The sequence below is a fragment of the Streptomyces sp. NPDC046881 genome (genome assembly GCF_040645015.1).
Taxonomy (GTDB): domain Bacteria; phylum Actinomycetota; class Actinomycetes; order Streptomycetales; family Streptomycetaceae; genus Streptomyces.
Window position 1 is genome coordinate 113547 of the sequence record NZ_JBEYXJ010000003.1, and the last position, 57671, is coordinate 171217.

48 protein-coding genes and 1 pseudogene (2 of these 49 cut by a window edge) are annotated in these 57671 nt (G+C 73.2%); 23 read left to right on the forward strand and 26 right to left on the reverse strand.

Translation table 11 applies throughout. The features are described 5' to 3' along the window. The 6 genes from ABZ923_RS03155 to ABZ923_RS03180 all read right to left on the reverse strand — a co-directional run. Positions 1-1181, reverse strand: partial view of a nitrite/sulfite reductase gene (locus ABZ923_RS03155; protein WP_361466051.1) — the 5' portion only. It extends 520 nt beyond the left edge of the window; 1181 of the gene's 1701 nt are visible here — the first part of the coding sequence; the start codon lies at positions 1179-1181; its stop codon lies beyond the left edge, outside the window. A gap of 127 nt (positions 1182-1308) precedes the next feature. Beyond that, positions 1309-1392 carry a putative leader peptide gene (locus ABZ923_RS03160; protein WP_310739661.1) on the reverse strand — a complete coding sequence of 28 codons (84 nt, stop codon included), beginning with the start codon at positions 1390-1392 and terminating at the stop codon, positions 1309-1311. Positions 1393-1519: 127 nt separating this feature from the next. Next, positions 1520-2092: a GNAT family N-acetyltransferase gene (locus ABZ923_RS03165; protein WP_361466054.1), complete on the reverse strand. Its 573-nt coding sequence runs from the start codon at positions 2090-2092 to the stop codon at positions 1520-1522. A gap of 86 nt (positions 2093-2178) precedes the next feature. Next, a complete protein-coding gene (locus tag ABZ923_RS03170) occupies positions 2179-3513 on the reverse strand; it encodes a hypothetical protein (protein ID WP_361466056.1) in 1335 nt (444 codons plus the stop codon). A 169-nt stretch (positions 3514-3682) separates the two neighbouring features. Next, positions 3683-4978, reverse strand: coding sequence for a GAF domain-containing protein (locus ABZ923_RS03175; protein WP_361466059.1), 1296 nt, complete (start codon positions 4976-4978; stop codon positions 3683-3685). A 401-nt stretch (positions 4979-5379) separates the two neighbouring features. Then, positions 5380-7017 carry an acyl-CoA dehydrogenase family protein gene (locus ABZ923_RS03180; protein WP_361466061.1) on the reverse strand — a complete coding sequence of 546 codons (1638 nt, stop codon included), beginning with the start codon at positions 7015-7017 and terminating at the stop codon, positions 5380-5382. 233 nt (positions 7018-7250) lie between these two features. Here ABZ923_RS03180 and ABZ923_RS03185 point away from each other — a divergent pair, with 233 nt between their 5' ends. From ABZ923_RS03185 to ABZ923_RS03195, 3 genes are all read left to right on the forward strand, one after another. Further along, complete coding sequence (locus ABZ923_RS03185) at positions 7251-8333, forward strand: YihY/virulence factor BrkB family protein (protein WP_361466199.1); 1083 nt, start codon at positions 7251-7253, stop codon at positions 8331-8333. Positions 8334-8705: 372 nt separating this feature from the next. Then, positions 8706-9536, forward strand: a complete 831-nt coding sequence (locus tag ABZ923_RS03190) for a VC0807 family protein (protein WP_361466201.1) — start codon at positions 8706-8708, stop codon at positions 9534-9536. 5 nt (positions 9537-9541) lie between these two features. Next, on the forward strand, positions 9542-10240 hold the full coding sequence (locus tag ABZ923_RS03195; RefSeq protein WP_361466063.1) for a helix-turn-helix transcriptional regulator: 699 nt from the start codon (positions 9542-9544) through the stop codon (positions 10238-10240). Here the strand turns inward: ABZ923_RS03195 and ABZ923_RS03200 are convergent. The 3 genes from ABZ923_RS03200 to ABZ923_RS03210 form a co-directional block, all read right to left on the reverse strand. After that, positions 10211-10624: a VOC family protein gene (locus ABZ923_RS03200; RefSeq protein ID WP_361466065.1), complete on the reverse strand. Its 414-nt coding sequence runs from the start codon at positions 10622-10624 to the stop codon at positions 10211-10213. The genes ABZ923_RS03195 and ABZ923_RS03200 overlap by 30 nt on opposite strands. A 72-nt stretch (positions 10625-10696) precedes the next feature. Then, positions 10697-11506 carry a DUF817 domain-containing protein gene (locus ABZ923_RS03205; protein WP_361466068.1) on the reverse strand — a complete coding sequence of 270 codons (810 nt, stop codon included), beginning with the start codon at positions 11504-11506 and terminating at the stop codon, positions 10697-10699. A gap of 147 nt (positions 11507-11653) precedes the next feature. Continuing rightward, positions 11654-12286 (reverse strand): VOC family protein, encoded by a 633-nt coding sequence (locus ABZ923_RS03210; protein ID WP_361466071.1) that lies wholly within the window; start codon positions 12284-12286, stop codon positions 11654-11656. A gap of 61 nt (positions 12287-12347) precedes the next feature. On the opposite strand from ABZ923_RS03210, the gene ABZ923_RS03215 reads away from it, so the two are divergent. The 4 genes and pseudogenes from ABZ923_RS03215 to ABZ923_RS03230 all read left to right on the forward strand — a co-directional run bounded on the left by ABZ923_RS03215 (position 12348) and on the right by ABZ923_RS03230 (position 14794). After that, the gene (locus ABZ923_RS03215) at positions 12348-12947 is read left to right on the forward strand and encodes a membrane lipoprotein (RefSeq protein ID WP_361466074.1); all 600 of its coding nucleotides are present in this window, start codon (positions 12348-12350) and stop codon (positions 12945-12947) included. A 68-nt stretch (positions 12948-13015) separates the two neighbouring features. Next, a pseudogene (locus tag ABZ923_RS03220) lies at positions 13016-13515 on the forward strand (ThuA domain-containing protein). Positions 13516-13679: 164 nt separating this feature from the next. Continuing rightward, on the forward strand, positions 13680-14543 hold the full coding sequence (locus ABZ923_RS03225; RefSeq protein ID WP_361466076.1) for an isocitrate lyase/PEP mutase family protein: 864 nt from the start codon (positions 13680-13682) through the stop codon (positions 14541-14543). Next, positions 14540-14794: a hypothetical protein gene (locus ABZ923_RS03230; protein ID WP_361466078.1), complete on the forward strand. Its 255-nt coding sequence runs from the start codon at positions 14540-14542 to the stop codon at positions 14792-14794. Before ABZ923_RS03225 ends, ABZ923_RS03230 begins: the two co-directional genes overlap by 4 nt. 98 nt (positions 14795-14892) lie before the next feature. Here ABZ923_RS03230 and ABZ923_RS03235 read toward each other — a convergent pair whose 3' ends face one another. The 3 genes from ABZ923_RS03235 to ABZ923_RS03245 form a co-directional block, all read right to left on the reverse strand. Next, the gene (locus ABZ923_RS03235; protein ID WP_361466081.1) at positions 14893-15096 is read right to left on the reverse strand and encodes a hypothetical protein; all 204 of its coding nucleotides are present in this window, start codon (positions 15094-15096) and stop codon (positions 14893-14895) included. Positions 15097-15158: 62 nt separating this feature from the next. Then, positions 15159-16250, reverse strand: coding sequence for a LacI family DNA-binding transcriptional regulator (locus ABZ923_RS03240; RefSeq protein ID WP_361466084.1), 1092 nt, complete (start codon positions 16248-16250; stop codon positions 15159-15161). A gap of 467 nt (positions 16251-16717) precedes the next feature. Beyond that, on the reverse strand, positions 16718-17731 hold the full coding sequence (locus ABZ923_RS03245) for a hydroxyacid dehydrogenase (RefSeq protein WP_361466087.1): 1014 nt from the start codon (positions 17729-17731) through the stop codon (positions 16718-16720). Positions 17732-18237: 506 nt separating this feature from the next. Here ABZ923_RS03245 and ABZ923_RS03250 point away from each other — a divergent pair. After that, a complete protein-coding gene (locus ABZ923_RS03250) occupies positions 18238-19806 on the forward strand; it encodes a carboxylesterase family protein (RefSeq protein WP_361466090.1) in 1569 nt (522 codons plus the stop codon). Between the two features lie 230 nt (positions 19807-20036). Here the strand turns inward: ABZ923_RS03250 and mmuM are convergent, their stop codons facing one another. After that, the gene (mmuM, locus tag ABZ923_RS03255) at positions 20037-20963 is read right to left on the reverse strand and encodes a homocysteine S-methyltransferase (RefSeq protein WP_361466093.1); all 927 of its coding nucleotides are present in this window, start codon (positions 20961-20963) and stop codon (positions 20037-20039) included. Positions 20964-21334: 371 nt separating this feature from the next. Between mmuM and ABZ923_RS03260 the strand changes: the two genes are divergently transcribed. Both ABZ923_RS03260 and ABZ923_RS03265 read left to right on the forward strand, forming a co-directional pair. Beyond that, positions 21335-22423 (forward strand): glycoside hydrolase family 43 protein, encoded by a 1089-nt coding sequence (locus tag ABZ923_RS03260; protein ID WP_361466096.1) that lies wholly within the window; start codon positions 21335-21337, stop codon positions 22421-22423. A gap of 1 nt (position 22424) precedes the next feature. After that, positions 22425-23837, forward strand: coding sequence for an RICIN domain-containing protein (locus ABZ923_RS03265; RefSeq protein ID WP_361466099.1), 1413 nt, complete (start codon positions 22425-22427; stop codon positions 23835-23837). 7 nt (positions 23838-23844) lie between these two features. On the opposite strand, the gene ABZ923_RS03270 is transcribed toward ABZ923_RS03265, so the two are convergent. Next, on the reverse strand, positions 23845-25524 hold the full coding sequence (locus ABZ923_RS03270) for a rhamnogalacturonan lyase B N-terminal domain-containing protein (RefSeq protein ID WP_361466102.1): 1680 nt from the start codon (positions 25522-25524) through the stop codon (positions 23845-23847). A 191-nt stretch (positions 25525-25715) separates the two neighbouring features. Here ABZ923_RS03270 and ABZ923_RS03275 point away from each other — a divergent pair, with 191 nt between their 5' ends. The 3 genes from ABZ923_RS03275 (at position 25716) to ABZ923_RS03285 (ending at position 29424) form a co-directional block, all read left to right on the forward strand. After that, positions 25716-26756: a rhamnogalacturonan acetylesterase gene (locus ABZ923_RS03275; protein WP_361466103.1), complete on the forward strand. Its 1041-nt coding sequence runs from the start codon at positions 25716-25718 to the stop codon at positions 26754-26756. A 68-nt stretch (positions 26757-26824) separates the two neighbouring features. Continuing rightward, complete coding sequence (locus tag ABZ923_RS03280) at positions 26825-28555, forward strand: DUF2264 domain-containing protein (protein WP_361466204.1); 1731 nt, start codon at positions 26825-26827, stop codon at positions 28553-28555. A gap of 56 nt (positions 28556-28611) precedes the next feature. After that, positions 28612-29424: an isocitrate lyase/phosphoenolpyruvate mutase family protein gene (locus ABZ923_RS03285; RefSeq protein ID WP_361466104.1), complete on the forward strand. Its 813-nt coding sequence runs from the start codon at positions 28612-28614 to the stop codon at positions 29422-29424. On the opposite strand, the gene ABZ923_RS03290 is transcribed toward ABZ923_RS03285, so the two are convergent. From ABZ923_RS03290 to ABZ923_RS03335, 10 genes are all read right to left on the reverse strand, one after another. Beyond that, a complete protein-coding gene (locus ABZ923_RS03290; RefSeq protein WP_361466107.1) occupies positions 29358-30074 on the reverse strand; it encodes an alpha/beta hydrolase in 717 nt (238 codons plus the stop codon). The two genes, ABZ923_RS03285 and ABZ923_RS03290, sit on opposite strands and share 67 nt — an antisense overlap. Next, entirely contained in the window at positions 30067-30651 is a 585-nt protein-coding gene (locus tag ABZ923_RS03295) for a WHG domain-containing protein (RefSeq protein ID WP_361466110.1), read from the reverse strand. The genes ABZ923_RS03290 and ABZ923_RS03295 overlap by 8 nt, the downstream gene beginning before the upstream one ends. 65 nt (positions 30652-30716) lie before the next feature. Continuing rightward, positions 30717-32033 carry a jacalin-like lectin gene (locus tag ABZ923_RS03300; RefSeq protein WP_361466113.1) on the reverse strand — a complete coding sequence of 439 codons (1317 nt, stop codon included), beginning with the start codon at positions 32031-32033 and terminating at the stop codon, positions 30717-30719. A gap of 150 nt (positions 32034-32183) precedes the next feature. After that, positions 32184-35063, reverse strand: a complete 2880-nt coding sequence (locus ABZ923_RS03305) for a glycoside hydrolase family 2 TIM barrel-domain containing protein (protein WP_361466116.1) — start codon at positions 35061-35063, stop codon at positions 32184-32186. A gap of 12 nt (positions 35064-35075) precedes the next feature. Further along, positions 35076-35942, reverse strand: a complete 867-nt coding sequence (locus ABZ923_RS03310) for a carbohydrate ABC transporter permease (RefSeq protein ID WP_361466118.1) — start codon at positions 35940-35942, stop codon at positions 35076-35078. Continuing rightward, positions 35939-36904: a sugar ABC transporter permease gene (locus ABZ923_RS03315; protein ID WP_361466121.1), complete on the reverse strand. Its 966-nt coding sequence runs from the start codon at positions 36902-36904 to the stop codon at positions 35939-35941. The genes ABZ923_RS03310 and ABZ923_RS03315 overlap by 4 nt, the downstream gene beginning before the upstream one ends. A gap of 20 nt (positions 36905-36924) precedes the next feature. Next, positions 36925-38187, reverse strand: a complete 1263-nt coding sequence (locus ABZ923_RS03320; protein ID WP_361466124.1) for a sugar ABC transporter substrate-binding protein — start codon at positions 38185-38187, stop codon at positions 36925-36927. 240 nt (positions 38188-38427) lie between these two features. Continuing rightward, complete coding sequence (locus tag ABZ923_RS03325; RefSeq protein ID WP_361466126.1) at positions 38428-40320, reverse strand: glycoside hydrolase; 1893 nt, start codon at positions 40318-40320, stop codon at positions 38428-38430. An 11-nt stretch (positions 40321-40331) separates the two neighbouring features. Further along, on the reverse strand, positions 40332-41576 hold the full coding sequence (locus ABZ923_RS03330; RefSeq protein WP_361466129.1) for an ROK family transcriptional regulator: 1245 nt from the start codon (positions 41574-41576) through the stop codon (positions 40332-40334). 143 nt (positions 41577-41719) lie between these two features. Then, on the reverse strand, positions 41720-42982 hold the full coding sequence (locus tag ABZ923_RS03335) for an FAD-binding protein (protein WP_361466132.1): 1263 nt from the start codon (positions 42980-42982) through the stop codon (positions 41720-41722). Positions 42983-43140: 158 nt separating this feature from the next. Between ABZ923_RS03335 and ABZ923_RS03340 the strand changes: the two genes are divergently transcribed. The 7 genes from ABZ923_RS03340 (at position 43141) to ABZ923_RS03370 (ending at position 51723) form a co-directional block, all read left to right on the forward strand. After that, positions 43141-43815, forward strand: coding sequence for a pyridoxamine 5'-phosphate oxidase family protein (locus tag ABZ923_RS03340; protein ID WP_361466135.1), 675 nt, complete (start codon positions 43141-43143; stop codon positions 43813-43815). Positions 43816-43873: 58 nt separating this feature from the next. Next, the gene (locus tag ABZ923_RS03345; RefSeq protein ID WP_361466137.1) at positions 43874-45232 is read left to right on the forward strand and encodes a radical SAM protein; all 1359 of its coding nucleotides are present in this window, start codon (positions 43874-43876) and stop codon (positions 45230-45232) included. Positions 45233-45471: 239 nt separating this feature from the next. Next, complete coding sequence (locus ABZ923_RS03350) at positions 45472-46953, forward strand: cellulose binding domain-containing protein (RefSeq protein ID WP_361466140.1); 1482 nt, start codon at positions 45472-45474, stop codon at positions 46951-46953. Positions 46954-47209: 256 nt separating this feature from the next. Then, a complete protein-coding gene (rsgA, locus tag ABZ923_RS03355; protein ID WP_361466143.1) occupies positions 47210-48304 on the forward strand; it encodes a ribosome small subunit-dependent GTPase A in 1095 nt (364 codons plus the stop codon). Positions 48305-48383: 79 nt separating this feature from the next. Beyond that, positions 48384-49781 carry an AlkA N-terminal domain-containing protein gene (locus tag ABZ923_RS03360; RefSeq protein ID WP_361466146.1) on the forward strand — a complete coding sequence of 466 codons (1398 nt, stop codon included), beginning with the start codon at positions 48384-48386 and terminating at the stop codon, positions 49779-49781. Positions 49782-49852: 71 nt separating this feature from the next. Beyond that, positions 49853-50356 carry a methylated-DNA--[protein]-cysteine S-methyltransferase gene (locus ABZ923_RS03365; protein ID WP_361466148.1) on the forward strand — a complete coding sequence of 168 codons (504 nt, stop codon included), beginning with the start codon at positions 49853-49855 and terminating at the stop codon, positions 50354-50356. Between the two features lie 152 nt (positions 50357-50508). Continuing rightward, positions 50509-51723 carry a GDSL-type esterase/lipase family protein gene (locus tag ABZ923_RS03370; protein ID WP_361466151.1) on the forward strand — a complete coding sequence of 405 codons (1215 nt, stop codon included), beginning with the start codon at positions 50509-50511 and terminating at the stop codon, positions 51721-51723. Positions 51724-51760: 37 nt separating this feature from the next. Here ABZ923_RS03370 and ABZ923_RS03375 read toward each other — a convergent pair whose 3' ends face one another. Next, positions 51761-52750: a helix-turn-helix domain-containing protein gene (locus ABZ923_RS03375; RefSeq protein WP_361466154.1), complete on the reverse strand. Its 990-nt coding sequence runs from the start codon at positions 52748-52750 to the stop codon at positions 51761-51763. Positions 52751-53159: 409 nt separating this feature from the next. On the opposite strand from ABZ923_RS03375, the gene ABZ923_RS03380 reads away from it, so the two are divergent. The 3 genes from ABZ923_RS03380 (at position 53160) to ABZ923_RS03390 (ending at position 57054) form a co-directional block, all read left to right on the forward strand. Continuing rightward, positions 53160-54524: a protein phosphatase 2C domain-containing protein gene (locus tag ABZ923_RS03380; protein WP_361466157.1), complete on the forward strand. Its 1365-nt coding sequence runs from the start codon at positions 53160-53162 to the stop codon at positions 54522-54524. A gap of 27 nt (positions 54525-54551) precedes the next feature. Then, positions 54552-56294, forward strand: coding sequence for a pyruvate dehydrogenase (locus tag ABZ923_RS03385; protein ID WP_361466159.1), 1743 nt, complete (start codon positions 54552-54554; stop codon positions 56292-56294). Between the two features lie 316 nt (positions 56295-56610). Then, a complete protein-coding gene (locus tag ABZ923_RS03390; RefSeq protein WP_361466162.1) occupies positions 56611-57054 on the forward strand; it encodes an ATP-binding protein in 444 nt (147 codons plus the stop codon). 527 nt (positions 57055-57581) lie between these two features. Here the strand turns inward: ABZ923_RS03390 and ABZ923_RS03395 are convergent. Beyond that, positions 57582-57671: the 3' portion of a DUF2637 domain-containing protein gene (locus tag ABZ923_RS03395; protein ID WP_361466165.1), read on the reverse strand. Its footprint extends 951 nt past the window's final position; 90 of the gene's 1041 nt are visible here — the last part of the coding sequence; its start codon lies beyond the right edge, outside the window; it ends in the stop codon at positions 57582-57584.

Sequence of the window (57671 nt, forward strand, 5' to 3'; positions counted from 1 at the left end):
TGCTCGACGGTGGTGCGGACCCGCCCCGAGCCGTGCGCCTCGGCGAGGTCGGCGACCTTCGTCAGCGTGGCCCCGTCGACCCGGCCGACACGCGGCGCGAAACCGACGTAGAACCGGCCGTCCTTCTGCCGGTGCACACCGATGTGGTCCCGCCACTGCTGCACCGGCTGCTCGGGCGCCGGACCGTCGACCAGCTTGCGCCCGCCCAGGTACTCGTCCTCCAGCACCTGCCGGAACTTCTCCGCGCCCCAGTCGGCGACCAGGAACTTCAGCCGGGCACGGTTGCGCAGCCGCCGGTAGCCGTAGTCGCGGAAGATCGAGATGACGCCCTCGTAGACGTCCGGGACCTCGTCGATCGGCACCCAGGCACCGAGCCGCACGCCCAGCTTGGGGTTGGTGGACAGACCGCCGCCGACCCACACGTCGAAGCCCGGGCCGTGCTCGGGGTGGCGTACGCCGACGAACGCGACGTCGTTGATCTCGTGCACCACGTCCAGCAGCGGCGAACCCGAGATGGCCGTCTTGAACTTGCGCGGCAGGTTCGAGTACGCCTTGTTGTTCAGGACGCGGCGCTTCATCTCCTCCAGCGCCGGCGTGGCGTCGATGATCTCGTCCTCGGCGATGCCCGCCACCGGGGAGCCGATCATCACACGCGGGGTGTCACCGCAGGCGGTGACCGTGGACAGGCCCACGCCCTCCAGCCGGTTCCAGATCTCGGGCACGTCCTCGATCCGGATCCAGTGGTACTGGACGTTCTGCCGGTCGGTGATGTCCGCCGTGCCGCGCGCGAACTCCTGCGAGATCTCGCCGATCACCCGCAGCTGCCGCGTGGTCAGCGCACCGCCGTCGATGCGCACGCGCAGCATGAAGTACTCGTCGTCCAGCTCCTCCGGCTCCAGGACCGCGGTCTTGCCGCCGTCGATCCCGGGCTTGCGCTGGGTGTACAGGCCCCACCACCGCATCCGGCCGCGCAGGTCGTTCGGGTCGATCGAGTCGAAGCCGCGCTTGGAGTAGATCGTCTCAATGCGTGTCCGCACATTGAGACCGTCGTCGTCCTTCTTGAACTGCTCGTTGCCGTTGAGGGGCGTGAAATGGCCAACGGCCCACTGGCCCTCACCGCGGTGACGGCTCACCTTGCGGCGGGGCGCGGAGGCGGCAGGGTTCTGTGGGGTGGCGGCCATGGGTGTACGTCCTTCGGGACAGGCGGGAAGTCGGCTCTGACCTGCGCGTACGTGCGCGTGCGGGCATGAGTGCGCGCCATTGCGCAAGCGTGATCAGGTGCGGGGAGTGAACGGCGGTGCTGGGGCGTCAGCTCGCCGGACAGATGGCGCTGGACATGCGGCCGAGGTCGACGTGCCGCCGACTCACCAAGGCAATTCCAGTTCCAGGCATGACGGAAGCGTGTCACGGCGATCTGGACACAGTCCAGCTTCGTCCGTCATGCGGACACCCTTGTCCCGAACTATGAGACAAGGGTGTCGTCGCTCACATACGCTGCCGGAAGGCTTGTCCCGCCAGGTCAGGCGGGGTATGCCCCGGGCCACGGCCCCGGCGTGGCCGCGTCCGGCTCCAGTTCCACCTTGGTGTCGAACAGCTTGAAGCCGCGCCGCTGGTAGTTGTCCATCGCGAAGTCGCCGTCCTTGCTGCACGTGTGCAGCCACACCCGCTTGGTCGGCGTCCGCCCCGGCCACCGCTCGGCCAGGTCCCAGGCGCGGGCCGTGCCGTACGCCAGCAGGTGCCCGCCGATGCGCCGGCCGCGGAAGGCGGGGATCAGCCCGAAGTAGACGATCTCGACCACGCCCTCGTCCTGCGGGTCCAGCTCCACGAACCCGGCCGGGGTGCCGCGGTCGTAGGCCACCCAGGTCTCCACGCCGGGCCGCTCCAGGTACTCCTGCCACCGCGCGTACGTCCAGCCCAGCCGGTCGGTCCACTGGATGTCGCCGCCGACCGAGGCGTACAGGAAGCGGCTGAACTCGGGGGAGGGCACCTCGGCGCGGACGATCCGGACGTCGCCGTCGGGGGCGGCGGCGGGCAGGAGATCGGCCGGCGAGGTCTGCTCCAGGGACCAGGTGGTGACGGGAACGCTGCTCATGCGGGCCAGGGAACCATCCCGCGGCCCGGTCTGTCGATCGGCGCCGGGGGGGCGCGGCCGCCCCCGGTCCGCCCGGGCCCGCGGGGTCAGTCCAGGGCGCCGTCGAGGTCGGCCAGCGGCAGTGCGAACAGCATCCGGTCGGACAGCGACCACACCTCGCCGGTCGCCTGCCAGTAGGAGAGGGAGCCCGCGTCCCGCGCCCAGCAGCGGTCCGAGGCGTCGGCGCCGCAGCGGGCCGCCCGGGCCCCCGCGGTGTCCTGCCGCCACAGCCCGCCGTGCCCGTCCTGCGCACCGGGCAGCCGTCCCACATACCAGGACGCCCGGTCCGCCCCCGGCTCCCGGTACGACAGCACGCCGCGGATCCCGGTCGCCCGGGTCCGGTACGCCTCCACCGCGTCCGCCCGCCCGCGGGCGTCCGTGGCGAGCAGCCCGGGGCGTGCCGGGTCGGTGCTGAACGCGTACCGCCACAGCCGGGCGCGGCGGTCGCCGTCGGGCGCGGTCCACTCCGCGGCGACCAGGCTGTCGGGCGCCGTACCCCGGTCCAGGGCGAGCGCGCCGGGACAGGGCGGCCTGTCGGGGGCGCAGCGGCCGGCGGTGAAGCGGTAGGAGCCGACCGCGGGCAGGACGTAGCGGTAGCCGTCGGCGGACCAGCCGCCGGGCACCCGGCCGATCGCGGCGGCGTCGACGGTGGTGCGCTGGATGCGGTCGAGGTCGTAGACGTAGAGCGCGTCGGCGCTGCCGGACGTGGTGGTGACCAGCAGCTTGTTCTCGTACCAGACCATGCCGGAGATCCCGGAGGCCAGGCCGCGGTAGTCGCGGCCGCCGTCGACCGGGACCACCAGCAGGGCCCAGCGGTAGGCGAGGTGCGCGGGGTCGTCCGCGTCGACGAAGGCGACCCGGGCCAGGCCCCGCTCGGCGGGGCGGCCGGCGGTGGTGCTGTGGGTCCAGCCGGCCAGGACCACCCGGTGGGTGCCCCAGACGCCGTCGTCGTCGGCGTCCCCGGAGGTGGTCACCGAGGCCGGCCGCCAGGCGTCGGCGGTGGCGTCGGCCGGGTCCCAGCAGTAGGCACGGGCGGCGGCCGGGGCGACGGGCAGCGACGCGCGGTCGCCGGAGGGGCAGTCGGCCGCCTCGCGCAGTTCGCGGTCGGCGCTGTCCAGCACGTCGTCCACGCCGACCGGGCGGCCCATCGCGGCGGCGAGCCGGTCCAGCGTGCGGGCGGGGACCAGGTGCTCCTGGAGTCGGAGCGGGCCGGTGTCCGCGGCGGAGGTCAGCGGCTTCAGCGCGCCCGGGTCCTCTCCGACCTCGGCCTGGGAGGCGCTGATCAGGGTGGCGGCGGCGGTGAGTGCCAGGGCGGTACCGGTCAGGACGGCGCGCAGTGCCGCGCCCCGTCTGCGCCGGCGGTGTCTGCCGCGATGCTTCATCTCTCCTCCAGAGGGCGGGCCAACTGCGCCTCATGATCCGTACGTTGACGCGAGGAACAGGTGGGGAGGCCCGTACGGGATGCTACGGCAGGAACGGGCCGGGCAGGGTGAAGTCCCCGCAGATCGGCCGAGGGAGCACGGACCGGGCCGGGGTCGGGCGGACGGCCGTTCACGCCGGGGGCTGCCCGGTCCGGCTGTCGGGCGTGGCATTCCGTTTCCGGGCCACCGCCGGAGCCGTCGACTGGGGGAGCAGGTCGCGCGGGTCATCCGGAAGGATCACGTCCACTTCCGCATCGTCGCAGAAACGATACGGCCGATGGTGCAGGAGTTCCCCGAGGTACCGCCGGATCCTGGACATCTCCGCCCGCACGGTCACGGTCCGGGAGGGATCGCCGAACAGGTCCTCCGCCAGCTCCGCCGCCCCGCGACCCGCCCGGTGCTCCGCGAGCAGGAACAGCAACTCGGCGTGCCGCGGACTGAGTTCCCGCGACCAGGAGGCCGCCGACGCCGTGACCTGCACCGTGCAGCGGCCCGCCCGGGAGAGGTCCAGCACGATCCGGCGGACGGCACCGGCCTGCGCCTCGTCCTCCGCCCGCAGCAGCCAGCCCCCGGCCAGCGGCTCCACCGCGCACGACCCGAGCGAGGGCAGCCACCGGCGGCCCGGCGCCAGCGTCTTGGGCAGCGCCACCCGCCGCACGTACGGCATCCCGGTCACGGCCGCCGACCAGCCGTTGCGGTCCACCACCAGCGCCCGCCCGGCCAGCCGGGCCAGCACCGGCGCCGCCACCGCCCGCAGCCCCTCCAGCGAGGTCTGGTGCAGCTCCCGCAGCCGGGCCTCGGCCAGCTTGGCCACCGAGTCCACCCAGGCCAGGGTGGCCGGGTGCATGGTCTCCAGCGGGCCGCTGACGTCCACCACCCCGAGCAGCCGGCCGTCCCGCGGATCGGTGATCGGCGCGCCCGTACAGGTCCAGGAGGCGTGCGACCGTACGAAGTGCTCGGCGGCGAACACCTGCACCGGCCGCCGCACCACCGCCGGGGTGCCCACCCCGTTGGTGCCGACGACGTCTTCCCGCCAGTCCGCGCCCAGCTCGAAGCCGAGCCCGTCGGCCTTGCGCAGCACCGCGGCCGACCCCTCCCGCCACAGCACGCGCCCGTCGGCGTCCGCCACCACCATGATGTGCTGGGCGACGTCCGCGACCGAAAGCAGCCCCTCCCGCAGCACCGGCAGGACGTGCCGCAGCGGCGACTCCTCCCGCCGGCGGCGCACCTCGTCGGACGGCAACAGGCCCGAGCGGAAGTCGTGTTCGGGATCGACACCGCTGCGCAGCATCCGTCCCCAGGACTGCTCGATCACCGGCCGGGGCGCGATCCGCGCACGTTGTCCGGCGAGCGTGGCCTCGCGCATCTCGTTCAGCACCCGCGCCGCCTGTGCCGCGTCCACGGCGGCCAGGCGCGCCACGTTCATCGGCGGGTTCACCACTGCGGTCCTCCGGAAAGGGCATCGAACACACTTGTCAAGCCGTCCGGGCGGCGGTTTCCGGTCCGACTGTCCCTCTCATACTGCCGCTCCGGGCATGGCGGAGGCACAGACTCCGCGCATGTGCCCCCATAAGTTGCAACCCCTTGCAACCCTGGTGGACCACCGAGCGGTGGCTGAGACTTGACCACGACGCCCTGCGCGTCCGCGGGCTCAACGGGCCCCGACGGCGGGGGTGGTGCCGTGTCGGCGCAGCACCACCCCCTGTCGTCCGGCGGGTTGGCCGTACGCGGAGGGGAGTGGCCCTTGCCGTACATCGCGAGCTACGGGCCGGTGCGTGGCAGGTCACGCGGTTCCCCGCGCCCCCGCGCGGGTCCTCGCGCCCGGTATCAGGACTCCGGCCTTGCCCGGAGTACCACCGCTTCGAGATCCAGGCCCGTCGGCAACGTCCCGAAGGACGCGCCGTGGTCGCCGCCCAGGCGGGAGGCGCAGAAGGCGTCGGCGACCTCCGGCGGGGCGTGCCGCACCAGCAGGGAGCCCTGGAGGACCAGGGCGAGCCGCTCCGCCACACGGCGGGCCCGGCCCTCGACGCCGTCCAGGTCGGCGAGTTCGGTGAACAGGTCCTTCACCGCGCGGTCCAGCCGGTGGTCGGCGCCGTGCGCGCGGCCGATCTCGGTCAGGCAGGCGTCCAGCGCGCCCGGCTCCCGCTGCAGCGCCCGGAGCACGTCCAGCGCCTGCACGTTCCCCGCGCCCTCCCAGATGGAGTTCAGCGGCGACTCCCGCACCAGCCGGGGCAGGCCGGACTCCTCGACGTACCCGTTGCCGCCCAGGCACTCGGCGGCCTCCACCACCACCGGCGCACAGCGCTTGGTGATCCAGTACTTGGCCGCCGGCACCGCGAGCCGCAGGAAGGCCCGCTCCTGCTCCCCGCCGTCGTCCCAGGCCGCGGCGAGCCGCAGCGCGAGCGCGGTCGCGGCCTCCGACTCCAGCGCGAGGTCGGCGAGGACGTTGCGCATCAGCGGCTTGTCGACCAGTTTCCCGCCGAACGCCTCCCGATGGGTGCAGTGGTGCACGGCCTGCGCCACCGCCTGCCGCATCAGGCCCGCCGAGCCGAGCGCGCAGTCCAGCCGGGTCGCGGCGACCATCTCGATGATCGTGCGCACCCCGCGCCCCTCCTCGCCGACCCGGCGCGCCCAGGTGCCGGCGAACTCCACCTCGGCGGAGGCGTTCGAACGGTTGCCCAGCTTGTCCTTCAGCCGCTGGATGAGGAAGACGTTGCGGCCGCCGTCGGGCAGGACCCGCGGGACCAGGAAGCAGGTCAGCCCGCCCGGCGCCTGCGCGAGCACCAGGAACGCGTCCGACATGGGTGCCGAGCAGAACCACTTGTGTCCGGTCAGCACATAGGTGCCGGGCTCCGTGAGGGGCCGCGCCACCGTGGTGTTCGCGCGGACGTCGCTGCCGCCCTGCTTCTCGGTCATGCCCATCCCGAACAGCGCGCCGGGCTTCTGTCCGGCGGGCCGCAGCTCCCGATCGTAGATCGTGGACGTCAGCCGGGGCTCCCACTCGGCGGCCAGGCCGGCGTCGGCACGCAGCGCGGGCACGGCCGCATGCGTCATCGACAGAGGGCAGCAGGTGCCCGCCTCCACCTGCGTCCAGACCAGGAACCCGGCCGCCCGGCGCACATGCCCGGCGGGCCGGGTCCAGGCGCCGGTCAGACCGGCCGAGACGCCCTTGCCGAGCAGCCGGTGCCAGGCCGGATGGAACTCGACCTCGTCGATCCGGTGGCCGTACCGGTCGTGGCTGTGCAGCCGGGGCGGGTGCTCGTCCGCCTGCACCGCCCATTCGTGCAGCTGTGCGGAGCCGGCGGCCCGGCCGAGCGCGGACAGCTCGGAGCGCACCTCGTCCAGGACGTCCGGGGCCGTGTAGCGGCCGACGGCCTCGGCGAGGGCCCGGTCGGCGGTGAAGACGTCGTAGCCGACCAGCGGAGGCGGCTGGTTCGTCACGGTGTGGGTGGAGGTGCCTGCCATGGTTGCGAACCTACCCGGGAAGGCGGCGGTAATGGCCTCCGGAGCGGCACTGCGCCGGGAACCGGACGGGTCGAACCCTTGATCGCCCCCGGAAGGTGAGGACGGCCCGCCGCGACGGATACCGTTAGGACGTGCAGCAGCCAGCAAGTGAACCCCCCGAGCAGCCGGCCGGTCGGCTCCACCGGGCCAGAGCCCTCTACCGGAACGTCTCCAAGCGCAGGACCGCCTGGCTGTTGCTCAAGGACACCGTCGACTCCTGCATGGAGTACCGCATCCTCGGCCTGGCCGCCGAGGCCGCGTTCTTCACGCTGCTGTCGGTGCCGCCGCTGCTGCTGAGCCTGATCGGACTGCTCGGCTACGTCGACGACTGGACCGGCGCCGACACCATCCACAGCCTGGAGACCAACCTGCTGGAGGCCTCCCGCACGGTCCTCTCCGACAAGGGCGTCAAGGACATCGCCGAGCCGATCCTGCACGACGTGATGAAGGGCGGCCGGCCCGACGTCATCTCCATCGGCTTCCTGTTCGCCCTGTGGTCGGGTTCCCGCGCGGTGAACGTCTTCATCGACACCATCACCGTCATGTACGGCCTGGACGGCGTCCGGGGCATCGTCAAGACCCGGATCATGGCGTTCCTGCTGTTCATCGTGGCGCTGCTGATCGGTTCGGTGGCGCTGCCGCTGATGGTGGCCGGGCCGGACGCGGTGGTGCGGATCCTGCCCTGGTCGACGACGGTCGTCCAGGTCCTGTACTGGCCGGTCGTGATCGTCCTGTCCATCGTCTTCCTGACGACCCTGTACCACGTGTCCGTGCCGGTCCGCTCGCCGTGGATCGAGGACGTGCCCGGCGCCCTGGTCGCCCTCGCCATGTGGGTCCTGGGCAGCTTCCTGCTGCGCATCTACCTCACCAGCACCATCGAGGGCGCCACCATCTACGGCTCCCTCGCCGCCGCCGTCGCCGTCCTGCTGTGGATCGGTGTGTCCGCCTTCGCCGTGCTCGTCGGCGCGGCCGTGAACGCGGCCATCGACCGGGTCTGGCCCGCCGCCGCCACGGCCGCCGCGCGCGAGGCCAACGAGCGGTTGCGCCATGCTCAGGTCGCCGAGTACGTCGCCCGCGCCGCGGCGGCCCGCGAGGTCGACCCCGACGACCCCGACATGCCCTCCGAGTTCCCCGAGCGCTGGTCCCGCTTCCTGCCCCCGGAGGACGTGACGGCCCGCCTGCGCACCCACGCGAGGAATCCGCATCACGCCCACAAGGGGCACGGCGGCCACGGCGGCGACGGCGGCGACGGCGGGACGGCACATCCGGTGCAGTGACGTTGCGGCCGACGGTGACGGCGTGACCGGCTCGCTCCGGCGTGCACGCGGTGCCTGCCCCTACCCTGATGCCCGCCCCTACCCTGATGCCCGCCTCGGCCCTGGTGTCTGCCTCGAACCCGGTGCCTGTCCCCGCCCTGGTGCCCCTGTCTCCACCCTCGGGTGGGGACCCTGCGGTGGAGAAGGCGGCCGCGCCGGTCCCCCGATCTCCACCCGGCACTCCACCCCTGCGCCGATCCGCCGGACACCGTCCCCCGCCTAGCGTGAATGCGCAGGCCGGAACCGTCCGGCCTGCGGCAGCACAACCGGGCACCCGCCGTCGGCGCACCGCCCGGTACGGCTCCGGCCCCGGGCAGGGAGGCAGTGATGGACATGACGGACGCGAGGGGTCGGACGCGAGGGGGCGGTACGACGCGAGGGGGCGGTACGACGCAAGAGGGCGGTACGACGTGGGAGGCGGCCGGGTCGGCCGAGCCCCCTCGGCCACCGGAGCCCCCGCCCCGGCCCCCCGGGAGCGTCCGCGGTCCGCTCCTCTCCCTCGCCGTGGACGTCCTCCTGCCGCTCCTCGTCTACTACGCGGCCCGGGCACTCGGGGCCGGCCAGGCGGCCGCCCTGCTGCTGAGCGGCGCCCCGCCGGCGCTGCGGCTGCTGGCCGGTGCGGTGCGGCACCGCCGGATCGACGGGGTGGACCTGTTCCTGACGGCGCTGCTGGCCACCGCCGCGCTGGTGTCGCTGATCGGCGGCGGCCCCCGCGTCCTGCTGTTCAAGAACGCGGCGCTGTCGCTCGCGGTCGGCGCCTGGGCGCTCGGCACCGCGTTCACCGGCAGACCCCTGGCGTTCCAGCTGGGACAGCGCCTGCACCCGGCAGAGGCGGCCCGCGCACGGGCGGGGGTGTGGCGGGACAGCGCCCCCTTCCGCCGCGGCCTGCGGGTCCTCACGCTCCTGTGGGGAGCCGAGCAGTTCCTCGACGGCACCCTCGGCTCACTCGCCGCCGCCACGCTGCCTGCCGACACGGTGCCGCTGCTCGACCGCGTCCTGTCCTTCGTCCTGCTGGGCCTGACCGCCGGGATCACCGCCGGCTACGCCCGCCGCTTCCGCAGACGCCACGCCCTCCCGCTGTTCGGGGCCCCGGCACCGGTGACGGGACGGCCCCGGAGCGGTGGTCGCAGGCAGGGCACCGGCGCCGTCGGCGACGTACGCTGACTGCCGTGTACGCGGAGCGGGCATCCCGGCTGACCGGCGCGGTGGTGTGGACGAACTCCCCGGCCGGCACCGGCACCCGTCCCGTGCTGCCGGACGGCTGCATGGACCTGCTGTGGAACGAGGACCGGCTGCTGGTCGCGGGTCCCGACACCCGCCCCTACCTGCCCGAGGGCCCGGCCCGCTGCTGGACGGGCATCCGCTTCTTCCCCGGCACCGCACCCGCGCTGCTCGGCGTTCCGGCACACGAACTGCGTGATCTCCGGGTGGAGTTGGCGGACCTGTGGCCGGCGGCGCGGGTCCGGCGGCTGGCCGGCCGGATCGCGGCGGCCCCCGACCCCGCGAGCGCACTGGAGGACCTCGCCCTGGACCGGGCGGCGGAGGCCGGCCCCCCGGACCCGGTACTGCGCCGGGTGGTGGAGTGCCTGGCCGGGGGCCGCCCGGTGGCCGCGACGGCCGCCGAACTGGGTCTGGGCGAACGCCGCCTGCACCGCCGCTGCCTGACCGCGTTCGGTTACGGCCCGAAGACCCTGGCCCGCATCCTGCGGCTGCAGCGGGCGCTGGCCCTGGCCCGCTCCGGGACGCCGTACGCCGAGACGGCGGTCCGCGCGGGCTATGCGGACCAGCCCCATCTGGCGCGGGAGGTGCGGCGGCTGGCGGGCATGCCGCTCGGGGAGCTACTCGCCGGGGACGGCGGGGACGGGTAGCGGGGCGAACAGGTCGACCGCGTTGCCGTCGGGGTCGTGCACGGTGGCGTACCGCTGGCCCCAGAAGGCGTCCCACGGCTTCAGCTCCCCGTGGTGGCCGGCGGCCACCAGCTCCCCGTACCGGGCGTCGACCTCGGCGGGGGAGTCGCAGCGAAAGGCGAGCGCGACCCGTGCCGCGCCGGCGGGCGGCCGCCATCCGGGGTGGAAGGAGCGGACGGTGTCCTCGGTGTCCAGGGCGAGCAGCAGCCCGCCGGGCAGTTCGGCCTCGACATGCGGCTGGTCCTCGGCTCCCTCGGGGAAGACCAGTCCGAGGCGGCGGTAGAAGGCGAGCGAGGCGGCCAGGTCGGAGGCGACCAGGCCGATCACGGCGAATCGTACGGTCATGCGGGGACCGTAGGCGGCGGCTGGTCGGCCGGTCTTGAAGGAATCGGACACCGGCGGCGGGCACCGGCCCGCTCACGGGCGCCCCGCGCGGCGGTTCCGGCCGGTCGCACCGAGGTGTTCGACGAGGACGAACGTGACGCTGATCAGCAGGGACCAGGCGCCGAACTTGGTCAGCGGCACCGGCTGCCAGCCGCCGAGCTGCTGCGGGTAGCTCCAGGCGCCCGCGTAGGTCGCCGCGTTCTCGGCGACCCACAGGAAGAAGCCGATCAGGACGAAGGAGAGGGCGAGCGGCATGCGGTAGCGGTGGGCGCCCACGCTGAAGCCGACCCAGGTGCCGGCGGTCGCGGCGGTCATCGCCACCGCGAGTGGCCAGCGCAGGTCCGGTATCCAGTGGTGGGTGAAGAAGTTGAGGTAGACGGCGGCGGCGACCAGGGTCGTGGCAGCGGCGCGGTAGCGGGTGTAGCGCAGCCGCATCAACTGCCGGGCCCGGCAGACGTAACTGGCGACCGCCGCGTACATGAAGCCTCCGTACAGCGGCACCCCGGCGATCTTGGTGAGGGCGTCCTCCGGGTAACTCCACGAGCCCAGATGCACCTTGACCAGCTCGAACAGCAGTCCCAGCACATGGCACACGGCGATCACCGCGGTGTCCCGCCGGGTCTCCCAGCCGAGCCGGCGGGCGACGAGGGTGAGCAGTACGCCGTAGACGAGGACCAGGTCGTAGCGGGCGACGGGCAGCGGGGGCAGCAGCCGGGAGGCCCCGATCCCGGCCAGCAGCGCCCCGGCGAAGGCGCAGGCGCGGACCTGGATCAGGCCGAACCGCACCAGCTGGGCGAACCCGTGCCGGAGTCCGCTCGCGGCGGACCCGTCCTCCTTGTGCATGCCCCTCCTTCGCGCGACAACGCGGGCCCCGATGGCAGGACCCGCATTTGAACACGTTCAATTAGGGGGAGTGGTTCCCGCGTGATCACGCGAACCCGGCAGGATCCGGAAGAAGGGCCCCGGCGCCCGGCGCCCGACGTGCGGCGCTCAGCCGAAAGCGACCGGTCCGTTCGGTGTGACCACGGTGAAGGAGAGCGCGCGTGGGCCCGTCGTGAGCGTCAGCGCGGTGCCGAGGGCCGCGAGGTGGCCGTGCACCACCTGCGGGTCGGGGGCCGAGGCCGACACCGCCAGCAGCGGGGTGACCGGCAGTCCCGAGGCGGCCGGGTGCGGGGAGTCACCCCAGTCGATGAGGAACGGCAGCAGATCCGAGGCCCCGCCGGGACCGGCGTCGGTCAGCCGCCACCGCAGCAGGGCGCCGTCCGGGGTGCGGCGGCTCATCGGCCGTACCGGCCCCGGGTCATGACCGCGCGCCCGCGCCGCGGCGACCGCCGCGTCCAGGTCCGGCGGGCTGATCGCCCAGGCCGGCACGGAGGGCCCGGTCAGCCGGTCGACGCCGAACGGCCGCGGCCCGGCGGGTTCGGGCTGCTCCGGATCGGGCCCGAGGATCTCCAGATAGCTCCGGCCGCCCAGCCCCACCAGGTGGTTGCGCGTCCCCAGCCCGACATGCACCCCGCCGGGCACCGGCACGATGCCGGTCCGCCGCGCGAACTCGGCGACGGTCGCCTCCAAGTCGGGTGTGGCGAGGACGAGATGGTCCAGCAGCGGCGGAATCGCGTTCATCGCGCGAGAGGTTACGGGATCGGGACCGGCCCCGGGAACGCCCGTGCGGCACCATGGGCGCATGATCCGTACCGCACGCGCCCTACCGCTGCTGCTGCTCCTGCCCGCACTGCTCACGGCGTGCGGCACCGAGAAGGCCGATGCCGGCGCCGCCCGGCAGCCCACACCGAACGCACCGACCACTTCGACCACACCGACCACCCCGGCCAAGCCGGCCACCACCCCCCCCTCGCAGGCCGAACTCGACGACCGGCTGCGCGCGTTGGGCATCGCGCCGGAACTCGTCTACGTCACCGACGTACCGGGCTTCACGCTCGCCGAGCAGTCCGTCGGTGTGAACGGGGACGACGGCTTCTCCGTCTCGTACTGGGCGAAGGACGGTGCCGTGCTCCACCTCTACGCCGAGCGGGGCAGCGCGGCCGACTGCCCCGCGGGCCTCGTCTGCCGGGCACCGGCGAAGGGCCAGGTGGTGCGGATCGGCGGCGAGAAGGTCGCACCCGGGGTGCTGCGCCGAGCCGCCGACGCCGTCCACCGCCCCGCACCGGAGGAACTCGCCGGCCTCCTGCCGCCGCCCCGCACCGCGACGGCCCCGGTGGAGCGCGGCGACCTCCCGTCGTACGGCGACGGAGCACCCGACAACAGTGTGGGCGAGGGCGGTTGACCGGTTCGTCCGCCGGCGGCCGCACGCGTCGTCACGGACCGGGGCACGCCCGCCTGGAGCCGGCCGGCATGCCTCCTCGTCTCCTCCTGTACACCCGTCCCGCCGACTACCGCCACGACTCCCTCCCGGACGCCGTCGCCGCCGTCCGGGACCTCGGCCGGTTCGCCGTCGAGCACACCGAGGACCCAGCCGACCCCGAACGGCCACTGGACGGGTCCGCGGCCGTGGCCTCCCTCTCCACCAGCGGCGACGTTCTCACCCCGGCCGGACGCGCACGGCTGGAGAGCCACGTCCGCTCGGGCGGCGGCTTTGCCTGGGTGCACGCGGCGGCCTGCACCGAGTACGGCCGGCCGTACTACGGCGAACTCCTCGGCGCCCGCTTCACCCGGCACCCCGCCCACCAGCCCGGCCGCACGGACCACCGCCGGCCTGGTGCCGGGAACAGGGCCCCGCGGGCGAACGTGTGTTCTACACGACACTCGGCCACGCCGCCGACGCCTACCGAGACCCGCTCTTCCTGGCCCACCCGAACGGGGGTCTCACCTGGGCGGCCCGGCCGGCCGAGTGACGTTTCTGCGGTGAACCGGTTCCGCCATCGGAGTGAGTAAAGCTGGCGTAGGAGGAAGGTCACGTGACTACCTAGAGATGCTCTTGTCTTGGCAAAGGGCGTCGAGACGCGACGGCACACCCCCCTTCCGCCCCGCGTCACCCACCCACAGGAGGAGCCGGACCTTGACTTACGGGAAAAAGCTGCGCGAGCGCATCGCCGAGCCCGGGACCACTCCGCTGATCGGCGTGTACGACATGTACTCGGCGTCGATCGCGGCCAAGCACTACGACGGGATGTTCGTCTCGGGCTTCGGCTTCGCGGCCTCGTACTACGGGCTGCCGGACATCGGATTCATCGCCTGGCCCGACATGGTGGCCTTCGTCCAGCGGCTGCGGGGCGCGTTCCCGCACCACCACCTGCTGGTCGACATCGACGACGGGTACGTCGACCCCGAGGTCGCCTGTCACGTCGTCGAGGGACTGGAGCGCATCGGCGCCTCCGGGGTGATCCTGGAGGACCAGAAGCGGCCCCGCCGCTGCGGCCACGCCGACGGCAAGCAGGTGCTGCCCCTGGACGAGTACCTGGAGAAGCTGCACAAGGTCCTGCAGACCCGCAAGGACCTCGTCGTCGTCGCCCGTACCGACGCCACCGACGAGCACGACATCCTGCACCGCGCCGAACAGCTGGCGGCCACCGACGCCGACGTGGTGCTGGTCGACGGCGTGCGCAGCGTCGAGTGGATCCGACGGATCCGGGAGGTCGTCGGCGACAAGCCGCTGCTGTTCAACCAGATCGCCGGCGGCAAGTCACCCCGCCTGTCCCTCGGCGAGCTGTCCGACCTCGGCGTGGACGTCGCCATCTACAGCACCCCGTGCCTGTTCGCCGCGCACGAGGCGATGGACTCCGCCCTCGCCGGCCTCAAGGCCGCCGACGGCCGGCTGCCGGAGCTGGACCCCGCGAGCGGGGTCGGCGTGAAGGCCTCCACCAGCCTGCTGGAGCGCAACATCGCCCCCGAGCGGCTCACCCCCGAGGGCGTGGGCGTGTGACCGGTGCCGTACCCCGGCTCGGCGTGGCCACGGCGGTCGCCGCCGCGCTCCTCGCGGCCGGCGCCGTACCCGCGGCCGCGTCCGGGAGTCTGATCACCGTGATCGACAACTCCCAGGCCGACTCCTGGCTGGAGGTCGACCGCGCGGCCAACGTGCAGACCGGCAGCGGCACCGCCGGCAGCGACCACGACGGCAGCGCCGTGGACGTGGTCGAGGCCATCTTGGGCGCCGACCGGGGCGAGGAGGACTGAGGGAAACAGGCACCCGGGACCACCGGAACGGCACGACGGCCGGGCACCCCGTGCGGGAGGTGCCCGGCCGTGACCGTGTGACCGGACCGGCCGGGGACTCAGTCCTCCGTGAGGTCGGGGCGGCCGTTCTCGTCGAGCTCGACGTCCTCCTTCGGGTCGTGCTCGTCGGCGGGCGAGGCCACGGCGACGCGCTGCGGTCCGGGAGCGACGGTACGGCAGGCGGCGTGCGCCGAGCCGTAGACGGTGACCAGGGCGGCTGCGGCCCCGGCGAGGGCCGCGGCGGTACGCGTGGTGTGGTTCATACCCGGTGAACGAACCCCGCGCCGACGGGGTCACCGTGCCCGGCCCGAACCGGGCGCCCACGTCACGCGGTCGGCCGCCCGGCCGGCCCCCCTCCGCGCGCCACGGCGCGGCTCGCCGGAGGCGGGGCCGTGCTCGCCCGCTCCACCAGCCGTGTCGACAGCTCCGTCCGCGTCCCCTCGGGGCGCTCGCCGTGCATCATCCGCACCAGCAGCCGCAATGCCGTCCCCGCCATCTCCGACAGCGGCTGGCGGACGGTGGTCAGCGCCGGGGTGACCCAGCGGGCCTCGGGCAGGTCGTCGAAACCCACCACGCTCACCTCGTCCGGCACCCGCAACCCCCGCTCCGCCAGCGCCGTGTACACCCCGAGTGCCATCCGGTCCGCGCACACGAACACCGCGGTCGGCGGCTCGGGCAGGTCCAGCAGCTCGTGCATGCGCAGCCGGGCGGTGGTCTCGTCACGGCCCACGTGCCGCACGTACTCGGCGCGTCGCCGCACGCCCGCCGAGGCGAGCGCCGAGCGGTAGCCGGCCACCCGGGCGCCGTCGGCCATCGCCCGCCGGTGCCCGGCGATCACCGCTATCCGCTCGTGGCCCAGTCGCAGCAGATGCTCGGTCGCGCTCACCCCGCCCTGCCAGTTGGCCGCCCCGACCGAGACCACCCCGGCCGGTGGCTCGTGCACCGGGTCGACGAGCACGTACGGGATGCGGTGGTGGTCCAGCCACGCGTACTGCGCGGCGGACAGCTCGGCGAGCGGGAACAGCACGCCCGAGGAGCCGCGCGTGGTCAGCTTGTCCAGCCAGCCGCGCTCCGGCCGGGCGTCCCGGGTCCGGGTCGGCCCGGCCGAGACCACCACCTCCAGACCCGCCTCGTACGCCGCCGCCTCCACCCCGCGCAGCACCGCACCCGACCAGGAACTCTCCAGCGAGTGCAGCACCAGGTCCACCAGGGCCGGCACCTTCGACGCGTCGAAGCGGGGCCGGCGCACATAGCCGAGCCGGTCGAGCGCCTCGGTCACCCGGCGGCGGGTCTCCGGTGCCACGTCCTCCCGGCCGTTGACCACCTTGGACGCGGTGGGTACCGACACGCCCGCCTCGCGGGCCACCACCGCCAGCGTCGGCCCGGCCGCCACGCTCGCACTCCCCGCACGGACCATAGGGAACCACCTCTCCGGCCCGCCCGTGGGCCACCGAAAGTTGCGACCAACGCTGCTTCCGCGGCCTGCTCACCGACCGTGCGGAAAGCGCTTCCTACGATAGATGGAGCGTCAAGACGGCGGGAAGACATGAGAATTGACGGGGTGGCGGCCGCCGCGTCTTTCGAAACTCCGAACACCGGAAGCGTCGTCCCGAGGGTCCCGTATGTCTGTGACTGGTGAGGCCGCCGCCGGGGCAGCCGAGCCGGAAACCGGCGACGTGAGCCGTGCAGCAGGGGCCAACGGGACCCACGGCGACCCGGGCCGCCGCGCCGGTACGACGCGGCCGGGAACCGCAGCCGTCGGAAGGGGGGCGATGCGAAGTTCTGCGACGGCCCGACGTGGTCGGACCGGTGGGGGCGTGGGGTGGTGGTGGAGGTGGTGGGTCGGTGGGGGCGGCGGAGGTGGTGGGTCGGTGGGGGCGGCCGTCAGGCGACCCGGGACAGATCCGCGTGCCGCACCTGGTGCCGCGGCGGCAGGCCCTCGGCCAGCCGTTCCAGCTCCTCCACGACGATCACGCCCAGCCGCTCCAGCTCGTTGCCGAGCGAGCCCGCGATGTGCGGGGTGAGGAAGACGTTGGGCAGCCGGTACAACGGCGAACCGGCGGGCAGCGGTTCGGGCTCCGTGACGTCGAGGACCGCACTCAGGCGTCCCGAGACCAACTCCTGCGTCAGCGCCTCGTGGTCGACCAGCGCACCACGCGCCGTGTTGATCAACACGCCCCCGTCCCGGACCAGGGCGAGCCGGGCCCGGTCGAGCATGCGGCGGGTCTCGGGGATGTCGGGGGCGTGCAGGGTGACGATGTCGCTGCGCCGCAACAGCTCCTCCAGCGACACCGGTTCCGCCCCCAGGCCGACGGCCTCGGCGGGACCGACGTAGGGGTCGTACAGCAGGACCGTGAAGTCGAACGGCCGCAGCAGCTCCATGAGCCGGCGGCCCACACGGGAGGCGCCGACGACCCCGACGCGGCGGCCGAGGTTACCGGTGGCCGCGGTCTCGGTGCGGTCCGGATGGGCGTGGGTGCGGCGGTAGCGCTCGCGGTGACCGAAGGCGTCCTTACCGGCGAGCAGGATCATCGCGAGCGTGTACTCCGCCACCGGCAGGGCGTTGCCGGTGACCGCGCTGGAGACGGTGACGCCGTTGGCCCACAGCGCCTCACCGACCAGGGAGCGGACCGAGCCGGCGGCATGCAGGACGGCACGCATCTTCGGTACCGCGGCCAGCGCACCGGCGTCCAGGTGCGGGCAGCCCCAGCCGGTGATCAGCACCTCGGCCGCGGCCAGGGCACCGGCCGCCGCCGGATCGGCGAAGTCCCGGACGACGAACGCCGGGTCGATGTCGGCCGCCCGCCTCAGCCGTTCCATGAGCGGCGGCGGGAAGAGCAGCGGGAGGTGTACCGGATCCATCGCGAACACGGCCCGCGGCGGCTGAGGGCTGGGCATGGCTCTCCTGACGGAGCGGAAGTGAAGAAAGGTTTACGGAAAGCGCCTTCTAACGTAGGTCCGCAGGTAAGAACGGGTCAATCGGCGGGGCCCGGGCGGCGGAACACGGTCTGGATCTCGTGCAGCCGGGCGTCCGGTGTGCCGTCGGTCAGGGCCTGCACGTGCTCGGGTCGCCGCCGGGTCGCCGCCGGGTCGGCCTCTCCGGGGCGGGCGGTCTCTCTGGCCGAGTGGTCTCCTCAGCCGGGCGGCGGGTGCGTCCGGGGAGGCAACCGGCCGCCTGCTCGCCCGCGTTCACCGGCACCGCCACCAGCACGGTCGGGGCGCGGGCGGGAGCTGCCCCTCACCGCGGGCACCCCGCCCTCCGCCGACCGGACCCACGGCGACCTCGGTGACGCCAACCTCGACGCCCCTGCCCACGACACCCCGGCACGGTCGCCGGAATACAACCGGACGATGTGATGCTCTGATGTGAACGATGCACGAGCGCGGCGAAGGGCTGGCGGGCGATGACGGCAGACCAGGCGGGCCCCGTGGTCATCACACCCCACGGAGCCGTACGGGGCCGGTACGAGCACGGCATCGCGGTGTTCCGCGGCATCCCGTACGCCGCCCCGCCCTTCGGCCCCCGACGGTTCCGCCCGCCCCAGCCGCCCGAACCCTGGGACGGCGTCCGCGACGCCGGCGCCTTCGGCCCCACCGCGCCCAAACCCCCGTACTCCGAGGCCTTCGCCCGGTACCTGTCCGACCCGGAGATCCCCGGCGACGACTGCCTCAACCTCAACGTATGGACCCCCGAACCGGGGCCCGGCGCCCGGCTCCCCGTCCTCGTCTGGTTGCACGGCGGCGCCCTCACCAGGGGCTCCTCCGCCGTACCGGTGTACGACGGCCGCGCCTTCGCCCGCGACGGCGTCGTCTGCGTCTCGGTCAACTACCGACTGGGCGTCGAGGGCTACGGACTGTTCCCGGACGCACCCCCCAACCCCGGCCTGCGCGACCAGCTCGCCGCCCTGCGCTGGGTGCACGAAACGATCGGCGCCTTCGGCGGCGACCCCGACCAGATCACCCTGTGCGGCCAGTCGGCCGGCGCCATCAGCGCCGGCGTCCTGCTCGCCGCCCCCGCGACCCGCGGCCTGATCCGGCGCGCGATCCTGCAGAGCGGCCCGCCGGAAGCGTCCGACCGGGACAAGGTACGGCGCATGGTGCGCCGCATGGCCACCCGGCTGAAGATCCCCGCCACCGCCGAAGCCTTCGCCGCCGTCGACCGCGACCTGCTGCTGCGCACCCAGGCCGAGGTCGGCCGGCTCAGCAGCCCGGTCCTGGGCGGACCCGCGTTCGGCATCGTCGTGGACGGCGACCTCGTACCCCGCGACCCTCTCCAAGCCCTGCTCGACGGCGACGCCGCCCAGGGCGTCGAACTGCTCATGGGCTGGACCCGCGACGAGTACCGGCTCTGGTTCGTGCCCGGCGGACTGCTGGACCACATCGACCGGCTCGGCCCCGTCGCCCTCGCCGCAGCCATGGCCCGCTGCCACGTCGGCCACGAGGTGCCCCGCGCCTACCGCGCCCTCCACCCCGACGCCGGCGTCGCCGAGATCGTCGGCCAGATGGTCACCGACCACCTGCTGCGCGCCCCGCTGCACCGCCTCGCCGACGCCCGGCCCGGCACCTCTCACCTCTACGAGTTCGCCTGGCCGTCCCGCCTCCCCGACCTCGGTGCCTGCCACGCACTCGAACTGGGCTTCGTCTTCGACAACGGCGACGTCCCCGAATCCAAGAAACTGGCCGGCGAGGGCGCCCCGCAGGAGCTGTGCGACGCGATGCACACGGCCTGGGTGCGGTTCGCTACGGTCGGGGATCCGGGGTGGCAAGCCTGGGACGCGTCCCATCCGGTACGGATTTTCGGCGACGGTGGACCGTATACGGCATACGGTCCACGCGATGCGGAACTCGCCCTGTGGTCGACCGCCCCCACCGTCACCGATCCACGCCCCGCCTCCGAGATCCGGGCCCCAGGGGCCGAGTGGGCGGCGGCGGTACGGCGTTTGCGACGGTCGGCGGGGGCTCGGCGGCGGTGATTGCCGACAGTCGCCGGTCTACCGTCGGCAGTCGACAGTCGACAGTCGACAGTCGACAGTCGGCAGTCGGCAGTCGGCAGTCGGCCGACCGTAGACAGTCGACAGCAGACAACCGTCGACTGTTCCACCCGCGGGAACTGCGGCAACACGGCGGCAACCGGTTCCCCGCAGAGAGGCGCGGGCGGCCGGCGGCACCAAGACAATGAAGCAGCCGGCACCACGCGCCGCGCTCAGGCCACGTCCAGCGCCCGCGCCATCGACGTGATCGCCGCCGGCCCGACCCGGCAGCACCCCCCGATCAGCCGTGCCCCCGCGTCCCGCCACGCCTTGACCTGCTCGGCGCTGAACGTGGTGCGGCCGGCCCAGGCGCGGGCCTCGGCGTCCCACGCCTCGCCGCTGTTGGGGTAGACGACGACCGGCTTCCCGGTGACGCGGGTCGCGGTCTCGACGGCGTTCGCCACGTCCTCGGGCGCACAGCAGTTCACGCCGACCGCGATGACCTCGTCCACGTCGGCGGCCAGAGCGAAGGCTTCTTCCAACGGCTGGCCTGCGCGCGTGTGCCGACCGTCGACCGTATACGAAAGCCAGGCGGGCACTCCCAGACCGCGTACCGCCCGCAGCAGGGCCGCCGCCTCTTCCGCGTCCGGAACCGTCTCCAGCGCCAGGACGTCGGGCGCGGCCTCGGCCAGCACCTCCAGGCGCGGCCAGTGGAACCGTTCCAACTCCTCGACGCTCAGCCTGTACCGGCCCCGGTACTCGGAACCGTCCGCGAGCATCGCCCCGTACGGGCCGACCGAGGCCGCCACCCACAACGGCCGGTCGACACCCTCCTCCTGGGCCTGCCGGGCGGCCTGCCGGGCCAGCGCCACGCTCAGGCCGAGCAGCCGGGTCCCCTCCGCACGGCTGATCCCGCGCTTCGCGAACCCCTCGAAGGTGGCCTGGTAGCTGGCGGTGATCGCGACCTCCGCGCCCGCCCTGAAGTAGGCGAGGTGCGCCTCGGTGACCGCCTCGGGCCGCTCGGCGAGCAGCCGTGCCGACCACAGCTCGTCGCTCAGGTCGTGTCCGGCCGCCTCGAGCTGGTTGGACATGCCGCCGTCGAGCACGACCGTTCCGGCGGCGAGGGCTGCGGCGAGACTGGGAGAGGTGTTGCTGGTCATGTCACGACGCTAATCGAAGCGCGAGGGAAGCGAACCCCGGTGTCCAGCAAGTGAGCAAGGTCCATGCCCCTCTGACCTGCGGAAACTCCGAACACGGGCACGTGACGTCACCGTCCCCGCGCCTTCGCCTTCTCCTTCTGGCTGATCGCCGGCGCCGGCTACGCGGTCGTCAGGAGCCGGCCGGAACGCCCGCCTGACGCAAGACATCCACCCCAGGAGGGGAAGCGCTTTCCCCTCCTCCCGCCGGACCCATTGACCCTCTCGTGGCCCACCCTTACCTTTTCGGCGTTCGGCACCACAGATGCTGTTCGTGATTCCGAACGCACGACATTTCGAAGGTACCGCTGTCCCCCCACCGAGAGGCAGTCCGCATGAGCCGCGACCACGACCTGCCCGAAGCCCCCTCCCGCCGGCTGCTCCTGAAGGGCGCCGCAGCCGCCGGCGTCCTGGCGGCCACCTCCGCGACCCCCGCGCTCGCGTCCCCGTCCCCGTCCGCGCCCGGCAAGGCCGTCCCCCACGTGAACCCCCTCGTCCTCCAGCGCGCCGACCCGCACATCACCCACCACACCGACGGCCTCTACTACTTCACGGCGACCGTCCCCGAGTACGACCGCATCATCCTGCGCCGCGCCCGCACCCTGAACGGCCTGTCCACCGCCGCCGAGTCGGTGATCTGGCGGGCCCACGCCACCGGCCCGATGGGCGCGCACATCTGGGCACCCGAGCTGCACCGGATCGGCGGCAAGTGGTACATCTACTTCGCCTCCGCCCCCGCCGAGGACGTGTGGGCCATCCGCATCTGGGTGCTGGAGAACGCGAACCCCGACCCGTTCAAGGGCACATGGGTAGAGCGCGGCCAGATCAAGACCGCCTGGGAGACCTTCTCCCTCGACGCCACCACCTTCAAGCACCACGGCACCCGCTACCTGGTCTGGGCCCAGCACGAACCCGGCATGGACAACAACACCGCACTGTGGATCTCCGAGATGGCCAACCCGTGGACGCTGACCGGTCCCCAGGTCCGGCTGTCCACACCGGAGTACGACTGGGAGTGCGTCGGCTACAAGGTCAACGAGGGCCCGTACGTCCTGCAACGCAACGGCCGGGTCTTCCTCACCTACTCGGCCAGCGCCACCGACTGGCACTACTGCATGGGACTGCTCACCGCCGACATCCACAGCGACCTGATGGAAGCGCGGAGTTGGAGCAAGTCGCCCGTCCCGGTCTTCACCAGCAACGACACCACCAAGCAGTACGGCCCCGGCCACAACTGCTTCACCGTCGCGGAGGACGGCCGTACCGACGTCCTCGTCTACCACGCCCGCCAGTACAAGGAGATCACCGGCGACCCGCTGCACGACCCCAACCGGCACACCCGCGTCCAGAAGCTCGGCTGGAAGCCGGACGGCACCCCGGACTTCGGCGTCCCCGTGGCCGACACCGCGAAGGCGGGTGCGTGAGATGAGACGCGCGTACGCCCTCCTGCTCGCCCTGTGCTGCGCCCTCGCCGCCGCCCTGGCGACGGCCGGCCCCGCCCAGGCGGCACCGCAGACGATTGCCAACGGTATACAGTTCACCGACACCTCGGGAAACCCGGTGCACGCCCACGGCGGCGGGGTCCTCAAAGTCGGCGCGTACTACTACTGGTTCGGCGAGGACCGCAACAGCGACAACACCTTCCGGTCGGTCGACGCCTACCGCTCCAGCGACCTGAAGCGCTGGGAGTTCCGCGGCCGCGTCCTCACCCAGTCCTCGGCCGCGGAGCTGTCCACCGCCTACATCGAACGCCCGAAGGTCGTCTACAACGCGGCCACCGGCAAGTTCGTCATGTGGATGCACAAGGAGAACGGCACCGACTACAGCGAGGCGCGCGCCGCCGTCGCCGTCTCCGACACGGTCGACGGCAGCTACACCTACCGGGGCAGCTTCCGCCCGCTCGGCCAGTACATGTCCCGCGACCTGACCACGTACGTCGACACCGACGGCACCGCCTACATGGTCTCGGCCGCCAACGAGAACTACGACCTGCACATCTACCGGCTCACCGCCGACTACACCGGCATCGACAGCCTGGTCGCCAACCCCTGGCCCGGCGGTCACCGCGAGGCCCCCGCCCTGTTCAGGCGGGGCGGCGTGTACTTCATGCTCACATCGGGCGCCACCGGCTGGAACCCCAACCAGCAGCAGTACGCCACCGCCACCTCCCTCGCCGGCCCCTGGACCTCCTGGAAGAACGTCGGCGACGCCACCGCCGACGGCTCCCAGACCGCCTACGTCCTCCCGGTGCAGGGGAGTTCGGGCACCGCGTACCTCTACCTGGGCGACCGCTGGGGCAACTCGTTCGGCGGCAAGGTCAACGACTCCCGGTACGTCTGGCTGCCGCTGACCTTCCCCGCCTCCACCTCGATGAGCATGTCCTGGGCGCCGGAGCTGACCGTCGACACCACCGCCGGCACCGTCACCGGCACCAGCGCCGCCTACAGCACCCTGATCGCCCGGCACAGCGCCAAGTGCGCCGACGTACCGAACCGGTCCCTGTGGCAGGGCGTCGCCGTCAGCCAGTACACCTGCAACGGCGGCGCCAACCAGCAGTGGTGGTTCAAGGACCTCGGCAACGGCTACCACGCGCTGGTGGGCCGGGGCAGCTCCCTGTGTCTGCAGGAGAACGCGAGCAGTGTCACGCAGGAGAACTGCACCGGCGCCGGCAGCCAGCAGTGGTCGGTCACCGCCGCCTCCGGCTCGTACGTCACTCTCAAGGCCCGCACCAGCGGGGAGTGCCTGGACGTGTCCGGCGCCTCCACCGCCGACTCCGCCGCGCTCATCACCTACACCTGCAACGGTGGGACCAACCAGCAGTGGACCGGCGGCACTTGATGTGTCGCTAGGCCAGCAGGTCGATCGCGTCGATCGCCGTGCCCGCGCTCAGATAGCCGGTCGTCCCCGAACCGCTCACCACATTGATCTTCAGCACGTTGTACTGGCCGGTGTCCGTGCGCCAGGCACTGGCCGGCACGCTGTAGGTGAAGGTGTGGTTGTTGCCCCGGTACGAGCCGACCGTCAGGGAGCGGGTGCTCGGCTGGGCGGGCGGGGCGGGGATCGCCGAGGTCCAGGTGTCGTTGACCGTGATCTGCGGCCGGCCGTTGGCGTAGGCCGTCGTCACGCCGATCCTCAGGGTGTGGGCGGCGGCGGCCTGCGCGGCGGTGAGCCGGAAGTAGACGAGCAGCCCGCTGTTGACGTCCTTCCACAGATAGCAGGGGAACGCGGACGTCTCCGTACCGCTGCCGATCACCACGTTCCCGGTCCAGGACGCGGCCCGCACGTCGGAAGGGTGGGCGTACGTCATCAGGTCGGCGTTCTTGAAGCCGCTCGGGGTGCCGTTCCAGTCGCCGATCCGCCAGATCGCGGTCGCGGTGGACGGGTCGTTGGACGACGGGATGGCGATCGTGTTCAGGGTGGTCGTCGCGCCCGCGGACACGGTCACCTGTGTACTGCATACAGCCAACTCGCCTTTGTAGACAGTCAGCGTGTATGCACCCGGCAGTATGCGGGATACCGAGAAATACCCGTCGCGGGCGCGCGCCGCCGCCCAGTACTGCGCCGTCCCGTTGGCGAGCCCGACCGTGTACGGGTACGCCGTGTCCCGCCCGGTGATGCCGACCCCGGCCACCCGCCCCCGCCCGCTGTCCGGCACGTACCCGGCGATGCCCAGCGAGTCGGCCCACGGGGTGGTCAGCGTGCCGTGGTACAGGGCCGACGCGGGTGCCCCGCCGTCCGTGAACGCGATGACGTACGGGCCCTGGAGTCCGTACCGCTCGTCCTCCGTCTGGTTCTCGCCGTAGTACAGGATCTCGTACAGCCCGCCGCCGTCGGCGCTCTGGTGGCGCAGCAGGGAGCGGTAGAAGGGACCGCCGGAGGCCTTCTCGTGGTTGCTGCGGACGATCCACAGGCCGACGCTGCCGGTGGTCCAGCCGACGTAGTCGTAGTCGATGACCCGGAGCTTGGAGTAGTGCTTGGAGCGGGTCTGCCCGTCGGACTTCGCGAACACGTCCGAGGCCTCGATGGTACTGGCGGTGTAGGTGTAGGAGTCCGGCTGGTCGTTGAGGAACAGGCCCGCGCGGACGCGCACGATGTAACGGGTCGCCCCGACCGAGGAGTCGGCCTTGTCGGTCCACAGGTAGACGTTGTTCTCGCCGCTGCGGGCAGCGTAGTAGTGGCGCAGCGTGCCGTGGGTGACCGAGATCAGGATGGTGGAGCCGGACCGGGCCAGGGTCACCGTGGAGTTGCCGAGGCCGGATTCGATGTGCGAGTTCTTGCCACCGTAGCCCTGGTACTCGGTGCCCTTGTAGGCCAGGGAGGTCAGGTCGCCGGTGGTCTTGCTGACCTTGAAGACCAGACTGGCGCCGGTGTCGACGACGTAGTTCGAGCCGTCGTCGCTCCAGCCGAAGCCGGCGGCGGACGCGGCGGTGGCGAGCGGGCCGGCGAGGGCGGCGGAACCGGCCGCGGCGGCGGCGCCGACGACGAAGGCGCGGCGGGTGACCGCGCTGTCGGGGGATCCGGACATGGGGGTGCCTCCTTCGGGAGGTCCGGGGTGTGCGGGTGTCTGGCAGAGTGACAGTTGAATCGATTTCGCGAAAGGGTTTTCAGTACGGTGGAGTTGGTATCTGTGGCAAATCCCGCCGAAGACTAGAAAGCGCTTGTGTGGAGCGGTACGGTCTCGGGTCGGTCGAGGTTCGACCGACGGAGGAGCCGCTCATGAGACGTTTCACAGCCGCCCTGGCGGTACCGGCCGCCCTGGGCGCCGTACTGACGGCGGCCCCCGCCCAGGCCCACACGGGCCGGCCGCCCGGCGCCGAGAACTGCACCGCCACCGCCTGCCACTTCGACGTCCCACCGGCCACCTACGACGTGACCGTCCGGCTCGGCGGCGCCACGGCGTCCACCACCCGCATCACCGGCGAGACCCGGCGCTCGCTCCTGCCGGACACGGCCGTGGCGGCCGGCGAGCGTATCAACCGCAGCTTCACCGTCGACGTCCGCACCCCCGAGGGCGAACCCACCGGACCCGACGGAACGCCCGGCCTCGACCTGGCACTCGGCGGATCCGCACCCGCCCTCGCCGGGATCAGGGTCACCCCGGCCCGGCACGCCCGCCAGATCATCATCGTCGGCGACTCCACCGTCTGCGACCAGCCCGCCGACCCCTACTCCGGCTGGGGCCAGCAGCTCCCGCAGTACCTGCGCCAGGGCCTGTCCGTCGCCAACTACGCCGACTCCGGCGAGAGTACGGTCACCTATCTGCAGAACCCGCGGCTCTGGGGCACCGTGCAGCCGCGGATCCGGTCCGGCGACCTGGTCCTCGTGCAGCTCGCCCACAACGACAAGACCACCGACGAGGCGACCTACCGCGCCAACCTGGAGACCCTGGTGGCGGGCATCCGGGCGCAGGGCGGCCGGCCGGTGCTCGTCACCCCGATCGTCCGCCGCTGGTTCAACGCCGACGGCACCCTGAACAACAACACCGCCCTGCTCGTCAACGGCCTCGGAGCCGACCACCCGGCCGTCATCCGCTCGGTCGCCGCCGCCGCACACGTCCCGCTGATCGACCTCACCGCCAAGACCAAGGCGCTGGTGGAGTCCCTCGGCGTGGAAGGCTCCCAGGCGGTCTACCTCTACGACGAGACGCGCGACAACACCCACACCTCCGTCCACGGCGCCACCCTGTACGCGGGCCTGGTCCGCGACGAACTGCTCGCCCTGCATCTGGTGCCCGAGGGCACGGTACGGATGGGATGAACCCCCGGGGCGCCCCGACCGGAACCGGGGCGTCCCGGGTCCCGCGAGGAAGGACAGCCACCGCCGTGATCGAACTGCCCGCAGACGACCGCGTGTCGAGCCCGTACACCGGCTACACCCGCGCCCACTGGGAGACCGCCGCCGACTCCCTGCTCGTCGCCGTCGCGCCGTACGCCACCCCCGACCGCGCCCTCTACCACCTGCCCGGCGACCACGTGAGCCACTCCGGCCGCCTCTCCGACGGCCTCGAAGGCTACGCCCGCACCCTGCTGCTGGCCGCGTTCCGCCGCGACGAGACCGCCCTCGGCCGGTACGCCGAGGGTCTCGCGGCCGGCCCCGGCGGCGTCTGGCCGCGGATCACGGACCGCAGCCAGCCGCTGGTCGAGGCCGCCTCGATCGCCCTCGCCCTGCGGCTGACCCGGCCGCTGCTGTGGGACCGCCTCGACGACGCGGTGCGCCAGCGGACCGCCGCCTGGCTGGCGGACGCGCTCACCGCCGAACCCTGGCCGTGCAACTGGGAGCTGTTCCCGGTCACCGTCGGCGGCTTCCTCGCGGAGATCGGCCACCAGGAGGAGACTGCGCGCAAGGCGGTCGACCGGGGGCTGGAGCGGGTCGAGGGCTGGTACCTCGGCGACGGCTGGTACACGGACGGAGACGGCCGGAAGTTCGACTACTACAACGGCTGGGCCATGCATCTGTATACAGTCCTCCACGCATGGCTGGCAGACGACAGCGAACTGCTTTCTGTATACGGTCGACGGTTGTCACGCCACCTCGCCGACTACGCCCGCCTCTTCGGCTCCGACGGCGCCCCCCTGCGCCAGGGCCGCTCCCTCACCTACCGCTTCGCCACGACGGCCCCGCTCTGGCTCGGCGCCCTGACCGGACACACCCCCCTGCCCCCCGGCGAGACCCGCCGCCTGGCCTCCGGCGCACTGCGCTACTTCCTGGACGGCGGAGCGGTCGACGAGCGGGGCCTGCTGCCGCTCGGCTGGCTCGGCCCCGACGCGTCCCTGGTGCAGACGTACTCGGGCCCCGCCTCCCCCTACTGGGCCAGCAAGGGCTTCCTCGGCCTGCTGCTGCCGCCCGGGCACGAGGTGTGGACGGCGCAGGAGGCACCCGCCCCGGCCGACCGCGCGGACGAGGCGCACCCCGTGCCCGTCCCCAACTGGCTGCTGCAGACGACCCGTTCCGACGGACTGGTCCGGCTCCACAACCACGGCAGCGAGGACGTCCGCTACGACCCCCACTACACCCGGCTCGCCTACTCGATCGCCACCGCGCCCGTGCCGTCGTACGACAACAGCGTGATCGTCGGCGGCGATGCGAGCCGTACGGGGATCGAGCCGCTCGGCACGGGCGAGGGGTGGGTCGCATCCCGGCACACCGTGCGCGCGGGGGTCACCGTCACCATCCTGGTCGTGGTCCGGGGCGCCGTGGAGGTACGGGCCCATCTGGTGGCGGGCGCGGCGCCCGGGACTCCGGTGCGGGTGACGGGCTGGCCGGCCGGGGACGGAGTGCGGGCCGAACTCGCGCCCGTCGCCGGGCTGTCGGCGGACCTGGCCGGGGTCACCGGGGACGGCGCGGGGACGCTCTTCGTGGCGCTCGCCCGGCTCACCGGGGAGCCGGACCCGCTGCCCCTGACCGAGCTGGTGTCCGTGGCGGTGCGCGAGGACGCCGGCGCGGAGCCGGGCCACGAGGTGCGGGTGAGCTGGCCCGAGGGTGCGACCGCCGCCTTCCGGTTCACGCTGCCTGACGGGGCCTCCGCCGGCGCCGCGTGGTCGGTGGCGCCCCGGTGAGAGAGGCGGGGGGCGGTTCGGCCGGTGCCGAAACGTCGCGGGGCTAGCGTGACCGCATGAACGCAGAGCCCGCCTCCGCCCCCTCCTTCGCCGGCCTCCACCACCGCCCGGGCGAGCCGTTGCTGCTGCCCAACGCCTGGGACCACGCCTCGGCCGCGGCCCTCGCCGCCCGGGGTTTCCGGGCGGTCGCCACGACGAGCCTGGCGGTCGCGGCGGCCGTCGGCCTGCCCGACGCGGAGGCGGCGACCCGCGAGCACACCGTCCGTCTCGCCGTCACTCTCGGCTCCGAGCCGTACCTCCTCTCCGTCGACGCCGAGAACGGATTCAGCGACGACCCGGACGAAGTCGCCAGGCTGGCCCGGGAGTTGTGGGCCGTCGGCGCCGTCGGCATCAACCTGGAGGACGGCCTGGGCCCGGCCGGCCGGCACGCGGCGAAGATCGCCGCGGTGAAGGCGGCCGTACCGGGGCTGTTCGTCAACGCCCGTACGGACACGTACTGGTCGGGCGACGGAGACGAGAAGGAGACCCTGCGCCGGCTCGACGCCTACCAGGAAGCGGGCGCCGACGGGGTGTTCGTACCGGGCCTGACCGACCCCGCGCGCATCGCCGCCCTCGTCCGGCACACCGCCGTCCCGCTCAACGTGCTGTACACGCCCACCGGACCCACGGTCGGCCACCTCGCCGGCCTCGGCGTGCGCCGGATCAGCCTGGGGTCGCTGCTGTACCGGCGGGCGCTCGGCGCGGCCCTGGACGCCGTGGCCGACATCGCGGCCGGGCGTACCCCGGGCGGTACGACCCCGTCCTACGCCGACGTCCGCGCGCTGGGACGCAGCGTCTCGGCGAGCGCGTCGGCGAACTCCACGGGGTGATCCAGCGTGCCGAGGTGCCCGCCCGGGAACTCGGCGAAGGCGCACCCGACCCGTCCCGCCAGCAACTCGGCCGTACGGTGCAGCAGGTGGCCGCGCGAGCCGGTCCCGGCGGCGATCGTGAGGCGGTCCGCGGGCAGCGGCGTGGTGGGCGCGTACGCGCTGAACGGGCGCAGCACCCGGGCCAGGAACACCCCCATCGCAGTCGCCGACTCGCCCTCGGCGGGCGGCCGTTGGGGCCCGTCCAGCTGCTCGATCAGCTCGGCCCGCCGGGCCGCCCCGTCCGGCAGGACCGTCACGCACGGCGGCTCGTGCGCGACCACGTGCGCCAGCCGGCCCGGGTACCGGGCCAGCAGGTCCAGGACCGCGATGCCACCGGAGCTGGTGCCGCACACGTACGCCGACTCGCCCGCCGGCAGCACCTCTTCCAGCACGCGCCGCGCGCCCTCGCTCCAGTCGGCGACCCGCTGTTCGGCGACCGGCCGGCCGAGCCGGCCGTGCGCGAGGCCCAGCGGGTCGTACGTCACCACGGTGAAGCGCGTGGCCAGCCGCTCGGTGAGCGGCCCGAGGCCCATCGGGTGCCCGGCCCCGCCCGGCACCAGCAGCAGTACGGGGCCGCGGCCCGTGACGTCGTGGTACGGCGCGTCAGTCATCGTTCTCCGTCTCCCGGGGCCAGTGTTCGAGGGCGAGGTGCAGGGCGTCGACCGCCTTGTCCCAGGAGGCCGTCACGTCCCGGTCCGCGCCGAAGCCGCCCGCGCTCTCCAGGACGCAGTAGCCGTGGAAGGTGCTGCGCAGCAGGCGCACCGCGTCCGTCAGGTCCGGTTCCTCCAGGCCGTACGCGCGCAGCATGCCGTAGGTGATCTGTGCGGTGCGGCGCAGTGCGGGGGAGTCGGCGACCAGGGCCTGGTCGATGCGGATCTGGGTGGCGGCGTACCGGCCGGGGTGGCGCAGGGCGTAGTCGCGGTAGGCGCCGGCGAACGCCGTCAGCGCCTCCTTGCCGGCCCGGCCGGCCACGGCCGCCGCGATCCGGTCGATCAGCTCGCCGCCCGCGTACAGCGCCAGCCGGGTGCGCAGGTCCTGGAGGTTGCGCACGTGCGAGTACAGGCTCGCGTCCCTGACGCCGAAGCGGCGGGCCAGCGCGGAGATGCCGACCTGGTCGAATCCGACCTCGTCCGCCAGCTCCGCGGCGGCCTCCACCACCCGCTGCGCGCTCAGTCCCGCCCGGGCCACCTGCCCACCTCCCTTGGATGTCTAGGTTACAGCCTAGAGCATCTAGGAAAGGGGGACGTGGCGCATCAGCCGATCGGCGCGTACAGCACCCCCAGCTTGTCGATCTCGGTGCCCGAGCGGCCGGTGAAGCCGACGATCCGCCAGCCCGCGGGCGCGGTGAACGTCGCGCTGTCGCCGGTCGCCGTGCCCGCCGCGAGCGTGCGGCCCCGGTCGGTGGCGAAGGCGGCCGAGAAGATGCGGGTACGGCCGTCCTTCCGGCCCTCGGTGAGCTTCACCGAGGTCAGGTGTTCCCCGGCGGCCAGGGTGAGGGAGGCGGCCGTACCGCCCGTGCCGCCGTGGCCGAGGACCGTACCGCCGTCGTGGGTGAGGGACACGGCGTCCAGACGGGTGCCGCCGCGCAGGGTGAGGGTGCGCGGGGCGGGGGCGGCCGGCAGGTCGTCGGCGTCGTTGAAGGCCGTGCCGTGCGGGCCGCCGAAGAAGTCGCTCGCCCGGAGCTTCGGGTCGAGGGTGTAGGAGAAGTCGACGGTGTGCGGGAAGTGGTCGGAGAGGTTGCCGCCGGCCGCGTCCAGGAACCCCGCCCACTCGTCGTGGTAGCGGGTCGCCGTCAGGGAGACCAGGTCGCTGCCGCGGTAGAGGACCTTGTCGACCACCTCGCAGTCGTCGGGCGGCGCGGACGCCGGGCACAGCAGCGGATCGGCGCCCTGGGCGGGGGCCGTGCCGCCCTTGGCCAGCCGCACCCAGGCGTCGGTCAGGCCGTTGTCGTCGACGAGGGTCCGGATGGTGTCGCCGGCGCGGGTGTACCGGGTGTTGGTGTCACCCATCACGATGACCGCGTTGCCCGCCGAGTTGGCCCGGATGAACGCCGACAGCTGCGCGATGTTGGCGCGGCGCGCGGCCAGGGCGTCGTCGGTGTCGTCGGCGTTGGGGTGCAGGTTGTACAGGTCGACGTAGACGCCTTCGGCGAGTCGCACGCGGGCCAGGGTGAAGCCCTTGGGGGTCAGGCAGTTGGTGCCGGTGCAGTCCTTCCACCTCACCCGCTCGAAGTCCTCGAAGGGGAGGTCGGACAGGGTGTTCAGGCCGTCGCCGATGCCCGCGCCGCCGCTGGTCGCGGAGCGGTAGGGGTGGTGGTCGCCGGCGTAGAGCGCCGCGTGGTAGTTGAAGTCCTCCTGGACGTTGACGATGTCGTAGCCCGCCAACCGCGGTGAGATCAGCGGGGTGTTGGCGGCCGGGTGGCTGGAGCTGAGGCCTTCCGGCAGCCCGGCCACGTTGTACGTCAAGACACTGAAGCTCCCTGAACCGGCGGCGTGTGCGGTACCGGCGGTGGCGGTGAGCCCCGACACGGTCAGCAGGCCGGCGGCGAGAGCGCCGAGAAGTCGTCCCATGGGTCGCATGTTTGCCATGTTCACGTCAATGTGGTGGGCTGGGAAGGGGCATGGGGAAAACGCTTGCGCGAACAGTGGGGACGCGTGCCCGGCGCGACCGCGGCCGGCCCGGAGGAGGGCCGGCCGCGAACGCCGTCGGAGCTGTGCCGGTCAACCGGTCCCGGCGGTACCGGACGGGGAGAAGACGAACGAGAACTCCGCCGGTTCGGCCCGCAGGTGGTACCGGGGGAGTGGGGCCGGGCCGCAGGACTGGGAACCGATGCCGTGCTGGCCGTGGTCCAGGTTGACCCAGACCGTGTCACCGGGCACCAGGTCGCTGCGGTGGGCGGCGGCGTCCAGCTGCTCGGTGGTCCAGCGGCGGGCGGTGAGGTAGAACACCGGGTCGCCCTCGATGCGCAGGCCGCCCAGTTCCGCCCAGCGGACGTCCATACGGGCGCCGTTCTCCTGGGGGCGGACGTACGGCGTCTGCAGATCGTCTACGGTCGACTGCCAACGGCCGACCGTAGACGCCATCCTGGTGTCCGGATACGCCTCGCCCGGACCGCCGCCGTACCACTGCACACGGTCGGCTGTAGACAATCCGAAGCGGATGCCGAGGCGGGGGAGCGGGACGGTCCAGTCGCCGTCCGGGATGGTGGATACGGTCAACCGGATACGGTCTCCGTCCGACGTCCAGCGGTATACCGTCGACAGCCCCAGCTCCGAGGCGGCCGGCGCCACCCGCGTGCGGACCGTCAGCGCCTCCTCGCCCACCTCGACCGCGTCCAGACGGTGCCGCATCCGGTGCAGGCCGAGCTTGCGCCACAGCAGCCCGTAGCGCAGGTCGCTCTGCCAGGCGGCGCCGTCGTCGTTGTCGGTGGTGGCCCGCCACACGTCCAGCCGCAGACCGGTGACCGGTACCTCGCCGATCGTCCGCAGCGCCCCGGTCCGGGCGTCGAACGCGGCGGGACCGAGCGCGATCGTCCCGTCGTCCGGTGCCGGCCGGGCGGTCGCGGCGACGTGCGGCACGCGGCGCGGCGACACCGGGATCTGGCCCCAGGCGACGACATGGTCCCGCGGCGCCCACGAGGCGTCGGAGGCGAGGGCCGCCCGGACGGTCCAGTGCGCCTCGCCGGCCGGTGCCCCGGCCGGTGCGGCCGGCAGCTTGACGTCGGCGGACTCGCCGGGCGCCAGCGCGGACACCGGCAGGGTGCCGGAGTCCACGGTCTCGCCCTCGACCTCGTACGACCACGAGAAGGCCAGCGCCGACAGGTCCGTGAAGTCGTAGCGGTTGGTGACGCGGACCGTGCCGGCCGCGCTGTCCGTGCCGTCGGCCGTGAGGGTGACCGGCTCGATCACCTTCTTGTACTCGGCCAGGCCGGGGGAGGGCCGCCGGTCGGGGAACAGCAGGCCGTCGCAGACGAAGTTGCCGTCGTGCAGCTCCTCGCCGAAGTCGCCGCCGTAGGCGTATCCCAGGTCCGGGTGGGCGATGCCGTGGTCGATCCACTCCCAGACGAAGCCGCCCTGGAGCCGGTCGTGGGCCTCGAACAGCCGCTGGTAGTCGGCGAGTCCGCCGGGTCCGTTGCCCATGGCGTGGGCGTACTCGCAGAGGATGAACGGCAGTGTGCGGCGCCTGTGCGGGCCGCCGTCCAGGCCCCGGCCGATCCGTTCGACCTCGGCGTGGTGCGCGTACATCCGCGAATAGACGTCGGTGTCACGGCAGCCGGGGTCGCCCTCGTAGTGGACGAGCCGGGTGCCGTCCCGTCCGCGGATCCACTCGGCCATCGCGGTCAGGCCCCGGCCGGTGCCCGCCTCGTTGCCGAGCGACCAGACGACGACCGACGGGTGGTTCTTGTCCCGTTCGACCATGCGGGCCGCCCGGTCGAGCAGGGCCGGGGTCCAGTGGTCGTCGTCGACGGGGTTGTCCCGCCAGCCCTGCTCGGTGAAGCCGTGCGTCTCCAGGTCGCACTCGTCGATCACCCACAGGCCGTACTCGTCGCACAGGTCGAGGAAGGCCGGGTGCGGCGGGTAGTGGGAGGTGCGGACGGCGTTGATGTTGTGCCGCTTCATCAGCAGCACGTCCTCGCGCATCGTCTCCAGGTCCAGAGCGCGGCCCCGCTCCGGATGCCACTCGTGCCGGTTGACGCCCTTGAAGAGCAGCGGGCGGCCGTTCACCTTGATCAGGCCGTCGGACAGCTCCACCGTGCGGAAGCCGATGCGCAGCGGCACCCGCTCGCCCCCGGTGGCCAGCACGCCGTCGTACAGCCGCGGTGTCTCCGCCGTCCACGGCTCGGCCGGGACGGTCACCGGCTCACCGGTGGCGACGTCGATGCCGAGGTCCGGGACCGTGACCCGGCCCGCCACGTCGGAGTCGACGCGGAGGGTGCCGGTGCCGGCCCGGTGGTCGTACGAGGCGTGGACGAAGAAGTCCTGGACGCTGTCCGCGGGGCGGTGCAGCAGGGTGACGTCCCGGAAGATGCCCGGCAGCCACCACTGGTCCTGGTCCTCCAGGTAGGAGCCCGCCGACCACTGGTGGACACGGACCGCCAGTACATTGCCTACAGTCTTCAGTAGATGGCCGACCGTGAACTCGTGCGGCAGCCGCGAGCCCTTGAAGTCGCCGAGTTCGGTGCCGTTCAGCCAGATCCGGGCGCAGGACTCCACGCCGTCGAAGCGCAGCACGGCGGCGCCGTCGGCCGGCCAGTCCGCGGGCAGGTCGAAGACGCGCAGGTGGTCGCCGGTCGGGTTCTCGGTCGGCACCCGGGGCGGGTCGACCGGGAACGGGTACAGGTGGTTGGTGTAGACGGGGGAGCCGTGGCCCTGGAGCACCCAGTGGCCGGGGACCGTGACCTGCGCCCAGTCACCGGCGTCGTACCCCTGCGCCGCGAAGGAGTCGTCCTCGGCGTCGGCCGTGTCCGACAGCCGGAAGCGCCAGCTGCCGTTGAGGGAGAGGGACTTGGCGTCGGAGGACGCGTACCAGGCGCGGGGCGGCAGCGCCCCGGAGTCCGGCGAGACGTCCTCGACGTAGGCGGTGGTCGTGCGCAAAGACATCGGTCTCCTAGCTCAGCCCTTGATGCCGGTCTGCGCGATCCCCTGCACCAGCCAGCGCTGGAGGAAGAGGAACACGAACAGCAGGGGCAGGATCGAGATGGCGGTCGCCATGAAGATCAGGTGGTAGTTGACGGTCTGGTTGGTCATGTACGACGAGAGGGCGACCTGGACGGTCCAGGCGCTGGGGTCCTGGCCGATGACCAGCGGCCACAGGAAGGCGTTCCAGCCGTTGATGAAGGTGATGGTGGCGATCGCCGCGAAGAAGTTCAGCGAGTTCGGCACCACGACACGCCAGTACGCGCCCCAGTGGCCGAGCCCGTCCACGCGCGCCGCCTCCTCCAGCTCCTTCGGGAACCCGAGGAAGTACTGCCGGAACAGGAAGCAGGTGAAACCGCTGAAGAGCCCCGGAACGATCAGGCCCCGGTAGCTGTCCACCCAGCCGACGGACGACACCAGCACGAAGCTGGGGACGAAGGTGACCGCGGCCGGGACCATGAGGGTCACCAGGACGCCGTAGAAGATCTTGTTGGCGTGCCGGTAGGGGATGCGGGCGAGGGCGTATCCGGCCAGCGAGCAGACGAGCAGCGTGCCGACTGTATGCAGGATGCCGACGACCAGTGAGTTCCCCATCGACCGGCCGAAGTCGACCGTCGGATCGTCGAACGGCTCGGTGATGTTGCTCCACTGGATGTGGGTCGGGAAGAACTTCCAGTTCTCGCCGGTGATCTCCGGGTCGGTGGACAGGGCGTTGCGGATCAGCAGGTAGAAGGGGATGAGGAAGAGCAGCGCGGCGACGCTGGTGGCGATGTACAGGCCGGTGGAGCTCATCGTCCCGCCGCGCCGGGCGCGCTTGGGGACGTCGGGTGCGGTGGTGGTCACTTGGACTCCTCACCCCTTCCGAAGCCCATGATCTTCCCCTGGAACAGGGTGACGACGCAGATCAGCACGGTCAGCACCACGGCTCCGGCGCTGCCCTTGCCGTAGTTCTGGTCCTGGCCGAGGGCGGTGTAGTACAGCTCGACCAGCGGGGGCCGGCCCCAGGTCGTCTTGGACAGCAGGTTGAAGAACTCGTCGAAGGCCTGGTAGGCGGCCACGAGCAGCAGCAGGATCACGGCCGTGGAGGTGGCCCGCAGCTGCGGCAGCGTGATGTGGCGGAAGGTCTGCCAGCCGCGTTTGGCGCCGTCGATGGCGGCGGCCTCGTACAGCTCCTGCGGGATGTTCTGCAGCGCGGCCAGAAACAGGATCATGTAGAAGCCGGACTGCAGCCACAGGCGGGCGGTGATGATGACCAGCCAGTACCAGGGCGGGTCGGGGTTGGCGAGCCAGGCGATGTTGTCGACGCCGAACAGGCCGAGCACCGTGTTGGCCAGGCCGAAGCGCACGCCGTTGAAGAGGGACATCTTCCAGATGAGCGAGGCGGCGACGTAGCTGCACGCGGTCGGCAGGAAGAACACCGACCGGTAGAACGCCCGCATGAAGCGCAGCCGGTTCACCAGCAGGGCGAGGCCCAGGGAGACCGCCCAGGTGGTGGGCACGATGAAGGCGGCGAAGACGGTGAAGGTGCCGAGCGCGCCCATGAACCCGGTGTCGGAGAGGACCTCCCGGTAGTTGCCCAGGCCGACGAAGTCGCTGGGGGTGACCGTGAAGCGGGCCTCGAAGAAACTGAGGTAGAGGCTCCAGCCGATCGGCACGTAGACGAAGACGATCAGCCCGATCAGGAACGGGCTGGTGAAGAGCCAGAAGTTGAAGGTGCGGCTGCCCCGCAGCCTCCGCCGCGGCCGGGCCCCGGCGGCCTTGGCCGGGGCGGGGCTCGCGACACCGCGGGTGGTGGTCGTCGACATGTCGTGATCCGTCCGGCGGCCTATCCGAACAGCTTCTTCAGTTCGGCGTCGACCGTCTTGTCGCAGCGGTCGAGCGCGGCCTCCGGGTCATCGCCCTTGCGGACGCAGTCGGCGAACACCTTCTCCGTGGCGGTGATCATCGCCTGGGTCCAGCCGATGTTGTCGAAGTGCCCGTACTGGTTGAAGAGTTGCACGCCCTCGGCCGGCAGGCCGGACTTCAGCTTGCCCGCCGACTGCGCGATGGAGGTGCGCGGCGGGATGTGGAAGCCGTAGGAGGTCGCCCAGTCCTCCTGGTACTTCTTCCGGTCGATCCACAGCCACTTGACGTACTCCATGGCCGCGTCGACGTTCCTGCCCTTGGCGTTGACGAACATCGACCAGCCGCCGTTGTAGACGGACGGCTTGCCCGCGTCGCCGACCTTCGGGAACGGCATGATGCCGAGGTCGTCGCCGAGGGCCTGCTGGAACTGCGGCATGGCCCACATGCCGCAGAACTGGATCGCGCACAGGCCCTGGTTGAGCGCCGAGGGGTCCCAGAAGTCGGCCGGGGCGTCCAGCAGCAGGTGGCCGCTGGTGAACAGCTTGCGCATCTGCTTCAGGCCCGCGACCACGCCGTCCGTGTGGTAGGCGATCTCGTTCTTCTCGTTCAGGGTGTCGGCGCCGGCCGACCAGATCAGCGGGTTGATCACCGCGTGCAGGTCGTTGCCGAGGAACAGGCCCTTGACCTTGCTCGTGGTGAGCTTGGCGGCGGCCTCGATCAGCTCGTCCAGCGTCTGCGGCGGCTCGACGCCCGCCTTCTCCAGCAGCGACCTGCGGTAGAAGAAGAACTGCGGGTCGTCGATCATCCGGACGCCGTAGATCTTGCCGTCGACCGTGTGGGACCGGATGTCGGCCTCGTTGAAGTCGTCCTTGACCGGCTCGATGATGTCCGTCAGGTCGGCCACCTGACCGCTCTTGACGAGCTGGATCTGCGGGTGGAACTCGAACAGGTCCGGCGCCTGCTCGGTCAGCAGGGACGCGAACAGCTTGCTCTCGAAGTTGGAACCGGTGATCCACTGCGTGGTCACGTCGGCCTTCGGGTACGCCTTCGCGTACCGCTTGATCGCCTGCTCGGTGCCCGCCTCGCCGTACGCGTGGAAGTACTGCACGAGCCGCTTGCCCGAACCGGAGCCGCCGCCCCGGCCGTTGTTGCTGCCGCACGCGGCGAGCGAGCCGGCGGCGGCGAGGCCCGCGGCGGCCCGGAGTATCGAACGGCGGTCCCAGGTGCTGCTCTGTGCCGACATGCTGACGTCCTTCTCTGTTCGAGGCGACTGCGGCTCCCGCCCCCGGCGGCCGGATGATCCGAAGGGCGCGTGGTGCGGGACGCTAACCTTCGGCTAAGCCTTCGGCAAGGGGTTGGACGAAGTGCGTGCGAGTTGTTGTGCACGGTTCGGGATCACGAACAGGCGTGCAGGGCGCGCGAGATGAGGGCCGCCGGGTCAGGGGCGTGGCCGGCGGCCCCGGGCCGGGGGAGAACGGTCGCGCTACCGCCTGGTCCAGGCCTCGTTGGTGCCGCCGGAGCAGCTGTAGAGGATGACCTCGCTGCCGTCCGCCGTCGCCTGCCCGCTGACGTCCAGGCACCGGCCCGACGCCTCGTTCACGATCTGCCCGTTGGCGTTCAGCAGCCACCGCTGGGTGCCGTCACCGCGGTACGAGACCGACGTCGTCAGACCCGAACCCGCCGCCGTCAGATAGCCGTTCGCGCCCTTCAGGGTGCCCCGCGCGTCGTACGACCACGACTGCCCGTCCGCGCCCGTGCAGCCGGCGATCGCCGCGCCCGAGGCGTCGGCCGTCAGGCACTTGCCCGACTGACCGCCGACCAGGGCACCGGTCAGCGCGGTACTGCCGTGCCCCGTGTGGTCCAGGACGTACGTCGTGATCGAACGCGGTGCCAGCGTCGCGGACATGGTGCCGCGCGCGACCGACGGCTTCGCGACCCGCGCCCAGTTCTCACCGGCGGAGGTCCGCACGGCCTGCCGGGCCCGCACCGGTGTCCCGCTGTTGAAGTGCAGGTCCAGGGCGGTGTCGGTGGCGTTGTGGTTGTTCACCACCACGACCCACGTGCCGTTGCGATCGTAGGCCGACACCTCCACACCGTCCGGCACCCCGGTCACGTCGTGCAGGACCGCGCCCGGCCGTACGAACTTGCTGTACTGGCCGAGCGCGTAGTAGCGCTTGGTGAAGTACAGGGTCTGGTTGCCGTTGGTGGCGTACGCCGGGTCGTAGTAGATCAGACCGTCGTTCCAGCCCTCGTCGTTACGGGCGTTCGGGTCGCTGCCGATCATCTCCGACAGCGCCACCCACCACTGGAACGCCGAGTCGTGGGCGGTCGCGAGGTCCTTGTAGATGATCCGGGACAGGTTCAGCCCGCCGTCGATCGTCGGGTCGTACTCCTGTGCCCAGCCGGTGCCGCCCTTGCCGAAGCAGCAGATCTCCGTGGACCAGGACGGTATGCCGGCCGCGCGGGACGTCTCGTACACCCTCGCCCGGTCGGCGTCGCCCGGGTTGTCGTACGTGTGATGGGCCAGCTTGGCGACGTACCGGGCCGTGCCCGGCTGCGAGATCCATTGCGGGACCTCGGAGTTGAACTTCACCGTGCTGGTCGACTCGTCGGCGATGATGGTCGTCTTCTGGTGCCGGGCCCGCTGCTCGGCGCCCAGCGCGCGCACGATGTCGTCGCGCCGGCCGACGTCGACGAGCATGCCCTCCTGGCCGCACGAGTCGAAGCTGTTCGTCGGCTCGTTGAACGGGCTGATGTAGTCCAGCCGCACGCCCTGCTTCGCGAAGTGACCGGTGACGTCCGCGACGTACTTCGCGAAGTCCTGCTCGTTCTCCGCCTTCAGGTAGCCGCCGCAGCTCTTGCCGTTCGTCTTCCACCGCGCGGGCGCGCTGTTGACGAAGCCGATCAGATCCTTGACGCCGTACTCGGCGGCGGCGCGGAGGAAGTAGCGGCCGGCCTCGTCCTTGCTCCAGTCGTAACCGCCGTCCGGCTTCAGGAAGTCCTCGGGGGCGCGCGGCGCGTAGGTGACCCCGGTGCCGCCACCGCCGATGTTGTACCGGTACGAGCTGAGCGCCAGGCCGTCCTTGGAGAACAGGAGCTTGGCGAGCCGGGCCCGGACCCCGGGGTCGAAGTTCTTCAGGTCGTTGACCCACCAGGCTCCGGAGGCACCGATGTTGTCGATGGTCTGCGCGGCGCGCGGGGAGACCTCGGCGGCGGTCGCGGGACCGGCGGCACCGGCGGGCGGGGTGGTGAGCAGGGCTCCGGTGACCGCCAGCGCGGCCGAGGCGGTGAGCAGCGGCGACCTCCTGCTGCGGAACCGAGTGCTGCGGGGCCGAGTGGTGCGGGGCCGAGTGGTGCAGGGGTGAGACACGTGCATCCCTTCCGTCGTCATGAAGGCGGTGCGGTACGGCTCCTGACTGCGGTGGTGCGTTTCGCGGCCCTCTGCCCGACGGACTGCAGCGCCCCTTCCAGCGCGAACGTGGCCGCGCCGAGGGACACCGGGTCGGTGGGGATCGGGGAGAGGACGATCTCGGTGGCGGCCCATGGCCGGCGCAGGGCGTGCCGGGCGACCGCCTGACGGACCTCCCCGAGCAGCGGCTCGCCCAGCCGGGCGGCCACCCAGCTGCTGAGCACGACGACCTCGGGGTTGAGGAGGTTGATCAGATCGGCGATGCCCGCACCGAGGTAACGGGCCGTGTCCCGGACGACCTTGAGCGCGACCGGGTCGTCGGCGGCGACCGCGCGGGCCAGCGCGTCGATGGTGGCGGTCTGGTCCTCGGGGTGCAACAAGGGTGAGCGCGGATCGAGTTCGCGCAGGTTCTGCATGATGCCGGGCGCTCCGACGTACGTCTCCACACAGCCGTGGTTGCCGCAGTGGCACAGCCGGCCGTCCAGCACCAGGGTGGTGTGGCCCCACTCGCCGGCACTGTTGCTCACGCCCCGGTGCAGACCGCCGCCGAGGGCCAGACCGGCGCCGACCCCGGTGCCGAGGTTCACGACCACGGCGTCCCCGCGGCCCCGCGCCGCCCCGAACCACAGCTCGGCCACCGCGCAGGCGCGCAGCGGATTGTCCAGGTGCAGCGGGTAGGCGATGTGCTCGGCGAGCAGGTCGAGCAGCGGTACGTCGTGCCAGTTCCAGTTGGGCGCGTACTCGGCGATCCCGGTGTCCCGGTCCACCTGGCCCGGCACGCTCACTCCGACGCCGAGCACCCGGGCTGCCTCGACGCCGGCCTGCGCGACCACCGAGCCGACCGCGGCGGCGACATGCCCGACGACCTGCTCGGGCCGGCTCTCACCGGGCCGCATGTCCTCGTCGGCCCGGGCCAGCACGTTCAGCGCCAGGTCGAACAGCTCGGCGTGGACGTACGTCTCCGCGATGTCCACGCCGATCAACGCGCCCCCCGAGGCGTTGACCGCGACCAGGCCCCGGGGGCGGCCGCCGGCCGAGTCCTCGAAGCCGACCTCGGTGATCATGCGGAGGTCCAGCAGCTCGCCGACGAGCGTGGCCACGGTGGCCAGGCTCAGCCCGGTGGCCGCGGCCAGCTCCTGCCGGGAGGTGGGAGACTCGGCGATGATCTGGCGCAGCACCTCGTAGCGGTTCGCGGTGCGGATGTCACGTGATGTGCGCTTCAACGCGGCTGCCCCTCCCGTCCCGTCCGGACCAGTCCAGGCCGGGCGGGTCGGCACCGGCGCGGCGTCAGGCTATGGGCTGGGAGAGAGTTTCGACAAGGGGTTAGGAAAGGGGCTGGAGAAAGTCCGCCGCCGGGTGCGGGCCGTCAGTCGCCGAGCAGGTCCCGTACGAAGGCGTTGCTGAACGTGCCTACGGGATCCAGTGAGCGGACGAGGGTACGGAAGTCGGCGAGGTGTGTATACCGTCCACGGAGTACCGCCCACGGGATACCGAACACCTTCCCCCAGTGCGGGCGCGGACCGAACGGCTCCAGCACCTCCTCCAGCCGGCGCACCACCGGCAGCACCGCCGCCTCATCCCGGATCCAGGTGAAGTGCAGCGCGACGGAGTCCCGTCCGTGGGCCGGGCTGAGCCACTGCGGGTCGGCGGCGACCGTACGCACTTCACAGGTCTGCAGTACACCGGCGATCGTATGCCGTATGCCGTCGATCGCATACAGCGCATCGACCGCCGTCGACCGCGGCAGCAGATACTCCGACTGGATCTCCTCCCCGCTGCTCGGCGTGAACTCCGCCCGGAAGTGCGGCAGCCGCTCGTGCCACGGCCCCGGCACCCCGAGCTGCTCGGTGCAGTTCCCCGCGGGCATGCCCGGCACCGGATGCAGCGGCCCGGCCGCGGGCGCCGCCCACGGGAAGTCCACCGCCGGCCGGTCGGTGCGCCGCTTGACCCACACCTGCCGGAAGCCCGGCTCCCGCCAGTCCGTGAACAGGCTGACGCTGTACCCCGCGGCCGCCACGGCCTCGAAGTCCAGGCCGGCCAAGGGGAGTTCGGTGTAGACGCGCTGCTCCACCTCGTACGCCGGTTCCAGGTCGAGGGTGAGCGCGGTGACGACGCCCAGCGCGCCGAGGGAGGTCACGGCGCCGTCGAACCGCGGGTCGTCCCGGTCGATCGTCACCGTCGTACCGTCCGCGACGATCAGTTCCACCTCGCGGACCGCCGACGCCAGCGGGCCGTTGCCCACGCCCGAGCCGTGCGTGCCCGTCGCCACCGAACCGGCCACCGAGATGTGCGGCAGGGACGCCATGTTGGGCAGGGCCAGGCCGTGCGCGTGGACCGTGCGGGCCAGTTCGGCGTAGCGGACCCCGCCGGACACCCGGACCGTGCGCGCGGCGGTGTCGACCTCGGTCGCCGGCGGCAGACCCGCGGTGGACAGCAGCACGCCCTCGGCGCCCGGATCGGCGATCCGGTTGAAGGAGTGCCCGCTGCCCAGTACCCGCACCCGCGTGCTTCGAGCCACCGTGGCCGCGAGCGCGTCGAGCGTGCGCGGACGGTGGAACTCGCGCGCGGTGTAGGTGATGGTGCGCGCCCAGTTGGTGACCGTCCCAGCGGTCTCGGCCGTCCCTGTCATGCGTGCGTCCCTCCCGAAGAGTACGTCCCCGCCGACCCTCTCATCCCTCCCGGTTCCACCGGGAGCCGAACTGCGGATTTCGTCGTTCGATCGCCCTTCGACCGACGAATACGAAAATCGCCTGGCCATCTGAGCGCGGGATCGGTACTTTTCCACTCATGAATCATGATCCGCTCCCCGCCCGTCTGCCCGTCACCGACCGCACCCGTCACCGTCGGCTGCGCGAGCAGGGCCGGCTGGAGCGGGCCGAGCTGGAGGCGATCCTCGACGCCGGCTTCGTCTGCCATCTCGGCGTGCTGGTCGACGGGCGGCCGGTGGTCGTGCCCACGGTCTACGGGCGCGACGAGCGGTGGCTCTACCTCCACGGATCGGTGGCCAGCCGCAGCCTCGGCGGGGACGCCCCCGTGTGCGTGACCGTCACCCACGTGGACGGGCTCGTGCTCGCCCGGTCCGTCTTCGAGCACGGCGTCAACTACCGCAGCGCCATGATCCACGGCGCGGCCCGCACGGTCACCGATCCCGCGGAGAAGCTGGAGGGCCTGCGCCGGCTCACCGAGCACAGCGCGCCGGGCCAGTGGGCCTACGCCCGCCGCCCCAGCCGCAAGGAGCTGGCCGCCACCACCCTGCTCGCCCTCTCCCTGGAGGAGGCCTCCGTCAAGATCCGCACCGGCGCCCCGGACGACGGCGACGGACCCGACGCGGCTCTCGGTCTGTGGGCCGGGGTCCTGCCGCTGACCACGGTCTGGGGCACCCCGGACCCCGACCCGGCGCTGCCCGCCGGGACCGCCGTACCGGAACACGTCGCGCGCCGGGCGGGGACCCGGCACGGTTGAGCCGCAAGCGGGGGCATACGGTGTAAGACGTACGCCTGAGCCGGGAGGAGACAGACGAATGGGCAGTCGTACCGCGCTGGTCGAGGATCTGATGGAGCGGTTTCCGCAGGTGCCGCGGGAGGCCGTCTTCAAGGAGGACCTGCTCCGGGGCGGTCTCGCCTTCGACGAATCCGCGCTGAGTGACACCGCCAACGAGGCGGCCGGGGACGTCAAACCGAAGTCGTACTTCATCTTCTCCTTCGACCACGGCACCCTGCCCGAGCTGGGCGAGGCCGCGCTGCGCCGGCCGCCGGAGGAGATCATCCTGACGGGCGGCCCGTACGACCTGCGGCGCACGGTCGTCTCCGTCCGGGTGAACCCGGCCTCGCCGTACCGGGTCGCCGCCGACGAGGAGGGGCTGCTCGGGCTGTACCTCGACGGGCGGCGCATCGCCGACGTCGGGGTGCCGCCGATGCCGGAGTACTACCGGCACACCCTCTCCAACGGCAAGTCCGTGATGGAGGTGGCCCCGACCATCCAGTGGGGCTACCTGATCTACCTCACCGTCTTCCGGGTCTGCCAGTACTTCGGCGCCAAGGAGGAGTGCCAGTACTGCGACATCAACCACAACTGGCGCCAGCACAAGGCGGCCGGACGCCCGTACACCGGGGTGAAGGACGTCGAGGAGGTGCTGGAGGCGCTGGAGATCATCGACCGGTACGACACCGCCAGGGCCTCCACCGCCTACACCCTCACCGGCGGCGCCATCACCAAGACGGTCGCCGGGCGCGACGAGGCCGACTTCTACGGCCACTACGCCAAGGCCATCGAGGAGCGCTTCCCGGGCCGCTGGATCGGCAAGGTCGTGGCGCAGGCGCTGCCCAAGGCGGACGTGCAGCGGTTCAAGGACTACGGCGTGCAGATCTACCACCCCAACTTCGAGGTGTGGGACCGCCGGCTGTTCGAGCTGTACTGCCCGGGCAAGGAGCGGTACGTCGGCCGGGACGAGTGGCACCGCCGGATCCTGGACTCCGCCGAGGTGTTCGGCGCGCGCAACGTGATCCCGAACTTCGTTGCGGGCGTGGAGATGGCCGAGCCGTTCGGCTTCACCACCGTCGACGAGGCCATCGCCTCCACCACCGAGGGCCTGCGGTTCTTCATGTCGCACGGCATCACGCCCCGGTTCACCACCTGGTGCCCGGAGCCCACCACCCCGCTCGGCAAGGCCAACCCGCAGGGCGCCCCGCTGGAGTACCACATCCGGCTGCTGCAGGCCTACCGGCAGACGATGGACGACTTCGGCCTGTCCTCCCCGCCCGGTTACGGCCCGCCCGGACCCGGCCGCGCGGTGTTCTCCGTCAGCTCCTTCATGGACAGCCTGCCCGCCGACGAGCCGACGGCCCGGGAGGGCGGGTCGGAGGCGCCGGTCCGGGTGTGACGGCGGGCCGGGAGCGACCCCGCGCCGCTGATCGAAACGGCGTCCGCGTCCGTACCAGAGGCCGGAGTTGGGGTCTCGTCGCGACGCGCTTCCGCGCCGCCACCGTCGGTAGCCGGATCTGAACAGGCCGCTTGTCAGTTGTGTCGAGGACGTGAAAGGCTCTGTGCCCTGCCGCGAGGTTCCCCGCAACTCCCTTTTTCCTTTGGTGAGTTGCCCTCGCTCGTGGATGCAGGAGTCCCATGCCCGACCTGCCGACCCCCCAGGACGACACCGAGAGCGCACTGTTCTCGGAGTGCTGGGACGCGGTGCTCTCGTACGCGGACCTGTGCACCTCCGGGTCCCTGACGGCCCATCAGCTGGCGACCGAGGCGTTCACGCTCGGCATGCGCGAGGTCCGCGCCGCCGCGAGCACCCACGTGCGCGGCGCGGGCCGCCGTACCGCGCGGCTGCCGGTGATCCCGGCGCTGCTCACCGCCGTACGCACCACCGCCGCCGCCTGGGAGGCCGGCGGGCAGGGCCACAAACTCGACCCCGAGCTGCGGCTGTGGCTCAACTCCGGGAGCGCCGCCCGGTTCTCGGGGCCGCCGCTGCAGCGCCCGGTCGCCCTGCGCGGCCTGCGGGACATGCAGGAGGCGGACGCCGCGCTGCTCTGGCTGGCCGAGGTGGAGGCGCTGCCGCTGCCGGCCGTGGCCCGCCGGCTCGGCCTGGAGGCGGCCACCGTCGCCGACGAACTCGACCAGGTCCGCACCCTGTTCCGGGACCGCTGCCACCGCGCCCACCTCGACTCGCCGATGGACGCCCAGTGCCGCAGCTACGCCCGGCTGCTGGACGCGGTCACCCGCTCGCCCGCCGCGGAGACCCCCGGCGACCTCTCCCGGCACCTGGCCACCTGTGTGCAGTGCGCCGAGGCCGCCGCCTGTCTGCGGCTGCACGGCGGCGGACTGCCCGCCGCGCTGGCCGGCGGAGTGATCGGCTGGGGCGGCCTCGCCTACCTGGAGCGCCGCCGCCGCGCCACCGAGGTCCGGCTCGGCGCGGGCCGGCCGGGCGGCACCGACCCCGGCGACGACGAGGAGGGCACGGGCCGCAGCCGTGTCCTGCGCGGCGGACTGCTCGCCGCCGCGGTGCTGCTCTCGGCGCTGGCGCTCGGGGTGTCGATGATGCCCTTCGGCGGTTCCGGAGGCGACACCGCCGCCGCCCAGGACGACCGGCAGCCGGTCGCCGCCCCGGGTGTCTCCCGTTCCGCGCCCCGCCCCACCGCCACGGGCTCGCCCTCCGCCACCGCCCCGCCCTCCGCGCCCCGCACCGAGGGCACGCCCGGCCGGAGGAAACCGGACCCCGAACCCCAGGGCACCACCTCCGTCACCCACCCCGCGGGCACCCCGAGCGCCTCCGCCACCACCCGGTCGGCCCGCTGCCGGGTCGCCTACGAGCTGGACAGCCAGTGGCCCGACGGCTTCCAGGCCACCGTCACCGTCACCACCGACCGGGCGCTGAGCGGCTGGGAGGTGGCCTGGACGTTCCGCGACGGCCAGCAGGTCGGCCAGATGTGGGACGCCACCGTCCACCAGAACGGCTCCCGGGTCACCGCCACCGCCGCCGACTACAACAAGACGGTCGCCGCCCACGGCACCCTGTCCTTCGGCTTCCTCGGCACCTGGACGGACGCGAACCGGACCCCGCGCGCCTTCGCCCTCAACGGCGCGCCCTGCACGCTGGGCTGAGACCCGGACCCAGACCCGGCCGGGCCGTGCGGAAAACGCGTTGACGCACCGGCCCGCCCCCGGGCTAGAGTTGCCCCGCACGCCGAGGTGGTGTGCGCACGCGCGAGCGAGCACGAGGAGGTGTCGACCGATGGCTGTCACTGTGCTGGGCGCTGCCCTCATCCAGGAACTCATCAAGTCCACCTCCGTGGCCGCCGGCTGAACCGACCGCGCACCGTACGCGCCTGCCCGGGGCCACCCTTGTGAAGGGTCTCCCTTGACTTCCACCTCTGCTGTGTTCTCCGCACTGGCTCCTTACGGCTGGGACGAGGCATGGGCCGACGCGTTCGCCCCGCACGCCGCCGACGGGCTGCTGCCCGGCCGGGTCGTCCGGGTCGACCGCGGCCAGTGCGACGTCGTCACCGCGGACGGAGTCGTCCGCGCCGACACCGAGTTCGTCGTGCCCCGCGATCCGATGAAGGTCGTGTGCACGGGGGACTGGGTCGCCGTCGACCCCGGCGGCGACCCCCGGTACGTGCGCGCGTACCTGCCCCGCCGCACCGCGTTCGTCCGTTCCACCTCCTCCCAGCGGTCCGAGGGGCAGATCCTCGCCGCCAACATCGACCACGCCGTGGTCGCGGTGTCCCTCGCCGTGGAACTCGACCTCGGCCGCGTCGAACGCTTCCTCGCCCTCGCCTGGGAATCGGGCGCCCAGCCCGTCGTCGTCCTCACCAAGGCCGACCTCGTGCCCGACCCGGTCACCCTGGCCCACCTCGTGCAGGACGTGGAGACCAGCGCGCCCGGCGTGCCCGTGCTCCCGGTCAGCGCCCTGTACGGCGACGGGCTGGACGTGTTCGTCGCGCTGGTCGGCTCCGGTACGAGCGTGCTGCTCGGCCAGTCCGGCGCGGGCAAGTCGACGCTGGCCAACGCGCTCGTCGGCGCGGACGTCATGGACGTGCGGGCGGCCCGGGACGTCGACGGCAAGGGACGGCACACCACCACCACCCGCAACCTGCTCGCGCTGCCCTCCGGCGGGGTGCTCATCGACACCCCCGGGCTGCGCGGTGTCGGCCTCTTCGACGCGGAGACCGGTGTCGGGCAGGTGTTCTCCGAGATCGAGGAGCTGGCCGAGGGCTGCCGGTTCCACGACTGCGCGCACGAGACGGAACCGGGGTGCGCGGTGCGGTCCGCCGTGGAGAGCGGCGAGCTTCCCGAGCGGCGGCTGGCGAGCTACCGGAAGCTGGTGCGGGAGAACCAGTGGATCGTGGCCAAGACGGACGCGCGGCTCCGGGCCGAGATCAAGAAGGACTGGAAGCGGAAGGGGGCGCAGGGGCGGGCGGCCATGGAGGCGAAGCGGAGGCGGTGGGCGTAGGGGCACTCCGGCCGGCGCCGTCACCTCCACGTCCGATTTCCGCTAGCCCGTGCCTCGCCCCCGCCCCACACTGGAACACGTGAAGGACGAGGACAGCAGGTACGAGGCGGTGCGGAGTCGGGACGGGCGGTTCGACGGGGTGTTCTTCTTCGCCGTCGAGACCACCGGCATCTACTGCCGGCCCAGCTGCCCGGCGGTCACACCGAAACGGTGCAACGTGCGGTTCTTCGCGACGGCCGCCGCCGCGCAGGGCTCCGGGTTCCGGGCCTGCCGGCGGTGCCGGCCGGACGCCGTGCCCGGCTCGGCGGAGTGGAACGTCCGCGCGGACGTCGTCGGCCGGGCCATGCGGCTGATCGCCGACGGCGTCGTGGACCGCGAAGGTGTCGCCGGGCTCGCCACGCGGCTCGGCTACAGCGCCCGGCAGGTGCAGCGGCAGCTCACCGCCGAGCTGGGTGCCGGTCCCGTGGCACTGGCCCGGGCGCAGCGGGCGCACACCGCCCGGGTGCTGCTGCAGACCACCGACCTGCCGGTCACCGAGATCGCGTTCGCGTCCGGGTTCGCCAGCGTGCGGCAGTTCAACGACACCGTCCGGGAGGTGTACGCCGCGACCCCCACCGAGGTACGGGCCACCGCCCCCCGGAGCCGGTCCGCCCGCCGGGCCGCCGCCGGCACGGGCATCCCGCTCCGCCTCGCCCACCGCGGCCCCTACCAGGCCGCCGCCGTCTTCGACCAGCTCGCCCGGGAGGCCGTACCCGGCGTCGAAGAGGTGACCGGCGCCCCCGGCGCCCGCACCTACCGGCGCACCCTGCGGCTGCCGTACGGCACGGCCCTCGCCGCCGTCCACGAACGCGCCCGCACCCCGCGGACCGGCACCTGCACCCGTCCGGGCGGCTGGCTCGACGCCCGGATCCAGCTCACCGACCCCCGGGACCTCACCACCGCCGTGCAGCGGCTGCGCCGGCTGTTCGACCTGGACGCCGACCCGTACGCCGTCGACGAGCGGCTCGGCGCGGATCCCCGGCTCGCCCCGCTGGTCGCCGCCCGGCCCGGACTGCGCTCGCCCGGCGCCGTGGACCCGCTGGAGCCCGCCGTACGCGCGCTGGCCGGCCTGCACGGCGCCGAGGAGCTGGTGCGCCGGTACGGCAAGGTGCTCGACGCGCCCCACGGCGGCCTCACCCATCTCTTCCCGGAGCCCGCCGTCCTCGCCGAGGCCGAGCCCGCCGGCCCGCTGGGCGCGCTCGCCGCCGCCCTCGCCGACGGCACCGTACGGCTGGACCCGGGCGCCGACCGGCACGACGCCGAGGAGGCCCTCCTCGCGCTGCCCGGGATGGACCCGGCGACCGTCGCCACCGTGCGCGTCCGCGCCCTCGGCGACCCCGACGTCGCCCCGCCCGGCGCCGGCCTCCCCGACGCCTGGCGGCCCTGGCGCTCGTACGCCGTCCAGCACCTGCGCGTGGCGGGCGAGCCGATCCCGTGACGACCGAGCCGACGACCACGCAACCGGCGACGACCCGTCCGCCGACCACCCACCCGAGGAAGACCCGTCCCATGACCCTCCCGCCCGTGCCCGTCGTCTACTGCACCCACCTGGACGCCCCCGTCGGACGGCTGCTGCTCACCGCGGACGCCGACGGCGCGCTCACCTCCCTGTCCGTGCCCGGGCAGAAGGGCGGGCGGACCGTCCAGGACGACTGGCGGTACGACCCCGGGCCGTTCCGCGCCGCCGCCGAGCAGATCGCCGCCTACTTCGCCGGTGACCTGAAGGAGTTCCGGCTGCCGCTGCGGGCGACCGGGACCGCGTTCCGGCAGCGGGTGTGGGCCGCGCTCGACGAGGTGCCCTACGGCGCCACCGTCACCTACGGGGAGATCGCGGCCCGGATCGGGGCGCCGCGCGCGGCCGTTCGCGCCGTCGGCGGGGCGATCGGCGCCAACCCCCTGCTGATCCTGCGGCCTTGCCACCGGGTGATCGGCGCGAACGGGTCGATGACCGGGTACGCGGGGGGACTTGAGCGCAAGGTCCGGCTGCTCACCCTGGAGGGCGCGCTCGCCTGACGGGCCGTCCCCGCCGCGGGGCGCCCCGCGTTGCGCCGAGCGGGTGGATGGCCCCCGGCGCTCCGGCGGCGCGGCCCGGCCGTGTGGCACCGTCGGCTGCGACGGGCCACGGGGGCGGTCCCCGACGGGCCCCGGGGAAAGGGCGGGCAGACATGGGCAGGGTCGTTCGGGGCCTGGCGGTCCTCCTCCCGGCGCTGCTGCCGGGCCTGACGGCGCCGACCGTCGCCGAACCGGCCCCGCTGCCCTGGACCGGCAGCTGGGAGACCGCCCCCTCCGGAACCGCGGCCGCGCTGCCCGGCGCCGCCGTCCGCAACGTCGTCCACCTCAGCGTCGGCGGCGCCGCCGTCCGCGTCCGGCTCAGCAACCGGCTCGGCACCGGCCCGCTGCACCTCGGCGCGGTCACCGTAGCGCTGCGGGCCTCCGGCGCCGCCGCCGTGCCCGGCACGCTGCGCACCGCCACCTTCCGGGGCGGCCCGGAGACGACGGTCCCGCCGGGCGCGGACACGGTCACCGATCCGGTGCCGCTGCCCGTTCGCGCCGGAGCGGACCTGCTCGTCACCGTGTACACGCCGGACGACTCCGGGCCCGCGACCTACCACCGCACCGCCCTGCAGACCAGCTACCTGGCCCGGGACGGCGCCGGCCGGGCCGCCGACGAGGACGGCGGCGCGTACCCGGCGACCACCAGCCGCTGGTACTACGTCACCGGCGTCGACGTCCGCGGGGGCGCCGCCGGCAGCGTCGTCGCGTTCGGGGACTCGCTCACCGACGGCAACGGCTCCAGCCCCGACACGAACCGCCGCTGGCCCGACCGGCTCGCCCGGCGGCTGTCCCGGCACCGGCTCGGCGTGCTCAACGCGGGCCTCGCCGGCAACCGCCTGCTGCGCGACGGCACCGGGCCGAGCGCCCTGGCCCGCCTGGAGGCCGACGCCCTGGACCGGGCGGGGGCACGGGTGCTGGTCGTCTTCGAGGGCATCAACGACATCAAGGGCGTCCCGCCGGCGAGCGACGCCGCCGCCTTCGCGGACGCCTACCGGACCCTGGTGGCCCGCGCCCACGCCCGCGGCATCCGGGTCGTCGGCGTCACCCTCACCCCGTACCGCGGCTACCCGGCGTGGACCGCCGCCGGCGAGGCGGTACGGCAGCGGGTGAACGCCCTCATCCGCGCCGGCGGCGTGTTCGACGCGGTCGCCGACGCCGACGCCGCCGTGCGGGACCCGGCCGACCCCCAGCGCATCCTGCCCGCCTACGACCCCGGCGACCACCTGCACTTCGACGACGCCGGCATGGCCGTCGTGGCCGACACGGTCCATCACGCCCTCACCCGCCGGCAGCTCGCCCCCGCCCTGCGCTCGGCGGGCAGGTGAGCGGCTCCGCCGCGGCCCGTGACCAGGCCGGGCCCGGTCAGGGGGCGTCGTCCCGGGTCACCCAGCCCCGTTCCCGGGCGTGCCGGCCCAGCTGCAGGCGGGTGGTCACGCCGGCCGGCTCCATCAGGCGGCGCACCCGGCGCTGCACGGTGCGCAGGCCCAGGCCGAGCTGTTCGGCGACGCCGGCGTCGGTCAGGCCGGCCAGCAGCAGGGAGAGGATTTCCAGGTCGGTGGCGTCGGGGCCGTCCGGCTGCCGCTCGGTCACGCCCGAGGCGTCCAGGCGCAGCGGCAGCGCCTCCCGCCACACCGACTCGAACAGCCCGGCGAGCAGGTCCAGCAGCCCGCCGGCGTGCACGACCAGCGCGGCCGGTTCCGTCGTCCGCGAGGTCAGCGGCACCATCGCGAGCGAGCGGTCGGCCACCACCAGCTTCGTCGGCACCCGGTCCACCACCCGGACCCGCTCGTCCCGGCCGAGCGCCGCCGTCAGCTCGGTCAGCCCGTCCGCCAGGTCCAGCACCGAGCGCTCCACCACCACCCGGTAGCGCACCCCGCGCCCGGCCGCCTGCTCCTCGGCGTCGTTGTCCGTGCCGGACACCACCACCGGGTCGCCGGTGACCAGCGCGCACACCTCCTCGGCCGCGCCCAGCTGGAGCTGGAGGAAGCGCTGGGCGACCGCCGAGGCGCCGGTCACCACCTCCACCAGGTCGTGCACCGCCGGCTCGGCCGCCGCCGCCCGGTACTCCTCCGCGAGCAGCGCCGCCGCCGGCTCGGCCTTCTCCAGCTCGTGCCGCTGCCGGGCGAGCAGCGCGCCCAGCGCCACCCCGGGCGGTGCCGCCACCCAGCGGCCCGGCCGCGCCGAGGCCTGGGCCGCGAGTCCCTGCCGCTCCAGCCGGCGCAGCGCCCGCTCGGTGTCCCGCTCGGCCAGCGTCAGGCGCCGCGCCAGATCGGCGACGTCGGCCGCGCCCACGGACACCAGCGCCCGGTACGCCGCCTCGTGCGTCTCGTCCAGCCCCAGCGCTGCCGGCATCGGCCTGCGTCCCTCCTTGCGAACCGGCACGGAAGCGGGCGCACCCTGGCGGAAACCGGCCACGGCGCAAACCCGCCGCCGACCATCATCGCCGTACCGGTGGCGACTCTGCCAAGGTGGCAGCACCGGGGGGGCGCGGCCGTGTACACGTTTCACCGCCGTGCCCCGACGGTCGGGGACCGTGGCCCGGACCCGTACGTGCGCGAGCGCACGCAGGGGATGCGGGGCCGGGTCACCTCGGGCGCCGCCGGGCGGTCCTCCCGTGGGGGGTGGGGCCGCCCGGCGGCCACCAGCCGTCTCTCGTACGGCAGTTCACCCCCTCACTCGACACGCCGGTCGACGCGCCCGATGCGCCGGATTTTCCCGATGCCCCGTTTTCACACGGCCCGTGCGGTGGACAATCAGGGGCATGAACCAGCAGGGGGGACGACCCGCCCGTCACGAGGACGACTGGTGGGGGCAGCTGTACGACGACTCCACCCAGGACACGGGTCCCGCGGCAGCGCCCGATTCCCTGGACGACCGTTTCGCCTCGGCGAGGAACGCGGTGGCGGGGCGTACCCCGGACACCCCGGACCCGGGACCGGAGCAACGGGCACCGGCGGATCGGGCACCGGCGGCACAGGCACCGCCCGAGCCGGCACCGCCCGAACCGACGCCCCCGGAGCCCTCACCCCCGCCACCGTCCCCCGCGACAGCGGCCGTGCCGCCGCAGCGGACGGCCCCGGATCCCGAGCCGGAGCCGGCCCCCGCCGAGAGCGCACAGCCCGCCGACCCCGCGCCCCCCGCCCCCTCCCTCGACTACGTCGGCTCCGGTCCGCCCACCTACGACCCCGAGCCCACCGCGCTGCCCCTCGCCGACCCGGACGGGCTCGGGGAACTGGTCGCGGACACCGTGCTGGACGGCGCCCGGTACGGCACGTGCACGCTGCGGGCCGTCTCGCTGCGCGGGGACTCGGCCCGCTACCGGGGCGAGCCGCGCCGGGACGCGCTGCTCACTGCGCGGTTCGGGGCCGGCGAACAGGCACTGGTGCTCGTCGCGACGGCGACCGGTGCGCGGGGCGTCCCGGGTGCGCACCTGGCGGCGGCCGAGGCGTGCCGGTGGATCGGACAGGCCGTGGGCCGCAGCCACCGGCAGCTGGTGGAGGACATGCGGGCGGCCCGGCGCGGCGACCTGAAGTCCGGTCTGCACCGGCTCACCGACCGCGCCCTCGGCCGGCTCAAGGCGAGCGCCGCCGAACAGGGCCTGGACCCCGAGGAGCACACGGCGAGCCTGCGCTGTCTGCTGCTGCCGGCCGACCCGGACTGCCGTACCCGCGTGTTCTTCGGCGTCGGCGACGGCGGGCTGTTCCGGCTGCGGGACGGCGCCTGGCAGGACATCGAGCCGCGCCCGGCGCCCGACGGTGGCACCGGCGCCCCCGTCACCGGTGCCGGCTCCCCGCCCGAGCGCACCCCGGAGGGCGACCGGCCGACCATGGACCTCGGCATCCCGGCCCCGCCGAGCCCGTTCGAGCCGGCCACCGAGCCGGGCCCGCAGCCGCCCCGCGACCCGTTCCGGTTCCGGGCCTCGGTAGCCCGCCCGGGTGATGTGCTGGTGATGTGCTCGGCGGGCCTGGCCGACCCGCTGCGCGGCGAGCCCGCCCTCTGCGCCTACCTGGCCCGTCACTGGTCCGGCCGTACCCCGCCGGGCCTCGCCGCCTTCCTCGCCGACGCCCGGGTGCGGGTGAAGGGCTACGCCGACGACCGTACGGCGGCCGCCGTGTGGGAGGCGTGACGGCGGCCCCTGTGACTCCATGGAAGCATGGGCAAACAGAATGTGGCCGAGCAGTTCGTCGACATCCTCGTCCGCGCGGGGGTGCGCCGGCTGTACGGCGTCGTCGGCGACAGCCTCAACCCGGTGGTGGACGCCGTCCGCCGCAACGCCGCCATCGACTGGATCCACGTACGCCACGAGGAGACCGCCGCCTTCGCGGCCGGCGCGGAGGCCCAGATCACCGGGCGGCTGGCCGCGTGCGCGGGCTCCTGCGGACCGGGCAACCTGCACCTGATCAACGGCCTGTACGACGCCCACCGCTCGATGGCCCCGGTCCTCGCGCTCGCCTCGCACATCCCGGCCGGCGAGATCGGCCTCGGCTATTTCCAGGAGACCCACCCGGACCGGCTGTTCCAGGAGTGCAGCCACTACAGCGAACTGATCTCCAGCCCCCGGCAGATGCCCCGGCTGCTGCAGACCGCCATCCAGCACGCGGTCGGGCGGAGCGGGGTGAGCGTGGTGTCCCTGCCCGGGGACATCGCCGCCGAACCGGCCCCGGAGAAGACCGCGCAGAGCGCGCTCGTCACCTCCCGGCCCACCGTGCGGCCGGGCGACGCCGAGATCGACGCGCTCGCGGAGATGATCGACGCGGCCGGCAGGGTCACCCTGTTCTGCGGCAGCGGCACGGCCGGCGCCCACGCCGAGGTGATGGAGTTCGCCGGGCGGATCAAGTCCCCGGTCGGGCACGCGCTGCGCGGCAAGGAGTGGATCCAGTACGACAACCCGTACGACGTCGGCATGAGCGGACTGCTCGGCTACGGCGCCGCCTACGAGGCCACCCACGAGTGCGACCTGCTGATCCTGCTCGGCACCGACTTCCCGTACAACGCCTTCCTCCCCGACGACGTGCGGATCGCGCAGGTCGACGTGCGGCCCGAGGTGCTCGGCCGCCGCTCCCGGCTCGACCTCGCCGTGTGGGGCGATGCGCGCGAGACGCTGCGGTGCCTGATCCCGAGGGTGCGGGAGAAGACGGACCGGCGCTTCCTCGACCGGATGCTGAAGAAGCACGCGGACGCGCTGGAGGGCGTGGTCAAGGCCTACACCCGCAAGGTCGACAAGCACATCCCGATCCACCCCGAGTACGTGGCCGCCGTGCTGGACGAGGTCGCCGCCGACGACGCCGTGTTCACCGTCGACACCGGCATGTGCAACGTGTGGGCCGCCCGGTACATCTCGCCCAACGGCCGCCGCCGGATCATCGGTTCGTTCTCGCACGGGTCGATGGCGAACGCGCTGCCCATGGCGATCGGCGCGCAGTTCACCGACCGGCGCCGGCAGGTGGTCGCCATGTCCGGGGACGGTGGGTTCGCCATGCTGATGGGGGACTTCCTGACCCTCGTGCAGCACGATCTGCCGGTCAAGGTGGTGCTGTTCAACAATTCCTCGCTCGGCATGGTCGAGTTGGAGATGCTGGTCGCCGGACTTCCCTCGTACGGCACCGCCAACACCAATCCCGACTTCGCCGCCGTCGCCCGGGCCTGCGGCGCGTACGGGGTGCGGGTGGAGAAGCCCAAGCAGCTCGCCGGGGCGCTCAAGGACGCCTTCCGGCACAAGGGGCCGGCCCTGGTGGACGTCGTCACCGATCCCAACGCCCTGTCCATCCCGCCGCGGATCAGCGCCGAGATGGTCACCGGGTTCGCGCTGTCCGCCTCCAAGATCGTGTTGGACGGCGGGGTCGGCCGGATGCTCCAGATGGCCCGCTCCAACCTGCGCAACGTACCGCGGCCGTAGGGGGGTGATTTCGGCCAGTTTCACGCGACGTGACGATGCGACGGCAGCCGGTGCCGGAGGCGGCCGGACCGCTGTCACGGGGCGTCCGTGGCGTCCAGCGGCGCGCGGGGAGCCCGAGGCGTGGTCCGGGTGCGGCCGGGTGGTCGGCCGGGGTGGGGTGCGGATGTGGCCGAACCGCCGGTCATCGGGCATGTCCCAGGACTGGCCCGGAGCGTGCTGGGCAAGCATCCCCCGTGAACGTGTTCGACCAGGAGGGGCAGGGACCGGCGGCGTGCGGGCGGGGGTCATGAAGAGGCAGGCACGAGGCGGCGGTCCCTTGACCGTAGGGGCCTCCTCGGCGACTACGGGGGAAGAGACCGACACCATCACGGAGCACGCGCGACGGCTGAGGCGCAGGCTGGGCCGGGCGGACCTCAGGGCGGTCCCGGAGGCCCGCCGGGCGCTGCGCGAACTGCTGCGGCACTGGGGCAAGCCGGGCCGCTCGGAGATCGCCGAACTGCTCACCAGCGAACTCGTCACCAACGCGCTCGTCCACACCGACGACGACGCCGTTCTCACGGCCGTCGTGGAGGACGGCGGACTGCGCGTGGAGGTACGGGACTTCGTGGCCCGCAGACCCGAGCCGAGCGCGTCCAGCTCGGACGACGACACCCACGGCCGGGGCCTGCTGCTCGTCCAGTCCCTCGCCGACGCCTGGGGCGTACGGCCGCACGGGGTGGGCAAGTCGGTCTGGTTCGAACTCGACGCCGAGGCGGCCTGAACGACGACCCCGCAGCCGCGCGACGAGCGGCCCACCCGAGAACGCGACGAGCGACACGGGCCCACGCCGGGCGAAGTGGTCCGGTACCGGACCCGGTCCGACCGGTGCGTACCCGGATACGGAGAGCAGCGTGGACCTGGGCGGGCCGGGCGACGCGACCGGGAACCAGGGCGAGTGGCGCGGTCCCGGGGCGGGCGGAGTGGTCGGGGATCGGGGTGGACGGTGCGGCGGCCGGATGGGAAGAGTGGCGCAGACCCAGAGCAGGCCGGGCGACGCGGCCGCGAACCAGGGCGAGTGGCACGGGCCCGGGACGGGCCATGCGGCCGGGGAGCGGGGTGAGCGGGCCGTGGAGGGGGAGCGGCGCGGGGGGCCGGATGGGGAAGGCTCTGGGGCGGGGTGGGTGGCGCGGCCGGGGAGCGGGTGCGAGGGGCGGGCTCCGGCGTGTGCGGGAGTCAGAGGCAGCGGGGCGGGGGCGGGACTCGTGTGGTCGGGTCCCGCCCCGTTGCCGTGGTCTTCGTGGGGGTGGGTCAGCCGAACTGCTGCTCCAGGTCCTTGAGCTTGCGCTCCAGGGAGTCCAGGCGCGGCAGGGCCATGGTGTCGTCCTCGGCGGTGAGGTC

Bases quoted from the DNA above. Each gene is read 5' to 3' on its own strand.
- ABZ923_RS03160 (WP_310739661.1), bottom strand. From the start codon at position 1,392: ATGCCTGGAACTGGAATTGCCTTGGTGAGTCGGCGGCACGTCGACCTC.
- ABZ923_RS03165 (WP_361466054.1), bottom strand. From the start codon at position 2,092: ATGAGCAGCGTTCCCGTCACCACCTGGTCCCTGGAGCAGACCTCGCCG.
- ABZ923_RS03170 (WP_361466056.1), bottom strand. From the start codon at position 3,513: ATGAAGCATCGCGGCAGACACCGCCGGCGCAGACGGGGCGCGGCACTG.
- ABZ923_RS03175 (WP_361466059.1), bottom strand. From the start codon at position 4,978: ATGAACGTGGCGCGCCTGGCCGCCGTGGACGCGGCACAGGCGGCGCGG.
- ABZ923_RS03180 (WP_361466061.1), bottom strand. From the start codon at position 7,017: ATGGCAGGCACCTCCACCCACACCGTGACGAACCAGCCGCCTCCGCTG.
- ABZ923_RS03190 (WP_361466201.1), top strand. From the start codon at position 8,706: ATGACGGACGCGAGGGGTCGGACGCGAGGGGGCGGTACGACGCGAGGG.
- ABZ923_RS03200 (WP_361466065.1), bottom strand. From the start codon at position 10,624: ATGACCGTACGATTCGCCGTGATCGGCCTGGTCGCCTCCGACCTGGCC.
- ABZ923_RS03205 (WP_361466068.1), bottom strand. From the start codon at position 11,506: ATGCACAAGGAGGACGGGTCCGCCGCGAGCGGACTCCGGCACGGGTTC.
- ABZ923_RS03210 (WP_361466071.1), bottom strand. From the start codon at position 12,286: ATGAACGCGATTCCGCCGCTGCTGGACCATCTCGTCCTCGCCACACCC.
- ABZ923_RS03215 (WP_361466074.1), top strand. From the start codon at position 12,348: ATGATCCGTACCGCACGCGCCCTACCGCTGCTGCTGCTCCTGCCCGCA.
- ABZ923_RS03235 (WP_361466081.1), bottom strand. From the start codon at position 15,096: ATGAACCACACCACGCGTACCGCCGCGGCCCTCGCCGGGGCCGCAGCC.
- ABZ923_RS03240 (WP_361466084.1), bottom strand. From the start codon at position 16,250: ATGGTCCGTGCGGGGAGTGCGAGCGTGGCGGCCGGGCCGACGCTGGCG.
- ABZ923_RS03245 (WP_361466087.1), bottom strand. From the start codon at position 17,731: ATGCCCAGCCCTCAGCCGCCGCGGGCCGTGTTCGCGATGGATCCGGTA.
- ABZ923_RS03250 (WP_361466090.1), top strand. From the start codon at position 18,238: ATGACGGCAGACCAGGCGGGCCCCGTGGTCATCACACCCCACGGAGCC.
- mmuM (WP_361466093.1), bottom strand. From the start codon at position 20,963: ATGACCAGCAACACCTCTCCCAGTCTCGCCGCAGCCCTCGCCGCCGGA.
- ABZ923_RS03260 (WP_361466096.1), top strand. From the start codon at position 21,335: ATGAGCCGCGACCACGACCTGCCCGAAGCCCCCTCCCGCCGGCTGCTC.
- ABZ923_RS03265 (WP_361466099.1), top strand. From the start codon at position 22,425: ATGAGACGCGCGTACGCCCTCCTGCTCGCCCTGTGCTGCGCCCTCGCC.
- ABZ923_RS03270 (WP_361466102.1), bottom strand. From the start codon at position 25,524: ATGTCCGGATCCCCCGACAGCGCGGTCACCCGCCGCGCCTTCGTCGTC.
- ABZ923_RS03275 (WP_361466103.1), top strand. From the start codon at position 25,716: ATGAGACGTTTCACAGCCGCCCTGGCGGTACCGGCCGCCCTGGGCGCC.
- ABZ923_RS03285 (WP_361466104.1), top strand. From the start codon at position 28,612: ATGAACGCAGAGCCCGCCTCCGCCCCCTCCTTCGCCGGCCTCCACCAC.
- ABZ923_RS03290 (WP_361466107.1), bottom strand. From the start codon at position 30,074: ATGACTGACGCGCCGTACCACGACGTCACGGGCCGCGGCCCCGTACTG.
- ABZ923_RS03300 (WP_361466113.1), bottom strand. From the start codon at position 32,033: ATGGGACGACTTCTCGGCGCTCTCGCCGCCGGCCTGCTGACCGTGTCG.
- ABZ923_RS03305 (WP_361466116.1), bottom strand. From the start codon at position 35,063: ATGTCTTTGCGCACGACCACCGCCTACGTCGAGGACGTCTCGCCGGAC.
- ABZ923_RS03315 (WP_361466121.1), bottom strand. From the start codon at position 36,904: ATGTCGACGACCACCACCCGCGGTGTCGCGAGCCCCGCCCCGGCCAAG.
- ABZ923_RS03320 (WP_361466124.1), bottom strand. From the start codon at position 38,187: ATGTCGGCACAGAGCAGCACCTGGGACCGCCGTTCGATACTCCGGGCC.
- ABZ923_RS03325 (WP_361466126.1), bottom strand. From the start codon at position 40,320: ATGCACGTGTCTCACCCCTGCACCACTCGGCCCCGCACCACTCGGCCC.
- ABZ923_RS03335 (WP_361466132.1), bottom strand. From the start codon at position 42,982: ATGACAGGGACGGCCGAGACCGCTGGGACGGTCACCAACTGGGCGCGC.
- ABZ923_RS03340 (WP_361466135.1), top strand. From the start codon at position 43,141: ATGAATCATGATCCGCTCCCCGCCCGTCTGCCCGTCACCGACCGCACC.
- ABZ923_RS03345 (WP_361466137.1), top strand. From the start codon at position 43,874: ATGGGCAGTCGTACCGCGCTGGTCGAGGATCTGATGGAGCGGTTTCCG.
- ABZ923_RS03350 (WP_361466140.1), top strand. From the start codon at position 45,472: ATGCCCGACCTGCCGACCCCCCAGGACGACACCGAGAGCGCACTGTTC.
- ABZ923_RS03365 (WP_361466148.1), top strand. From the start codon at position 49,853: ATGACCCTCCCGCCCGTGCCCGTCGTCTACTGCACCCACCTGGACGCC.
- ABZ923_RS03370 (WP_361466151.1), top strand. From the start codon at position 50,509: ATGGGCAGGGTCGTTCGGGGCCTGGCGGTCCTCCTCCCGGCGCTGCTG.
- ABZ923_RS03375 (WP_361466154.1), bottom strand. From the start codon at position 52,750: ATGCCGGCAGCGCTGGGGCTGGACGAGACGCACGAGGCGGCGTACCGG.
- ABZ923_RS03380 (WP_361466157.1), top strand. From the start codon at position 53,160: ATGAACCAGCAGGGGGGACGACCCGCCCGTCACGAGGACGACTGGTGG.
- ABZ923_RS03385 (WP_361466159.1), top strand. From the start codon at position 54,552: ATGGGCAAACAGAATGTGGCCGAGCAGTTCGTCGACATCCTCGTCCGC.